This window comes from Pseudomonas sp. BP8 (assembly GCF_017875955.1).
Classification (GTDB): Bacteria; Pseudomonadota; Gammaproteobacteria; order Pseudomonadales; family Pseudomonadaceae; genus Aquipseudomonas.
Genome location: NZ_JAGINK010000001.1, coordinates 5667123 through 5721032, shown reverse-complemented (window position 1 = coordinate 5721032; position 53910 = coordinate 5667123). Strand labels below are relative to the sequence as shown.

Sequence of the window (53910 nt, the reverse complement as noted above, 5' to 3'; positions counted from 1 at the left end):
CAGATCGTGGTCATCCCTGACTACTTCAGCTGGACCCTGGCCTACAACACCGGTGCGGCGTTCAGCTTCCTCGCCGACAGCTCCGGCTGGCAGCGCTGGCTGTTCGCCCTGATCGCCCTGGTGGTCAGTGCGGTCCTGGTCATCTGGCTCAAGCGCCTGGGGCGCAACGAGACCTGGCTGGCCGTCGCCCTCGCCTTGGTGCTGGGCGGTGCGCTGGGTAACCTGTACGACCGCGTCGTGCTTGGCCATGTGGTCGACTTCATCCTGGTGCACTGGCAGAACCGCTGGTATTTCCCGGCCTTCAACGTGGCCGACAGCGCCATCACCGTTGGTGCGGTGATGCTGGCGCTGGATATGTTCAAGAGCAAGAAGTCCGAGGAGCCTGTCCATGACTGAGAACCGTATTGGCCAGAACAGCGAAGTCACCCTGCACTTCGCGCTGCACCTGGAAAACGGCGACACCGTCGATAGCACGTTCGACAAGGCGCCGGCCGTGTTCAAGGTCGGTGATGGCAACCTGCTGCCGGGTTTCGAGGCCGCGTTGTTCGGCTTCAAGGCCGGTGACAAGCGTACCGTCAGCGTCGCCCCGGAAAACGCCTTCGGCCAGCCGAACCCGCAGAACGTGCAAGTGATGCCCCGTTCGCAGTTCGCCGACATGGAACTCTCCGAGGGCCTGCTGGTGATCTTCAACGATGCCGCCAACGCCGAGCTGCCGGGGGTGGTCAAGGCCTTCGACGACGACCAGGTGACCATCGACTTCAACCACCCATTGGCGGGCAAGACCCTCAGCTTCGAGGTGGAGATCCTCGAGGTGAAGGCCCTGTAAGCCTGGAGCCGAGCATGCAAATCAAACTCGCCAATCCGCGCGGCTTCTGCGCCGGGGTCGACCGGGCGATCGAGATCGTCAACCGTGCGTTGGAAGTCTTCGGCCCGCCGATCTATGTGCGTCATGAAGTGGTGCACAACAAGTTCGTCGTCGAAGACCTGCGCAACCGCGGGGCGATCTTCGTCGAAGAACTCGACCAGGTGCCGGACGACGTCATCGTCATCTTCAGCGCCCATGGCGTGTCCCAGGCCGTGCGCCAGGAAGCGGCCGGTCGCGGCCTGAAAGTGTTCGACGCGACCTGCCCATTGGTCACCAAGGTGCATATCGAAGTGGCCAAGTACAGCCGCGACGGTCGTGAATGCATTTTGATCGGCCACGCCGGGCACCCGGAAGTCGAAGGCACCATGGGCCAGTACGACGCCAGTAATGGTGGCTCGATCTACCTAGTCGAAGACGAGGAGGATGTTGCCAACATGCAGGTGCGCGACCCTGATCACCTGGCCTTCGTCACCCAGACCACGCTGTCGATGGACGACACCAGTCGCGTCATCGATGCGCTGCGGGCGCGCTTTCCGAATATCGGCGGGCCGCGCAAGGACGATATCTGCTACGCCACCCAGAACCGCCAGGACGCGGTCAAGCAACTGGCTGACGAGTGCGACGTGGTCCTGGTGGTGGGCAGCCCGAACAGCTCCAACTCCAACCGCCTGCGCGAACTGGCCGAGCGCATGGGCACTCCGGCGTACCTGATCGATGGTGCCGAAGACCTGCAGCAAAGCTGGTTCGATGGCATCGGCCGGATCGGCATCACGGCGGGTGCTTCTGCCCCCGAGGTGCTGGTGCGTGGAGTGATCGACCAGCTCAAGGCGTGGGGTGCCAGCGGCGCCGAAGAGCTCGATGGACGCGAGGAGAATGTCACCTTCTCGATGCCCAAGGAGCTCCGGGTGCGCTCGCTGATCTGAGCAGGTCAGCTGCCTGGGCACAGTGGCTTATCGGCCGCGTCGCTGCTCAGGCGCATCCTGCCACTGGGTGCCAGGATCACCTGGCGCCGCTGCGCATCGAGTGACTGGCCGCAAATCTCCAGCCGCCCTCCCAGCAAGGCGTTACCCCGCATGGGAATGCCCTGCGCGCTGAATCTCACCTCCCCATCGAAGTTGCTGAAAATCTTCAAGCCCCGCCGCAAGGGGTACTCGCGCAGCAACTGGCCGTTGTCTGCCAGCAGCAACCGCCAACCTTGCCCCCAATCCTCGTTTATCGGCTGAACCCGTACCGGCTGCTGCTGCAGCGTGGCATGGCTGCGCGCGTTGCGCAGGGCCTGCATAAGGTCGCGGGCCGCTGCGGCGCGGTGCAGGTCTTCGCTGAACGCTGCGTAGGACGGCATCCCCAGTTGTGTCAGAAGCGCGGCCATGGCCAGCGCCAACATCATTTGTAGCAGTGTTGCACCCTGTTGCCGCACCGTGCATTTCTCCCTGGAAGTGCTTCGCTGTAGCTTCGAGAACGACGGACAGGAGGTCCAGTCGGCCAATTGCTGACAGGTCGCGGGAAGTTTCTCTGGAGGCGCATGGATGCGAACAGGTGAGCGCGGGATGACTTTGCTGGAGGTGCTGCTGGGGGTACTGGTGCTGGCGCTGGGCGTGCTCGCCGGCGCCGCGTTGCAGATTCGGGCATTGCAGGCCACCGACAGTGCCCGGCGCGACACCCAGGCGAGTCACCTGGCACAAGCGCTGGTAGAGCGGGTGAGGGCGGCGGGTGGTCTGCAGTCGGCTGATCTGCTGCAGTGGCAGCGTGAGGTCCAGGCATCGCTTGGTGCGCAGGCCCGGGGCAGGGCACGTCATACGGGCGCGTTGCTGGTGGTGGATGTCGATTGGCCAGACCCGCGCGATCAGCATCATCAAGGCATCAGCTTGCAGGCCCGGCCATGAGCCTGCGTCAGCGTGGCTTCAGTTTGCTGGAAGGGCTGCTGGCCTTGGCGTTGGGCCTGATGCTGCTGGCGGCGGCAAGCCAGGTGTTTGTCTCGGCCGTACAAGCCTGGCGACTGCAGGGCGCGGTGGCGCAATTGCAGGAGGATGCGCGGCTGGTGTTGCAGCGCATGGCGCAGGATATTCGCATGGTCGGGATGTTTGGCTGCCTGCGCCTGGAAACCGCCGACTTTGATGATCCGTCGGTCGCTGAGGTCTTTGCTCAGCCGCTGCTGATAAGCCAAGGCGGTGAGCGCCTGAGCCTGATCGTCGGGCAACTGCCCGGCAGTGTGAGCAGACCCCGCTGGAGCGTACTCACCGATTGCCGCAGCTGGGCGCGGGTCACGGCAGATCCGCGCAACGATAATCAGCAGGTGCTGGCCTTGCCGATCAGCCGGCTCACCTATGATCTGCACGACTCGAGTCTGCGTCTGTCGGATAGAGGCACTGCGCGGGCCTTGATCGACAATGTCCGCAGCTTTAATGCAACGCGGGTTGCGACTGCCGAGGGTGAGCGAGTCGATGTGCGCCTAACCTTGTTCGAGCCGCAACACTCGATCGAACAGCACTATGCAATCAGCGTGGCGCTGAGAAACCGGTTGCCTGAGCCATGAAGCGCGAGCGCGGCATGGTCTTGCTGATTGCCTTGGTCCTCAGCCTGTTGCTCGGCTTGCTTGCCGCCTCCGCATTGGGCGAGGCCATGGCACAGACGCGCATGGCCAGCCATTTGCTGGCCAGTGCCCGGGCGCTGGAGCAGGCCGAAGCGACCCTGCTCGACGGCGCGGCAATGCTGGCACTGGCGCCGCCCACAGCGTGCCAGCGGTGCCTGCCGCCAGCAGACGCGCATCAACCTGACGGTCGACAGGGCGCCTGGCAAACAGCCGCACAGGGCTGGTTCCTGCTGCAGAACCTCGGCCCGAGCACCCGGGCCGCGGACCTACCCGCAGGTACTGCGGTGACCCTGTACAGAGTCACCGCCGTCAGCCAGCAACAGCGAGGGCGCTATGTGCTGGAGGCGGTCTACGCCCTGCACGCCGATCAAGCCCAAACACCGCACAGAGTCCTCTGGCGGCAACGCATCCAGGAGCCCTGACATGCAGCAAGGCCTGAGCCTGATCGAATTGTTGCTTGTCGTGGCTGTGACCGGCATTCTGGCAGCCATTGCCTACCCCAGTTACAGCGACCAGCTTCGGCGTGCCGCACGCAGCGAAGTGGTTGGCCTGCTGCAGGACGCCGCCCTGCGCCTGGAGCGCCAGCATGCGCGCACCGGGCAGTATGCCGACAGCGACCCATTGCCCGTTCCCTTGCCTGCCGGCAGCCGCTACTACAGCCTGCAGGTACAGCGCGACGAGAACAGCTTCCGGCTGATCGCCAGGCGTTTGCCGCAGGGCATGATGAAGGATGATCGGTGTGGCGACTTCCAGCTTGATCAGGCGGGTGTGCGCAGTAACCCCGGCGGGGTCGAGCAGGCCGTGGGCTGTTGGGGAGGCTGAGGGTTTCATTTCGGATAGCGGATCGACAGATGAGCAAGCAAGTAGTGATTGTCGGCGGTGGGGTAATCGGCCTGCTGACTGCGTTCAACCTGGCGGCAAAGGTCGAGCAGGTGGTGGTGTGTGACCAGGGCGAGGTCGGTCGCGAGTCGTCCTGGGCCGGCGGCGGCATCGTTTCGCCGCTCTACCCGTGGCGCTACAGTGCTGCCGTGACCGCCCTGGCGCACTGGTCGCAGGATTTTTATCCACAGCTGGGCGAGCGCTTGTTCGCCAGCACCGGGGTCGATCCTGAAGTGCACACCACTGGCCTGTACTGGCTGGACCTGGACGACGAAGCCGAGGCGCTGGCCTGGGCCGCGCGCGCGCAACGGCCGCTCAGCGCTGTGGATATCTCTGCCGCCTATGACGCCGTGCCGGGGCTCGGGGCGGGCTTCAAGCGGGCGATCTTCATGGCTGGCGTGGCCAATGTGCGCAATCCGCGTCTGGTCAAATCACTCAAGGCCGCGTTGCTGGCGATGCCCAACGTGACCCTGCGCGAGCATTGCCAGATCAGCGGGTTCAGCCAGGCCGGCGGGCGCATAACCGGCGTGCAGACGGCCGAGGGCGTGCTGCCCGCTGATGAGGTGGTGCTCAGCGCGGGCGCCTGGAGTGGTGACCTGTTGCGCTCACTGGGCCTGGAGCTGCCGGTGGAGCCGGTGAAAGGGCAGATGATCCTGTACAAGTGCGCCGAGGACTTCTTGCCCAGCATGGTCTTGGCCAAGGGCCGTTATGCGATCCCGCGGCGGGATGGGCATATCTTGATTGGCAGTACGCTTGAGCATGCCGGCTATGACAAGACGCCTACCGAGGATGCCCTGGCGAGCCTGAAGGCGTCGGCCGTGGAGCTGTTGCCTGGGCTGGCGGGTGCTACCCCGGTGGCGCATTGGGCGGGGTTGCGGCCGGGTTCGCCTGAAGGCATTCCCTATATCGGGCCGGTGCCGGGGCATGAGGGGCTGTGGTTGAACTGCGGGCACTATCGCAATGGGCTGGTGCTGGCGCCCGCTTCGTGCCAGTTGTTCACTGATCTGCTGACGGGGGCCGAGCCTATCATCGACCCGGCGCCGTATGCGCCAGCGGGGCGTTTGACCTGAGCGCCTGAGGTAGAAAACGCGTTGGATGTAGCGCCGCCCCACCTGTAGGCGCGGGCTTGCCCCGCGAAGAGGCTGGCCCAGGCGCTGTGGAGGATGGCACCGGCTTCGCCGGTTTCGCGGGGCAAGCCCGCTCCTACAGGGGGGGGGCGTGGTGATCCTTGGGGGAGCAGGAACGCGGCGAAGGGTGGCAGCATCCCCAATTACCCGATCAACGGATCAACGCTGATCGCCAGGCCCTTGTTCCAGGTGCGCCGGGCTGCAATACCATTGATCACCGCGGTGCAGTGCGCGGTCGGTGGGTAGGTGCACGCCGCAATGGGCGCAACGGACCATCTTCAACGGGTCATCGAGCCGCTGCTCGGGGCGTGATTGCTGGCTGATCTTGAACTTGCGCCACAGCCAGAACGCGGCGGCGATCAGGGCAATCCAGAAAAGTAGGCGAACCATGGTGTCCAGCTTGTCGAGAAAGAGAGCAGACAGTCTAGGGCGCGGCCATGAAAAAAGGGAGGCCTAGGCCTCCCTTTCTCACACAGCGCTGGATCAGTCGAACAGACCAAAGGTCGCGTAGCTGAACCACGAACGGCTCTGCTCGGCTTCTTTCGGACCTTCCGGCAGGATCGGGTCACCATTTTCATCTTTCGGCAGCAGGTCCGACGGCATCTCGTCGCGGGCATCCTTGAACTGACGCACCACGTCCTGGTTGGCGCGGGTCTCGCCCGGCGGCAGCGGCGTCTCGGTTTCGATCAGGCCAAGGGTAGCCTTGGACAGCCACGAACGGCCTTCAGCGACGTCCTGCTTGGGCTCGAAGCTACCGTCGACCAGGCTTGGGTGGTCAGGGTAGTTGAGCTTGAGGGTCTCGAGGCTGGTCGCTGCCAGCTCGTCAAGGTGCAGGTGCTGGTAGGCCTCGACCATGATCGCCAGGCCGTCGCCGACCGATGGTGTTTCCTGGAAGTTCTCGACCACGTAGCGGCCACGGTTGGCGGCAGCAACATACGCCTCGCGGGTCATGTAGTAGTCGGCCACGTGGATTTCGTACGAGGCCAGCAGGTTGCGCAGGTAGATCATGCGCTGCTTGGCATCGGGCGAGTAGCGGCTGTTGGGGAAGCGGCTGGTGAGCTGGGCGAACTCGTTGTACGAGTCGCGGGCAGCGCCCGGGTCACGCTTGGTCATGTCCAGCGGCAGGAAGCGCGCCAGCAGGCCGCGGTCCTGGTCGAACGAAGTCAGGCCTTTGAGGTAGTAGGCGTAGTCGACGTTCGGGTGCTGCGGGTGCAGGCGGATGAAGCGCTCGGCAGCGGACTTGGCTGCCTCTGGCTCGGAGTTCTTGTAGTTGGCGTAGATCAGCTCGAGCTGGGCCTGGTCGGCGTAACGGCCGAACGGGTAGCGCGACTCCAGGGCCTTGAGCTTGCTCACGGCGCTGGTGTAGCTCGAGTTGTCCAGGTCGGCCTGCGCCTGCTGGTACAACTCGGCTTCGCTGAGGTTCTCGTCAATCACTTCCTTGTTCGAGGAACAGGCAGCGGTGAGCCCGAGGATGGCGATCAGCAGCAGGTGTTTCACTTGCATGGCGGCTTGCGTCCTTTGACGGCCGCTGTCTTGGGCGGTGCCGTCCTGTTATGATGAGCGCCCCCGGCCTAACCCCGGGGCAAAAGAAGCCGTATTTAACCACAAGCGCGCAGTTGAAACCAAAGGCTGTGCGCCCGCCGAATCGAGCATGTCCGAGATCATTCAACTTAGCGCAGAGGTACCGTCCGAATTGGGCGGTCAACGCCTCGACCAGGTCGCCGCCCAACTGTTCTCCGAGTACTCGCGTTCGCGCCTGTCCTCCTGGATCAAAGACGGCCGCTTGACGGTCGATGGCCAGGTCGTGCGTCCGCGCGACACCGTCCATGGTGGTTCCATTCTGGCCCTTGAGGCCGAGCAGGAAGCCCAGGGCGAGTGGATCGCCCAGGACATCGAACTGGACATCGTCTATGAAGACGACCAGATCCTGGTGATCAACAAGCCCGCCGGGCTGGTGGTCCACCCGGCCGCTGGCCATGCCGATGGCACCTTGCTCAATGCCTTGCTGCATCACGTGCCGGATATCATCAACGTGCCGCGTGCAGGTATTGTCCATCGTCTGGACAAGGACACCACCGGTCTGATGGTGGTGGCCAAGACCCTGCAGGCGCAGACCAAGCTGGTCGAGCAGTTGCAGAGCCGCTCGGTCAGCCGCATCTATGAGTGCATCGTGATCGGCGTGGTGACCGCAGGGGGCAAGATCAACGCCCCGATCGGTCGTCACGGCGGCGCGCGGCAGCGCATGGCGGTGACTGAAGGCGGCAAGCCTGCAGTCAGCCACTACCGCGTGCTGGAGCGGTTCCGTTCGCACACCCATGTGCGGGTGAAGCTGGAAACCGGCCGTACTCACCAGATCCGTGTGCACATGGCCCACGTTGGCTTCCCGCTGGTCGGCGACCAGACCTACGGCGGCCGCTTCCGCATTCCGCCGGCGGCCGATCCGGAAATGGTCGATGCACTGAAGACCTTCCCGCGTCAGGCGCTGCATGCACGCTTCCTGGCCCTGGACCACCCGGCAACGGGTGAGCGCATGGAGTGGGCATCGAAGCTGCCGGACGACTTCGTCGAGCTGCTGACGCTGCTGCAGGACGACCGCGGCAGCTTTATCGGATGAACGGTCTGACGCAGCTGCTGCGCCCCGACTGGCCGGCCCCGGCCTCGGTGCACGCCTGCGTCACCACCCGCGAGGGTGGGGTGAGCCTGCCACCCTATGAAAGCTTCAATCTGGGCGACCATGTCGGGGATGACCCGGCGGCGGTGGCCGAGAACCGTCGGCGCCTGAGTGATCACTTCAGCATCCAGCCGGCTTGGCTCAAGCAGGTGCATGGCCTGGTTGTGGCGGATGCCGACCCGGCTATCGTCGCCGAAGCCGATGCCAGCTGGACTGACCAGCCAGGCATTGCCTGTACGGTGATGACTGCCGACTGCCTGCCGGTGTTGTTCTGTGACCGCGCCGGTACCCGAGTCGCAGCGGCGCATGCCGGCTGGCGCGGGCTGGCCGGTGGCGTGCTGGAGGCCACCCTGGATCGGCTCGCGCTACCCGCTGATCAGGTACTGGTCTGGCTCGGACCGGCCATTGGCCCGCAAGCGTTCGAGGTCGGGCTGGAAGTGCGCGATGCGTTTACCGCCGTGCATCCCGAGGCCGCCCGCGCCTTTGTGCCGGGTGAGCGTGCTGGCAAGCTGCTGGCTGATATCTACGAGCTGGCGCGTATTCGTCTAGCGGCCCGTGGCGTCACTGCTGTTTATGGCGGTGGGTTGTGTACGGTCACCGACCCACGCTTCTTCTCCTATCGCCGCACCCCGCAGGGTGGGCGCTTTGCCTCGTTGGTCTGGCTCGATCCACGCTGACCATCCCCCTGCTGCCCCTAAAGCTGTCGCAGCACCCTGTAGGAGCGCCAAGCATTTCCCAACTGACCTCGGTCAACCCCGCTACGCTTGAATCTTCCAGAATCACCCTCATCTATTGGTTATCTCTGGCAGGTTTCTTCATCTAGGTGTGTCCATCGCTCCGGCCTGCCCATATAGGAAGGTATCCCCATGCGAATAGACCGATTAACCAGCAAACTGCAATTAGCATTATCTGACTCTCAATCCCTGGCCGTTGGCATGGATCATCCGGCCATTGAGCCGCAGCACCTGTTGCAGGCACTGGTCGACCAGCAAGGCGGTTCGATCAAGCCGCTGCTGATGCAGGTCGGCTTCGACGTCAACAGCCTGCGCAAAGCGCTGAGCAAAGAGCTCGACCAGCTGCCGAAAATCCAGAACCCCACCGGCGACGTCAACATGTCGCAGGACCTCGCGCGTCTGCTCAACCAGGCCGATCGCCTGGCCCAGCAGAAGGGCGACCAGTTCATCTCCAGCGAACTGGTGCTGCTCGCCGCCATGGACGAGAACAGCAAGGTCGGCAAACTGCTGCTCGGCCAAGGCGTGAGCAAGAAGGCCTTGGAAAACGCCATCAACAACCTGCGTGGTGGCGCGGCAGTCAATGACGCCAACGCCGAAGAGTCGCGCCAGGCCCTGGACAAGTACACCGTCGATCTCACCAAGCGCGCCGAAGACGGCAAGCTCGACCCGGTGATCGGCCGTGACGACGAGATTCGCCGGACCATCCAGGTACTGCAACGCCGGACCAAGAACAACCCGGTGCTGATCGGTGAGCCCGGCGTGGGTAAAACCGCCATCGCCGAAGGCCTGGCACAGCGCATCATCAACGGCGAAGTGCCCGATGGCCTCAAGGGCAAACGCCTGCTGGCGCTGGACATGGGGGCGCTGATCGCGGGTGCCAAGTACCGCGGCGAATTCGAAGAGCGCCTCAAAGGCCTGCTCAACGAGCTGTCCAAGCAGGAAGGCCAGATCATCCTGTTCATCGATGAGTTGCACACCATGGTCGGCGCCGGCAAAGGCGAGGGCGCCATGGACGCGGGCAACATGCTCAAGCCAGCCCTGGCCCGCGGCGAGTTGCACTGCGTCGGTGCGACCACGCTCAACGAGTACCGTCAGTTCATCGAGAAGGACGCAGCGCTCGAGCGGCGCTTCCAGAAGGTGCTGGTCGAAGAGCCGAGCGAAGAAGACACCATCGCCATCCTGCGTGGCCTGAAAGAGCGCTATGAAGTGCACCACAAGGTGGCCATCACCGACGGTGCGATCATCGCTGCAGCCAAGCTCAGCCACCGCTACATTACCGATCGTCAGTTGCCCGACAAGGCCATCGACCTGATCGACGAAGCGGCCAGCCGCATCCGTATGGAAATCGACTCCAAGCCGGAAGTGCTCGACCGTCTCGACCGTCGCCTGATCCAGCTGAAGGTGGAATCCCAGGCACTGAAGAAAGAAGAAGACGAGGCGGCCAAGAAGCGTCTCGAGAAACTCACCGAAGAAATCGCCCGGCTTGAACGCGAATATTCCGACCTGGAAGAAATCTGGCAGTCCGAGAAAGCCGAAGTGCAGGGCTCGGCACAGATCCAGCAGAAGATCGAGCAGGCGCGTCAGGAGCTGGAAGCCGCTCGCCGCAAAGGTGACCTGAGCCGTATGGCCGAACTGCAGTACGGGGTGATCCCTGATCTGGAGCGCAGCCTGCAGATGGTCGACCAGCACGGCAAGACCGATAACCAGCTGCTGCGTAACAAGGTTACCGAAGAAGAGATCGCCGAAGTGGTCTCCAAGTGGACCGGCATCCCCGTGGCGAAGATGCTCGAAGGCGAGCGCGAGAAGCTGCTGCAGATGGAAACACTGCTGCACCAGCGCGTGATTGGCCAAGGCGAGGCGGTTACTGCCGTTGCCAACGCCGTGCGCCGTTCGCGTGCCGGGTTGTCCGACCCGAACCGGCCAAGTGGCTCGTTCCTGTTCCTCGGCCCGACCGGCGTCGGCAAGACCGAACTGTGCAAGGCCCTGGCCGAGTTCCTGTTCGATACCGAAGAGGCCATGGTGCGCATTGATATGTCCGAGTTCATGGAGAAACATTCCGTGGCGCGGCTGATCGGTGCACCACCAGGCTATGTCGGTTACGAGGAGGGCGGTTACCTGACCGAAGCCGTGCGGCGCAAACCCTACGCGGTGGTGCTGCTCGACGAGGTCGAGAAGGCCCACCCGGATGTGTTCAACGTGCTCCTGCAAGTGCTTGAGGACGGTCGTCTGACCGACAGCCATGGACGTACGGTGGACTTCCGCAACACGGTGATCGTGATGACCTCCAACCTGGGCTCGGCGCAGATCCAGGAACTGGTCGGTGATCGTGAGGCGCAGCGTGCGGCGGTGATGGACGCAGTGGGTAGCCACTTCCGTCCGGAGTTCATCAACCGTATCGACGAAGTGGTGGTGTTCGAGCCGCTGGGTCGTGAGCAGATCGCCGGTATCACCGAGATCCAGCTGGGCCGCCTGCGCAGCCGTCTGGCCGAGCGCGAGCTGAGCTTGAGCCTGAGCCCTGAGGCGATCGACAAGCTGATCGCCGTTGGTTACGACCCGGTGTATGGCGCACGGCCGCTGAAGCGGGCGATCCAGCGCTGGATCGAGAACCCGCTGGCGCAGTTGATCTTGTCGGGCGAATTCTTGCCCGGGGCGGCGATTACCGCCACGGTCGAGGGCGACGAGATTGTCTTTGCCTCATAAGTAGAACGATCAAGCCCCGCGAAAGCGGGGCTTTTTTTCGGCTGCGGTTAATTTTTTTGCGGGGGCTGAAAATTTTTTCGTGGGCGATTCGTTTTTTTGGGGGTGGTTTACAGTTTTTTTGCCCTGATTTTTGCTTCTTCCTGCAGTCGATTTGATTTTTTTACCGTGGCTTTCGATTTTTTTCAGCTCGGCGAAGGCTTTTTTGCCCGGCGCGGCCAGTTCTCGCGCGCATTTTTGTACGCCGATGGGCTGCATGGGAGCGGGTTTGCCCCGCGATAGCGACCATCGACACCCCGCAAAACCCCGGAAATAGGGCCTTCCCGCTAACCTCATGAAAATTTTGAAATTTATGCTTGCATCTAGAATCGAGTGCTCCTAATATACGCCCCGCTGTCAGCCACTAAGCAGATCGCCAGCGGTAACGACGATCTGAAAACAGTTTGCAAATCAGTAACTTGAAAGCAAATTAGGGGTTGACAAGCAAAACGAAGGATGTAGAATAGCCGGCCTCAGAGACAACAACGCAGAGATGCGGTAAGTCAAAGGGACCGAAGCTTAAACAGCCTTCGGGATCGGAAGATCGAAGTTTTAGTTCCGCGATAGCTCAGTCGGTAGAGCAAATGACTGTTAATCATTGGGTCCCTGGTTCGAGTCCAGGTCGCGGAGCCAATTTCGGGGTGTAGCGCAGTCCGGTAGCGCGCCTGCTTTGGGAGCAGGATGTCAGGAGTTCGAATCCCCTCACCCCGACCATTTTCCGGGTCGTTAGCTCAGTTGGTAGAGCAGTTGGCTTTTAACCAATTGGTCGTAGGTTCGAATCCTACACGACCCACCATGTAAAGAGGGCATCTCGATCGAGATGCCCTTTTTCTTTTGCCTCGATTTTATTCGGGTGCGCTTGCTGGCCTTCTTTAATTGCGTTGCAAGGCAGTTATCGCATCGTCCGGTAGCTCCTGGGGCCGCTTTGCGCCCCTTTCGCGACAAGGCCGCTCCCACAGGGTCATCGCTGGCCTGAGCCTTGCGCTGTACCTGTAGGAGCGGCCTTGCCGGGGCGCCGGACCGGTCGGAAAGGGCCGCGCAGCGGCCCCAAAAATCGTCAGCCGATCAGTGCAGCTTCAGGCGCGGCTCAGTCCCACGTCCAATCCGGCTACCCAGCATCAACATCGCCGTGCGGAACATGCCGTACAGCGCCATCTGGTGCATCCGATACAGCGACACATAGAACATCCGCGCCAGCCACCCTTCGAGCATCACGCTACCGGTCAGGTTGCCCATCAGGTTACCCACCGCCGAGAACCGCGACAGCGACACCAGCGAGCCATAATCTTTGTAGGCATAGGTCAGCAGCGGCTTGTTATCGAGCCGTGCCTGGAAGCTCTTCACCAGCATCGAAGCCTGCTGGTGCGCCGCCTGCGCCCGTGGCGGCACGTTGCGATCGCTGCCTGGCTGCGGGCACGCGGCACAGTCACCAAAGGCGAAGATATCGTCGTCCAGCGTCGTCTGCAGCGTCGGACGCACCACCAACTGGTTGATCCGGTTGGTCTCCAGCCCGTCGATATCCTTGAGGAAGGCCGGCGCACGGATCCCCGCCGCCCACACCTTCAGGCTGGCCTGGATCACATCACCGCCAGCAGTCTTCAAACCCTCCTCGGTCACTTCACTGACCGACGCATTGGTCAGCACGGTGATACCGAGTTTTTCCAGCGTCTTGTGCACCGGCACGCTGATCCGCTCAGGCAACGCTGGCAGCACGCGCGGGCCCGCCTCGATGATGGTGATGTGCATGTCCTGCGGCTTGATCTTGTCCAGGCCGTAGGCCGCCAGCTCGTGTGCCGCGTGGTGCAGTTCGGCCGCCAGCTCGACGCCCGTAGCGCCGGCACCGACGATGGCCACGCTGATCTTCTCGTGGGCAACGTCACCAGCATGCGCGCGCAGGTAGTGGTTGAGCAGTTGCTGGTGGAAGCGCTCGGCCTGCTTGCGGGTGTCGAGGAACAGGCAGTGTTGCGCCGCGCCCAAGGTACCGAAGTCGTTGGTGTTGCTGCCCACGGCGATCACCAGGCTGTCATAGCCCAGGGTGCGCGCCGGTAGCAGCTCGCGACCGTCTTCGTCGAGGGTCGCCGCCAGCTGGATCTGCTTGCCCTCCCGATCCAGGCCGCTCATGCGCCCTAGCTGGAAGTTGAAGTGATTCCACTTGGCCTGGGCCACATAGTTGAGCTCGTCTTCCGACGAGTTCAGCGAGCCGGCCGCCACTTCGTGCAACAGGGGCTTCCAGATGTGGGTCAGGTTGGCGTCGACCAGGGTGATCTCGGCCTTTTTGCGCTTGCCCAGGCTTTTACCCAGGCGGGTCGCCAGTTCCAGGCCGCCGGCGCCGCCGCCGACAATCACGATGCGATGTGTCATGGAGATATCTCATAAGGTTAAACGAATGCTTGCCCCTGAGGGGCGGCGCCGAAGCAGAGGGGAGGGCGAGCGCAAGGCAGCTCATAGCACCAGTCCACTCAACAGGCGGCTTAACAGGCCCAGACCAATGGTCACTACCACCACCAGCAACAGGAGCAGCAACGGCCGAAACGGCTTGCGCTCAACTTGATGCTGAGGGGCTTTGAGATACTCATCGACGCGACGCTGATCTTCTGGATTCAGGCGGCTGGTCATGGTGGGCCTCGTCAGGTAGACGCTTGTGACTGCGCAAAGGCTACAGGGTTCGCGCAGGGTCTCGACAACGAATGATAATGCTTTCTATCTCTGCCGCCGAGTGTACGCCAATGCAAAGACTCTCGGCAGTGGATCAAAGACTGATCCCGACATCGAAAACAATGCTGCGGCCCAGGTTACCCCGGAGAAAATCCGGCGCATCGGGGTGGGCGAACAGCACCCGGGCAAACGTCGGCCCCACCAGCGACAGCGAGCGCCAGCCCTGACGCAAATACTCGGTGGGCGGCGGAAAGTGGCTGTTGAGGTCGAGCACCTCGCGCTTGAGGCTGGCGAAGGCAATGATATCCAGCTCGTTCAGTTCCAGGCCGCGTTCGCGGTAGTTGTGGGCCTTCTTGCGCAGAGTTGGCGCCAGGCGCACCAGCAACTCCTGAGCGCTGATTCGCCGCGGGCGGGCCTCACGGCGCACCAATTGGCTCAGCGAAAACGCACTGCGTCGACGCTGCAGCTCTTCGCGCCATTCATCGTTGAGGCGGCGGCCCTCATCGAGCACGAAAAACACCTCGAACGCCGCATCGCGAAACAGCACGTCGGGCGGCTCTTGCCCGGCGGGGGTGAAGTCTTCGTTGCGGTAAGGGATGTTCAGCCCTTGCAGCAGGCGTTGGCATACCCAACGCTCGCGCTCCCATTTGCGGGCATTGGACAGGAACGCATTGGCTTGTTCGGCCTGGATGGTAAGCAGGCGCAGGTAGTCTGAGTCATCCATGGAGACAAGCTTAGCCGCTAATCTGTGACGGTAAGGTGTTGTTTGCCAGTGAAAATCGCGGTGTAGACTGAAACTGTTTGCGACGGGGAGAGCCTAGGTGATCAGCGCACACGTCCTCTCCAGCACCAGCCTGACGCTGGGCTGGCTGGTTTATCTGCCGGTGTTGATCTGGGCCGCGTCGCGCACGCGCTGGGTCGAACTGGTGACGGATCGGCGCCGCCAGCACCTGCTGTTTGGCGCGGTGTTCGCCTTGTTTGCGTTGTGGCTGGTCAGGCGCGACTTCGATACCGGGGTTTCCTACCACTTCATCGGCATGACGGCGGTGACCTTGCTGCTCGATTGGCCATTGGCGATTCTTGCGGGGTGCATGGCGCAGATCGGGCTGATGCTGCTCGGGCGCCAGGATCTTGCCGCGCTTGGGGTCAACGGCCTGCTGATCATTGGCCTGCCGGTGCTGATCACCGAGGTGTGCGCGATCCTGGTCGAGCGCGCGCAGCCGCGTAACCTGTTCGTTTATATCTTTTGCTCAGGGTTTCTGGCCGCGGCGGTGTCGGCGTTGTGCTGCCTGATGGCGGCGCTGGGGCTGTTGTGGCTGGATGGACGGTTTGCCATGCCTGAGTGGCTGGCGGATTTTGTCGGCTATCTGTGGCTGATCATCTTTCCCGAAGCGTTTATCAACGGGATGGTGGTCAGTGCGTTGGTGGTGTTTTGCCCCGAGTGGCTGGAGACGTTCAACCGAACGCGCTACCTGCAAGCGCCGTGGAAGGATGAGCCTTAGCGACTGTCAGTGGCGGCCTCTTCGCGGGGCAAGCCCGCTCCTACAGGTCCTGTGCAAATCCTGTAGGAGGTCGCGCAAACAACAAAGTTCGCAAGCCCGCCACGCCCCCTGTAGGAGCGGGCTTGCCCCGCGAAGAGGCCGCCACTGACACACCACAAATCAGTGCCGCGGCTCAAGATCCGCCGAATACAGCTCATCCTCAGACTCAGGCGCCCCAGCAATCTTGTGCTCCTCAGCCGCCCAAGCCCCCAAGTCGATCAACTTGCAACGATCAGAACAAAACGGCCGGTTCGGGCTCTTCTCGGTCCATTCCACAGGTGCGCCACAGGTCGGGCAGTCAACGGACAACGGCTGGCTCATGGCTGGCCTCCTCGTAAAGTCAGGTAAAAGTGGTGCAGGCGGTCAATCTGCTCGTGCAACCAGGCCAGGTCGCGATCATTGACCACCACATCGTCGGCATGGCGCAAGCGCTCGTCACGCGCCAACTGCGCCGCAAGAATCGCCTGCACCTGTTCAGGGCTGGTGTTATCCCGCAGCAAGGTGCGCTGCACCTGCAAGTCTTGCGGCGCATCGATGACCAGCACGCGCTGAGTCTTCTGGTACTGCCCCGACTCGATCAGCAGCGGCGACACATACACCGCATAGGGCGACTGCGCCTTGGCCAGGTAGCTGAAAATCTCCTGCCCGATCAGCGGATGCAGCAGCTGTTCAACCCAGCGCCGCTGAGCCGGGTCGGCAAAGATCAACTGGCGCAGCGCCGCGCGGTCCAGCTGGCCATCCTCCAGCAATACGCCCGCGCCAAAGCGCTCGACGAGGCTGGCCAAGGCCGGCCGCCCCGGTTCGACCACCCAGCGCGCAGCCTGATCGGCGTCGACCAGGTGCACGCCGAGTTCGACAAAGCGCTCGGCCGCCGCGCTCTTGCCGCTGCCAATGCCGCCGGTGAGGCCCAGTATCCAGGGAGTAAATGCCGCAGTGGTCATCAGAATCCAAGCAGTTGCACGTATGAGGCGTACATTTCATCACCCCAGAGCACAGCAATCCACCCCGCAATGGCCAGATACGGACCAAAAGGTATCGCCGTCGCCAGCGAAGCGTTGCGCAAACGCAACAAACACAGGCCAATCACCGCGCCGACCACCGACGACAGCACCAACGTCACCGGCAGTACCTGCCAGCCGCCCCAGGCACCAATCAGTGCCAGCAGCTTGAAGTCGCCATAGCCCATGCCCTCTTTGCCGGTCACCAGTTTGAACACCCAGTACACCGTCCACAGGCTCAGATAACCGATCACCGCGCCCCACAGCGCTTCGTTCAACGGCACGTACACCGCGAATGCATTGACGATCAGCCCCGCCCACACCATCGGCAGCACCAGCACATCGGGCAGCAACTGGTGTTCACTGTCGATCAGGCTCAAGGCCAGCAGGCACCAGGTCAGCAGCAGCGCACACAGCGCCTGCAGCCCTGGCCCAAAATGCCACGCCACCACCAGCGACAGCACCGCGCTGGCCAGCTCCACCAGCGGATACCGCGGGCTGATCGCAACCTTGCAGGCCGAGCAGCGCCCCCGCAGAAACAGGTAGCTCAGCAGCGGAATATTCTCCCAGGCACGTATCCTGTGCGCGCAATGCGGACAGTGCGAAGCGGGCAGGGACAAGTCGAAGCGCTCGTGCTCCACGCTCGGCAGCTCAAGCACCTCCTGCGCCTCCCGCTGCCATTGACGCTCGAGCATGATCGGCAAGCGATGCACCAGCACATTGAGAAAACTGCCCACCAGCAGCCCCAGCAGCGTCGCCGCGGCCAGGAAGTACACCGGCTGCGCGGCCAAAAAAGTCCAGACGTTCATGTTCAGATCAAGCTACCCAACTGAAAGATTGGCAGGTACATGGCAATCACCAGGCCGCCCACCAGCAAGCCAAGGACCAGCACGATGGCCGGCTCCAGCAGGCTGGTCAACTGATCAAGCGCCTGGCTGACCTGTTCTTCGTAATGGCTGGCCGCTTTCGCCAGCATCTGGTCCAGCGTGCCACTCGATTCACCGATCGCCGTCAGTTGCACCAACAGCGGTGGAAACAACGCATCCCGCGCCATCCCCTGATGCAACCCCTGACCATTGGCCATCCCCTGACGCAACTGCAGAATGGCCTGCTCATGCACACAGCCACCGCTGACCGAAGCCACCGTCCCCAGTGCATCCAGCAGCGGCACCCCAGCGCTGTACGCCGTACCCAGGCTGCGTGCAAAGCGCGCCAACGCCGCCTGCGCGAGCAAGCGCCCCAGCACCGGCAAGCGCAATACCTGGCGAGATATCCACAGGCGTGACGGCGCATGTTTCCGATACAGCTCACGCACCCCCACTGTGGACAAAATCACCCCCGCCAGCAGCACCGGCGCCACCCGCCCCAGGCCTGTGGATAAGTCCAATACCCATTGCGTGAACGCCGGCAGCGCCGTATCGAAGCTGGCAAACAGCCCCTGAAAGCGCGGCACCACCTCCAACAGCAGCAACGCCGACACGCCCAACCCCGTCAGCAACAGCAGCAGTGGATAAATCATCGCCTTGCGCACCCGCCGCTGCAGGGCCTGGCGTTGTTCGAGCATGTCCGCCAGTTGTTCCAGTTGCCCATCGAGCGTGCCCGACTGCTCGCCCACCCGCACCAGGTTGCAGTACAGCCGATCAAACCACCCCGGCTGGCGCTGCAACGCATCCGCCAGCCCCAGACCTGCGCCCACATCCTGTTGCAATCGCGTCAACAGCCGCCCCAGGCTGTCATTGCCGCCACTGCGCCCCATCACCTCGAACGCCTGCAGCAACGGCACCCCGGCCTTCAACAGCGTCGCCAGTTGCCGACTGAAGCCCGCCGGGTCCGCCTTGTCCTTGCGCGTGGGCAACTGCCATTGCAGCCCACCCGCCGGGCGCAATCGGGCGATGGTGATCCCCTGATGAACCAGCCCCGCACGAACCAGCGCCGGGCTGCGCCCCTCCCGACGACCGCTGACCCGCATGCCGCTGGCATCGGTGCCTTCCCAGGCGTAAAGGCGTGTTGTGCGGCTCATGCGTAGCTCCTTGCTGTGGCGGAGACAAGCTTGGAAACAGCTTGCCGTGCCCATCCATGGGCGGGTTTCCCTGATGGTCACTAGAGTAGTTCAGCGAGCATGACGTCCAGCCGGGCAGGGGTGACAAAAGGTGTCTGTTGAGGCCTACTGCGCGCCTGCCAGCTGGGTGTCCGAGAGTGGGTCCAGTGCTGCACCGTATCAACAAGGAAAAGCGTTCATGAAAGGGCAAAAAGGCATCACCCTGATCGAGCTGATGATCGTCGTCGCGATCATCGGCATCCTGGCGACCATCGCCGTACCGATGTACACCGACCACCAGTCCCGCACCAAGGCTGCGGCGGCGTTGCTGGAGATTTCAGCGCTGAAGACACCGATGGATCTGCGTTTGAATGAAGGTAAGGACGTTACCGATGTCACCGCGCTGGGTGGTCAGGCGGCGACCTCGCATTGCGCGATCACCGCGAGCGGCACCGCTGCGACGGGGGTCGCCAGCATCGCCTGCACCCTGGCCGCCGCGCCGGCCAACGTTATTGGCAAGACCCTGACGCTGACCCGCTCGCCGACAGGTTGGACCTGTGCCACGACCGTCGAAGAGGATCTGGCTCCCAGCGGCTGTACATCCCCAGGGCTGTAGGCACTCCCCAACCCTCTGCTGGCACCTACCTTCGCCCAACACCGCACCCCCTGTAGGAGCGGGCTTGCCCCGCGAAACCGGCGAAGCCGGTGCCATACACCACGGTAACTGGACCGACCTCGACCAAGGCAAGCCCGCTCGTACAGGGTATCCGCCGCATTTACGGGCTTCGTTCTCTACGCAACAGCGCTACCCGAAACACTGGGGCCATCTGCCACAGTGTTCTGCTAAATCCATGCAACAGCGTGTATTCCATGACCGTGAACTCATCCCAGAGAACACCTATCACCTAACCTCGAAATCAATACGAAACAGAGGTTTGCGTAACCCTCCCGGCAGTGGTAGGTTGCGCAATACGCCGGTGTAGCTCAGTCGGTAGAGCAGCGCACTCGTAACGCGAAGGTCGCAGGTTCGATTCCTGTCTCCGGCACCATCCAGATTGGCCCGTGGCGATTTCTCGCTTGCTGGCACCTCCAAGAAGCCCGCCTTGTGCGGGTTTTTTTGTGCCTGGTTTTTACCCTGCTCATCTGCGTATTTTTGACTTGTGGGATCGAGTTTTTTCCACTTTGGGTCGCGGCGTTTTCTAGATAGTGGTTATCTGTTGATTCTGTTTTGGCTAACGTTTACGGGGGAAAAGCCAAAATTTTTCTAGATAACGATTTTTCCGTGTAGAGATAGTTTTCAGATACCCCAGTTCTCACACGACGACCTGCAGCTGCTGAACCCTCCCCTTGCTTCGACTCACCACTGGCTGACGTTCTGGCCGAGCTCGAGTGTCTTCGAAGACTGAGGGGGAGAGGACACTCCACCCCAGGCGTTCTTTCAGCTCAAGGTGCTGTTTACACGCTGGAGAGCGTGGTGTCTGCTCGAATCGAGGGCAACCACACCACACTGGCTGACTACATCGACAGCCAAGCCGAGAGCACCGACCAGTTGCTGGAAATTGCCGCCGGTGCTGCTCTGCAGCCTTTCGCGATCCAATGCCCCACAATGAACAGCGCCGCTTTATCGGCATGCACAGTCCTCACGGGAGCGGCCTTGTGTCGCGAAAGGGGCGCGCAGCACCCCCAGCATTGCTGGCGTCCATGATGAAATCAGGAAACGCTGGGTAGCGCTGACGCGCTACCTAGACGATGGGGCTGTACCCGTCGACAACAACCAAGTTGAAAACCGGATACGGCCATGGGCGCTTGGTCGCTCGAACTGGCTGTTTGCCGGGTCGCTGCGCAGTGGCGAGCGGGCGGCTGCACTCATGAGCCTGATCCAATCGCCGCGCATGAATGGGCATGATCCGTATGCCTATCTCAAAGATGTGCTGACGCGGCGGCCCACTCAGCGGTCCAGTGAGATCACTGATTTATTGCCGCAGAACTGGTTAGATAGTCTGGGCTAATACTACAGCCGCTTCTCCATAACGATGGTGCGCTCCGCCCCATGAAACTCGTCGCGGATTTTCTGATAACCCAACGCGGTATAAAACCTTTCAGCTGTAATCGACGATGGCACACGTACAGCTCCAACTCCTGCGCTGGCAGCAGTTGTATGAATGACATCCATCAAGTGCCGCCCGATACCGCCTTTCTGGTGAGCGGGGTCAACGAAAACACTTCTGACGACATGACCGTCGAGACCGGCAGTGCCAATAATCTTTTCGCCCAACAAGGCTACGAAGACCCTACGCTTCGTAAGCTGTGTAGCGATGGCTTCAGGAGAAAAGCTCTGCTCAACTTGAGCGATCACATCAGGCGGATAGTCCTGTGAATTTGACCCACGCAGGGCGGCTATAGCTACGCGGCTTATCGCTGCTGCATCTTTGCTCGTGGCGGGACGAACGTGGCATTCCATGCTGAGACCTCAATCGTTGCGGAGAACCGAAGCGCGCCTCCATCTCATCTAAAGTGACGGACCTGTCCTTCAACATTCAAGGACATTTCGGACAGCATTGGCACTTGCACCACCGTCTTCCAAGGGATAAATTCCCCAAGTCGCGGCAAATTCCGCGACCGGGTTTGGCGACTCGACCGAAAAGGCGCAACAGCGCCCCAACCACGATTACAGGCGCTTTTTTTGTGCCTGCAGTTTCGTGTAATGGCGGCTGTGCGTGGGAGACCTTCGGGTCTGCCGGGTTCCTTTTCCTCGGTTCGCCAACCTGCGTACAGCTGCCACCCAATCGTTTGGCGACGGTCGGTGTGGTGCTTCAACAGAAAAGGACCTCATGCATGACCATCAAAAGTCCGTCCAGGATCCTCGCATCCGTTCTCCGCCGCCTAGCCGTTCCAGCTCGGCCCTCTGTTCACTTCTATCCAATCCACACCCAAGCCCACGCCCACCAGCTCAAAGGGAGGTCCGCCCATGACCGACCATGAACGCCTGAACAGCGTCCAGAACTACGCCTGGACCCTCGAACTGCTCGGTGAGGCGCTGGTCCAGCATGACGAGATGCTGGAGTGTGAACACAACCCTCAACTGAGCTTCCGCAACACAGCCGGCATCCATCAGGCCATCCGCATCATCAGTCGTCTTGTGGCTGAGCAGTGCAGCAAGTTGCTCAAGACGGATGACGAAGTGTAAGGCGAAGCCACCAGGTAAGGCTCGCGCAATCAGCGATTAGGGGCGCTCGTGAGACCGCGGCCCACTTGGCTTGGTGAGATTCTCCCTTACGGGTTGGCTTGATCAGTTGCGCGTGGAACGCTCTCTGAGCTATGACGGCTATGTGTGGGCAGGCCTAGGCCTGGCCGGGTTCCAAGTTTCCCGGTATTCCTACCCCACACGCAGCTGCCACCCAACTTCTAGCCGTAGCCGGACTAATCGTGTCGATGTGGCTGAGGCCTGGGTCCTGCAAATGTGCCCGGAGACGTCTTTGCAACCGCATTGATTCCCAAATCCCGTGCTCGCATTTTCCTTCAACATTGAATGCTATTTCGCACAGCTCTGGCACTTGCACCTCCAAGCCCCAAGGGATAAATTCCCCAAGTCGCGGCAAATTCCGCGATCGGGTTTGGCGACTCGGATAACTTGGCGCAACAGCGCCCCACACGATTGCAGGCGCTTTTTTTGTGCCCGCAGCCTCGTGCAATGGTAGCTGTGCGTGGGAGACCTTCGGGTCTGCCGGGTTCCAAGTTCCCGGTTCGCCAACCTGCGTACAGCTGCCACCCAATCGTTTGGCGACGATGCGTGGCAGCTCCAATCAAACTTGGAGTCTCATGCATGCAAACGCGCATCTCGAGCAAGATCCTCGCATTCGTTCTCCGCCGTCCAGCTTCGTCGGTGTGTCCTGCCGTCCATTTCTATCCAATCCACACCCAAACCCACGCCCAACCAGCTCAAAGGCAGGTCCGCCCATGACCGACCACGAACGCCTGAACAGCGTCCAGAACTACGCCTGGACCCTCGAACTGCTCGGTGAGGCGCTGGTCCAGCATGACGAGATGCTGGAGTGTGAACACAACCCTCAACTGAGCTTCCGCAACACAGGCGGCATCCATCAGGCAATCCGCATCATCAGCAGCCTAGTGGCTGAGCAGTGCAGCAAGTTGCTCAAGACAGATGACGAGATGCAAGACGATAGCCCTAGGTAGGCGCGCCCAAGCATCAATCAGGGACGCTTGTGAGAGAGCGGCCCGCCATATCGGCTGAAATTATCCTGCGATCGTCGGTGAGCCTAAAGCCGCCAAGCTGTTAGGAATTACGGTGGTCCAACTCCATCAGGCTCATAAGCTGGAATCGTTGGATGCCGCTAATCAGCAAGGCAACCGCGCCACCCACTGATTCGTCTCCTCACAATCAAACTCCGTTGCATCAAATGCCTCCCCAAACCACTCCATCCTGAACTCATGGTCCGGATGACGCGGGTCAGCCATCGCCGCGACAAACTCGCTATACCCCCACGCTCCCCCAACATCCTCCGGCGGACACGCATTGCCACCGGCGATGCAGCAAGGCACCTGCGGATAGGCCTTGGCGGGCAGAATCTGTTCCACTTCGATCCGATGCTGCCAGCTGTCGCCGAAGTCATACAGGTAGCCAAACTCGTGCTGGCCGTTCAAGACCTTGCCTAGGCGCTTGCGTGCCTCAGACTGCATCGACTCGCCCCAGCCATCCGGGTCGGGAACCCCATAACGCTCACCGCCAATCTGAAACTCATGCAGGTGGGTATCCTGCCACCCCATCGCCTCCTGAATAACCTTGTGCAGACGGCTCAGGGTGATGGTCGATGGCACGACAACGCGCCGCCAGATCTTCGGTTCGATGTCCTGCAACTCAATGCACAGTAAGAATAAGTCTGCCTGGGGCTTCGATGGGCGAACGGTGGTAACCATGGGGCCGGCTGCCTCTCAATGCTGATAGATGAACAAGCGTCCTATCTTAATGAGGGATTTGCCGACAGCAAGGCATGGGTTCACGTGCGCGGTAGATCAGCTGTCCAACTCTGCCAAGGCATCGCTGTGTTTGCTGCGAGACGTGCTCGGTAGCGCGGACTTAGCTTCAGGGCTGCTGCGCGGCGCAATTTTGCTGCCACTACCCGCACCTGCCTGGGTCGCATCAAACCACCCCGGCCAAGAACTGCGATGCCGCGTCTCAACCTCGACACACGCAATCAACCGCTCGGTGAGCACCGCAGTCTGCCTGACCGATTTAGCGGTACGGTACTTCACACTGTGCACACACTCACGGTCACCAAACTCGCAGCGATTTTGCGAGGTACCACCGCAAGGCCCATTGGCCAAACCTTTGGGGCAAGTCTCGGGACAGATGTACAACGTGTCCTCCAACCGGCAGCGACCGCAGGTGTCACAACCAACCATCGGCCTTTTTATCCCACGCTCGAGACCATGCAGCAGCCGCGCGGCGTTGGGCGATGACCACACTGGCCTCGTCACCGCCCAGCCAAACGCGCGGCTTACCCAGTTGCTCCGATCGAACAGTACCGAGTGAAAGCCGGACAGCAGCTGATAGCGCGCCTTCTCTCGCAGGCTGGCACTCACCCGCGATTCACCCAGCCGCCAGTTCGCACCCGGTGGATTGAAGCAGACCGCAGGCAGCCCTGGCATCTGCCAGCTGGCGGCCCAGGCTGGCGCCCACTGCTCCAGGCTGACGATGTCGCTCAGCCTCGCCTCCAGCGCCTGCTCAAGCGATTGCAGCTGGGCGAGGTCATGGATCCCGGACAGGTGCACGCCGGCATAACCCATCAACTTCAACCCAATGATCTGCAGCGCCAGCCGGTCGATGCTGCGCGCCAGTGCATAAGCCTTCGACACCTCAAGCTCGGCCGCAAGCATCTCGCGCATCGACGGCGTGACCACGGCGCCGGCGACATGCTCGAGCATCTTCGCGCGGCCGTGGGTCAGGGCCATGAGGCAGGCGATCAGGGGTTTGGGCGCTGGCTGGCGCTTCATCCACTGCAGGGCTTCGTGGTGCTTGCGGTCGTCGTAGCCCAGTTGCAGGGTCATGAAGTCGGCGCCGGCCGTGAGCTTTTTCTCGGCCTTGAAGTACTGCGCGGCGCCTTCCTCTTCGTGGTACTTGAAGGGGTTGAGAGCGGCGCCGAGTAGCCAGTCTGGGCGGGCCTGGCGGGCGATCTGCAAGGCGGCGACCGACTCGAGGTAGCGCACCGGGCGTTGGCCGGGCTCGTGGCCGGGGAGGCGGTCGCCGGTGAGGATCAGCAGTTGGTCGAGGCCGGCGGCGTCCATGTGCTGCAGTTGCGCGAGCAGGTCGTGGCGTTCGCGGGCCTTGCCTGAGAAGTGCAGCAGGGCAGGGACGGGGGTGTTGAAGGAGGTGAAGGCGTCCAGGGGCGACATGTCCAGCGGGCTGCCGACGCGGTCGCCGATGGCCACGGTCAACGGCCAGTTGCACAGGTGGGTGCGGGCCATGATCGCTTCGATCGCGGTGAAGCGCTCGGCGGAGGGCTTGGGGACGAATTCCATGACGCAGACGAAGGTGTGTTCGTGCAGCGCGGATTTCAGCTGGCTCATGGCGGGCTGGGTACCGGGTGGGGGTAGGGTGACATTTTGCTTGATGTGCGGGTGGGGCGCTTGTCTGGATGCGCAGGGTAATGATTTGGTTGAGACATTGGGGCTCATGGGTTAGCCCTTCAAAGGTTTTGGGCATTTGCTCTGGGTTGAGCCTGTTGGGGCTTCGCTGTCGCGTAGAGAACACAGTCCGCAAATGCGGCGCATACCCTGTAGGAGCGGGCTTGCCCCGCGAAGAGGCCAGCCCAGCCACCGTGGTGGATGGCACCGGCTGCGCCGGTGTTCGCGGGGCAAGCCCGCTCCTACAGGGTAGGCGGGGATCTGCAACGTGAGTAAATCTTGTGATCAACACAAATTATATGAGTTTGTCTCACGATGCCCTTTGCGCGGAAAATTCGCTCATTGAATTTCCAATCTAAGGGACAAGAGACATGGCACTGGCACATAACCTGGGCTTTCCGCGCATCGGTCGGGATCGTGAACTGAAAAAAGCCCAGGAGGCCTTCTGGAAGGGCGAGCTCGATGAAGCCGGTCTGCGCGCCGTTGGCCGCGAGCTGCGCGCCACTCACTGGCAAGCGCAAAAGGACGCCGGCATCGACCTGCTGCCGGTCGGCGACTTCGCCTGGTACGACCAGGTGCTGACCCACTCGCTGACCTTCGGGGTGATCCCGCAGCGCTTCCGCCCCCACGACGGTGCCAAGCCGACCCTGCACACCCTGTTCGCCATGGCCCGTGGCGCCGTGGCGACGGACCGCAGCGACAGCTGCTGTGGCGGTGCCCATGCGCAAGAAATGACCAAGTGGTTCGACACCAACTACCACTACCTGGTCCCTGAATTCAGCGCCGATCAGCAGTTCGCCCTGAGCTGGGAGCAGCTGTTCGAAGAAGTCGCCGAAGCCAAGGCGCTCGGCCACACCATCAAGCCGGTGGTCATCGGTCCGCTGACCTACCTGTGGCTGGGCAAGACCAAAGGCGCCGACTTCGACAAGCTCGAGCTGGTCGACCGCCTGCTGCCGCTGTACGACGAGATCTTCAATCGCCTGGCGGCGCAGGGCGTGGAATGGGTACAGATCGATGAGCCGATTCTGGTGCTGGATCTGCCACAGGATTGGAAGAATGCCTACGAGCGCGTCTACAACATCCTGCAGCGTGCGCCGCTGAAAAAGCTGGTCGCCACCTACTTCGGTGGCCTGGAGGACAACCTCGGCCTGGCTGCCAACCTGCCAGTCGATGGCCTGCACATCGACCTGGTGCGTGCGCCGGAGCAGTACCCGACCATTCTCGACCGCCTGCCGGCGTACAAGGTGCTCTCGCTGGGCGTGGTCAACGGCCGCAACGTATGGCGCTGCGATCTGGAGAAGGCATTGGAGGTACTGCGTCACGCCGCCGAGCGCCTGGGCGATCGCCTGTGGGTCGCGCCGTCCTGCTCGCTGCTGCACTGCCCGGTCGACCTGGCCCGTGAAGACAAACTGGATGCCGAGCTGCGCAGCTGGTTGGCCTTCGCCGTGCAGAAGTGCCAGGAAGTGGCCGTGCTGACTAAAGCCGTCAACCAGCCGGGCGCGGTCGACGTGCACACTGCGCTGGAAGACAGCCGCGCGGTGCAGGCCAGTCGTGCCGCTTCGCCGCGTATTCACAAGCCGGCGGTGCAGGCGCGTATTGCAGCCATCAAAGCTAAAGACAGCCAGCGTCTGTCGGCCTTCGAGCAGCGTATCGCCAAGCAGCGTGCCGGGCTGGAGCTGCCAGCGTTTCCGACCACGACCATTGGTTCGTTCCCACAGACTTCGGCGATCCGTCTGGCGCGCCAGTCGTTCAAGCAAGGCAAGCTCAGCGAATCCGAGTACACCGAGGCGATGCACAGCGAGATTCGTCACGCGGTGAAAATCCAGGAAGATCTCGGCCTGGACGTACTGGTGCACGGCGAGGCCGAGCGCAACGACATGGTCGAGTACTTCGCCGAGCAGCTCGATGGCTATGTGTTCACCCGTTTCGGCTGGGTCCAGAGCTACGGTTCGCGCTGTGTGAAGCCGGCGGTGATTTTCGGTGACCTGAGCCGTCCGCAAGCCATGACGGTGGAGTGGATCAAGTACGCGCAAGGGCTGACCAGCAAGGTCATGAAGGGCATGCTGACCGGCCCGGTGACCATGCTGATGTGGTCGTTCCCACGTGACGACGTCAGCCGCGAAACCCAGGCCCGTCAGCTGGCGCTGGCAATCCGTGACGAAGTGCTCGACCTCGAGGCGGCGGGCATCAAGATTGTCCAGATCGACGAGGCGGCCTTCCGCGAAGGCCTGCCCCTGCGCCGCAGCGCCTGGGCCAATTATCTCGAGTGGGCCACCGAGGCGTTCCGCCTGTGCGCTTCTGGCGTACGGGACGAGACCCAGATCCACACCCACATGTGCTACAGCGAGTTCAACGATGTGATCGAGTCGATCGCGGCGATGGATGCCGACGTGATCACCATCGAGACATCGCGCTCGGACATGGAACTGTTGGAGGCGTTCGAGAAGTTCGACTACCCGAACGAGATCGGCCCGGGCGTCTACGACATTCACTCGCCACGGGTGCCGAGCCGCGAAGAGATGGTCAAGCTGCTGCGCAAGGCGGCCCAGCGCATCCCGGCTGAGCGCTTGTGGGTCAATCCGGACTGCGGCCTGAAGACCCGCGCCTGGCCGGAGACCGAGGCGGCGCTGGTCAACATGGTGGCGGCGGCGCGTGAACTGCGCGCGGCGGTACCGGCCTGATTACCCGATAGCGCTGATACAGGGCGGGACAGTAGTCCGGGCAAGTAAACATCTGGATAACAACCCCGCCTTGCCATTGCCCGCACGGCCTGTTTGCATGCCGGCTGTTTTCTCGACAAGGAGCGGGTCAATGAGAACCCTGGTGGTAGGTGCAAGCAAAGGATTGGGCAAGGCGCTGATGGAGGGGCTGGGCGATCCGGGCGACCGCTTGACGGGTGTTGCCCGCTCACGGCCAGAGGGGCTGGCGCCGCGTGAGCAGGTGGAACTGCGCTGGGTCGAGGCTGACCTCGGAAATCCGCTGCAGGCAGTTGCCGAGATCGAGCGGGTGGTGGTGGACGACGGGTTGGACACGCTGGTGTACAACCTGGGGATCTGGGAAGACAAAGCGTTCGACCCTGACTATGCGTTTCTCGCTGACCGTGATGAGCAGGTGGCGGCGATGGTCAGTTGCAACATCACCTCGACCATTTTGTTGATCAAGCGCTTGTTGCCGATACTGCTCAAGAGTGACCGGCCGCGGATCATTCTGACCGGTTCGACGTCGGGGTTGGCCCAGAGTGGGCGGCCCGAAGTGACCTTTGGCGCATCGAAGTTCGCTTTGCGCGGGATTGCCGATGCGCTGCGCGAGGGCTATCGGGCGCAGCGACTCGGGGTGACCTGTCTGAACCTGGGCTATCTGAATACCGAAGATGACCTGGCCGTGCCGCTGGCCGAGGCGACGCAGCGTGGAGCAGGGGAGTTGATTCCGCTGCATGACGTGGTGCTGATGGTTCGCACGATCTTGAGCCTGTCGGATGCGAGTTATGTCCGCGAACTGACCTTGCCGGCGATACTGGACGAGCGATTCTGAGGCGAGCGCTCGCTCTCCTGCAGATTCAGCAGGGACCTGTAGGAGCGGGCTTGCCCCGCGAACACCGGCAAAGCCGGTGCCATGGATCAGCGTTGCCTGGGCTGGCCTCTTCGCGGGTCAAGCCCGCTCCTACAGGGACGGTGGTTAGCGCTCGATCGCCAGCGCCACGCCTTGGCCACCGCCAATGCACAAGGTAGCCAAGCCTTTCTTGGCATCACGCTTGATCATCTCGTGCAGCAGCGTCACCAGCACCCGGCAACCCGAAGCGCCAATCGGGTGCCCCAACGCGATAGCGCCGCCATTGACGTTGACCCGTTGTGCATCCCATTCCAGCGATTTGCCCACCGCCAAGGCTTGGGCGGCAAACGCTTCGTTGGCCTCGATCAGGTCCAGATCAGCCACCTGCCAACCAGCCTTGTCCAGGCAACGCTGGGTCGCTGAAACCGGCCCGATGCCCATGATCGCCGGGTCGACGCCAGCACTGGCGTAGGCGGCAATCTTCGCCAGCACCGGCAGCCCTAGCGCCTTGGCCTTGTCGGCACTCATCAGCAACACCGCCGCCGCCCCGTCATTGAGGCTGGAGGCGTTGCCGGCGGTCACGCTGCCGTCCTTCTTGAACGCCGGGCGCAGCTTGGCCAGCGACTCGGCAGTGGTTTCCGGGCGCGGCTGCTCATCACGCTCGATCACCTTCGGCTCGCCTTTTTTCTGCGGCAGCACGATAGGGGTGATCTCATCCTTGAAGCGACCGGCCTCGATTGCCGCAACCGCCTTGCGCTGCGAATCGGCAGCAAAGGCATCCTGCTGCTCACGGCTGATAGCGAACTTGTCGACCAGGTTCTCGGCGGTGATGCCCATGTGGTAATCGTTGAAGGCGTCCCACAGGCCGTCGCTGATCATGCTGTCGATCAATTGTCCATGGCCCATGCGCTGGCCGGTCCGCGCCGATGGCATCACATAGGGCGCCAGGCTCATGTTCTCCTGGCCACCGGCAATCACCACCTCGGCATCACCACAGCGAATCGCCTGGGTCGCCAGGTGCAAGGCCTTCAGGCCTGAGCCGCAGACCTTGTTCAGGGTCAGGGCCGGCACCGTGAAGGGCAGGCCTGCCTTGACCGCCGCCTGGCGCGCGGGATTTTGCCCGGCGCCGGCGGTCAACACCTGGCCGAGAATCACCTCATCGACCTGGGCCGGATCGAGGCCGGTCTGCTCCAGCAGGCGCTTGATCACGGCTGCACCCAGGTCGACCGCCGGCACGTTGGCCAGGGCGCCCTGAAAACTGCCGATGGCCGTGCGGGTCGCGGCGACGATGACGACTTCATTCATTGTGTTGTTCTCCATGAAGGGCGAGGCGCCGAGACGACGCATTGCCTCCAGCATCGGGGGGATTGGCTGATTTGTTAAGTTTGTTTTTCTGCGAGATTGATGTGAAAAGCCAATCAATCAGACGATAGGAAAAACCTGGGCGACCACGCAACCCAGCCTGCCCGCAGCTAAGCTTGATGGGCTTGGCCGCGCATCATGCTGGTTCACCCAAACAGGAGCTCATTGCCATGCGTACCCTGATCATGCTCTCGCTGTTGCTCGTCAGTGCCACCTCGCTCGCCTCGCCAAAATGCACCACCGCCGAACGCAGCACCTGGCAGGACCCGGAGAAATTCCAGACCCAGCTCAAGGATCAGGGCTACAAGATCAACAAGTTCAAGATCACCGATGGCAACTGCTACGAGATCTACGGCTTCGACCAGCAAGGCCGCAAGGTCGAGATCTACCATGATCCGGTCACCGGCAAGGCGGTGAAGACCGAGATCGACGACTGATGCCGGCCGCCACGGTGCGGCTGTGGGACCCTCTGCTGAGGTTCTGTCACGGGTCATTCGCGGCGGTGTTCTTCGCCAATTACTTCTTCAATGAAGAGGGCGACGACTGGCACCAGTGGCTCGGTTATTACGCCGTTGGCTGTTTGCTGGTGCGGGTCGGCTGGGGATTCGTCGGGCCGCGCAGTGCGCGCTGGAGCGACTTCTGGCCGACTCCCGCGCGGCTGGCTGCGCATGCTCGGGCGCTGCGGCGAGGGCAGCCGTTTCATCGGCTTGGGCATTCACCGATTGGCGCGTTGGTGATGCTGTTGATGTTGGGTTGTGTCGCCGGGCTGGGTTTGACTGGCTGGCTGTCTCAGGAAGTGGACGCGCTCTGGGGGGCTGATTGGCCGGTGGATGTGCACAGCGTTCTGGCCAATACGCTGCTGGCGCTGGTCTGTGTGCATGTGCTGGCGGCGATCGTCGAGAGTGTGCGGATGCGGGAGAATCTGCCTTGGTCGATGATTACCGGGCGCCGGCGTGGGCCTGGGGATCGGTGAGCATGGGGCCGCGTTACGGCCCTTTCGCGACACAAGGCCGCTCCCGCAGGGTGCGCGCCAGTGTGGAAACAGTGCGCGGTTATTCAGCCCCTGCTGGACCGTGCCGATGGCTTCGACGGCTTGCAACGCGCCGATCACCGCTTAAGATGTGTCGGATCGCTTGCGGGTGTAGTCTCACCCTCCAGAAAACCGGACGACCGTCGTGCTGACGGTCGCCCCATGCATAAACACCTGATGAGGTACTGACATTGGCCATCATTCATCCTAAGGTCCGCGGTTTCATCTGCACCACGACCCATCCGAAGGGCTGCGAGCTCAACGTCCGTGACCAGATTGAAGCCACCCGCAAGTTGGGTGTCCGCGAGGATGGGCCGAAGAAGGTCCTGGTGATCGGTGCATCCAGCGGCTACGGCCTGGCTGCGCGCATCACTGCGGCGTTCGGCTTCAAGGCCGATACCCTGGGCGTATTCTTCGAAAAGCCTGGTACCGAAACCAAGCCTGGCACCGCCGGCTGGTACAACGCGGCAGCCTTCGACAAGTTCGCCAAAGAAGAAGGCCTGTACAGCAAGTCGATCAACGGTGACGCTTTCTCCGATGAAGCGCGGGCCAAGGTCATCGAGCTGATCAAGACCGAAATGGGCGGCAAGGTCGACCTGGTCATCTACTCGCTGGCTTCGCCAGTGCGCAAGCTGCCACAGACCGGTGAAATGATCCGCTCTTCACTTAAGCCGATCGGCCAGCCGTACAAGTCGACCGCCATCGACACCAACAAGGACGTCATCACCGAAGCGTCGATCGAGCCGGCTACCGAGCAGGAAATCGCCGACACCATCACCGTGATGGGCGGCCAGGACTGGCAGCTGTGGATCGATGCCCTGGCTGATGCCGGTGTGCTGGCCGAGCAGGCCCGTACCGTTGCCTTCAGCTACATCGGCACCGAGATCACCTGGCCGATCTACTGGCATGGTGCGCTGGGCAAAGCCAAGCAGGACCTGGACGACACCGCGCTGCGCCTGGACCAGAAACTGGCCGGCGAGATCAAGGGCGGTGCCAATGTGGCCGTACTGAAGTCGGTGGTCACCCAGGCCAGCTCGGCTATCCCGGTAATGCCGCTGTACCTGTCGATGGTCTTCAAGATCATGCAGGAGAAGGGCGTTCACGAAGGCACTCAGGACCAGCTCGACCGCATGTTCCGCGATCGCCTGTTCCGTGCCGACGGTGCCCCGGCCGAAGTCGACGAGAAGGGCCGTCTGCGCCTGGACGACTGGGAACTGCGTGACGACGTCCAGGACGCCTGCAAGGCGCTGTGGCCGCAAGTGACCACCGAGAACCTGTTCGAGTTGACCGACTACGCCGGTTACAAGAAGCAGTTCCTCAACCTGTTCGGCTTCGAGCGCGCTGACGTCGACTACGACGCTGACGTCGCCACCGACGTCCAGTTCGACTGCGTCCAGCTGTAAGCAAGCCTCTGGCCGTGCACCTGCATCGCGCAGGTGCACGGTTCTCGCCTCGGCAGGGAGTGCGCCATGAGCAGCCTCACCCAACCCGCCAGTGCCTTTCGCGTTGATGCCGCCGACGGCTACAGCCTCGGAGGATTTAGCTGGCGCCATGCTCAAGCCGATCCCCAGCGCCCGCTGGTGATCATCAATGCCGCCACGTCGGTGCGCTGTCGTTACTACTCGCGTTTTGCCGATTACCTGTTTGCCCAAGGCTGCGACGTGCTGACCTACGATTACCGTGGGATTGGCGAGTCGAGGCCGGCCTCGCTGCGCGGTTTTCGCGCGAGCTGGAGCGACTGGGGGCGGCTTGATTTCGAGGCCATGCTGCAGCTCGCTAGCGAGCAGTTTCCCGGCCAGCCGGTAGACGTGGTGGGGCACAGCTTTGGCGGCTGGGCAGTGGGGCTGGCGCCGTCTGCACAGCGGGTGCGGCGGGTGGTGATGGTGGGTGCGCAGTTCGCCTACTGGCGTGATTATGCGCCTGAGCAGCGCTGGCGACTGGTTGGCAAATGGCATGTGCTGATGCCGTTGTTGACGCGGCTGCTGGGGTATTTTCCGGGGAAGCGTCTGGGCTGGCTGGAAGATACCCCGACCGGCGTCGTGCGGGACTGGAGCACACCGACGCCGCGCTTTGAGCACAGGCCGAGTGGCCGGTTGCTGGCGCAGGTGCCGTTTGCCCAGGTGCGGGCGGCGACGCTGGCGATCAGCTTGAGTGATGACCCGTTTGGTACGGTGGCGGCGACTGAGCGTTTGCTGGGGTATCTGACGGCGGCCAAAAGCTCCCACCTGCGGGTGGCGCCGGGTGATATCTCAGTGGACGAGATTGGCCATTTCGCGTTTTTTCATGATCGCTTTCGCGCGGTGCTGTGGCCGATTGCGTTGCACTGGATGCAGCATGGGCGGGTGCTGCCAGAGGCGCCTGGGCAGCGATTGCGCTGACAGGGCCGGCCTCTTCGCGGGGCAAGCCCACTCCTGCAGGGGCATGCAGCGCTGCAGATCCCTGTAGGAGCGGGCTTGCCCCGCGAAGGGGCCGCAAAGCGGCCCCAGCGCTATCAGGCCAGGCGCTTGAGCGGCTGCTCGGCGAATTTCACCCCAGCCAGGCCATAGGCAATCAGCGCCCGGATATTGCCATGGTCGCTGCCATCCGGCGTCGCCACCACACTGCGGTAATGCTCACCAAACGCCAGCAGCGCTTCGCGATCGGTCAGGCCTTCAAGCAACGCCAGGCCCAGGGTCTTGCACGAGCCTTCGTTCTGCCCGGCAGCATTTTCCACATCGCCATTGGTGAAGGCCTGAGGCGTGTAGCTGTAATGCTCGGCAATGAACGCCAGGGTATCGGCAAAAACATGTTCGCCGCCTTCCAGGCTGGCACGCAGGGTATTCAGATCAGTCACGGGGTTTTCCTTGTTCGAACGCCGCTTGCTGCTCGGCGCTGGCTTCTTTCTGGTGTTGGGCTTTCCACTCGGCATAAGGCATGCCGTACACCGCTTCGCGGGCATCATCCAGGCTCAGCTCGATCTGCTGATCGTCGGCCGCGGCCTTGTACCACTTGGACAAGCAGTTACGGCAAAAGCCGGAGAGGTTCATCAGGTCGATGTTCTGCACGTCGGTACGCTTTTGCAGGTGTTCGACCAGGCGCCGGAACGCGGCGGCTTCGAGTTCGAGCTGTTGTTGCGGGGTCATGGGCTTCTCTCAGGTCATGCGGTTCTTCAGATGACGGCCACCATTGATGACCACCTGGCTGCCGGTGCTGTACTGGCTGTCGAGCAGGTATCTGACCGCCTCGATCAACGGCCCGGCACCGGGTTCGAACTCCAGCAGGGCCTTTTTCAGGGTCTGCTGGCGGTAGGCCTCGTCGCCGCCTTCCTTGAGAATCAGCAACCCCGGCAGGATACCGTTGACGCGCACCGTCGGCGCGTATTTCTCGGCAAACGACAGCACCATGTTCTGCAGCGCAGCCTTGGTCGCGGCGTAGCCGATGTGGCTCTTGCTGCCGCGCGAGGAGGTCTCGTCGCAGATATGGATGATATCGGCCTTGGCGACCTGGGTCAGCAACCCACCCAGGGCCAGGTTGAGGTGGTAGGGCGCCTCGACATGCAGGCGGAACATCATCTCGAGGTTGTCCAGGCCGTCGTCGAGCCACACCGAGGCGTTGTGGATGATCGCCCGCAGGCCGTCGTAGTGGCTGTGCAAGTGATCGATCAGGGCCTGGCGGTCGGCCTGCTGGCAGAGGTCGGCGCGAAACTGCTGAATGTTCGGATGCGGGGTCTGCGCCTGGACGTGCCGGCTGGCGGTGACCACGCAATGGCCGGCCTCTGCCAGTTCCAGCGCCAGAGCCAGCCCGACGCGTTGGCTGGCTCCGGTTATGAGGATAGGGCTATTCATGTTCAGGGCGGTCTACTTGTCTGTGCGTGCAGTGATGCCCCAGCATACCCGAACTGTTTGCCTCTTGCGTGGCGTGCCTCAGCGGCTGCGCAGGCCTCGTGCCGATTGCTCGGCGCTGCTCGGCGTGGGGTGCAGCCAGTTGGCCAGCAGGCGGGTCGACAGCGGAATGAACAGATAGACCATGACCGGCGTCAGCCCCAGGGTACTGAGCAAGACCCTGGGCAGCAGGTCGAGCGCCGACAGCCAATGGCCGAACAGCACATTGAACAGCAGCGACACCGGGAAAAACGCCAGCCAGATGGCCACGGCCTGTTTCCAGCGCGGTGGCTTCTGCACCGGATGAGTGCCAAACCAGTCGTCGATACCGCTGACGCGCTGCTCCCTGGGGCGCTCGAACAGGCCGTCGCCGCGCAGCAACCAGGCACGGCGCGAGGCGGAATGCTCCCAGGCATGCAGGGTCAGCTCGTCGGTAAAGCGGAAGATGATCTGAAACTCATCGCCATCGCGGGGCGGTGCGAGAATGCCCGAGCCCAGGTAGCCGGGGAAGTCGGTAGCCAGCTGCTCGCCTTCGTGCAGCCAGGTCAGCAAGTCCTGGTAGCGGCCGTGGGCAGCGCGGCGCGACACCATCAAGGTGACAGGTGGGGTAGACATTGTGTATCTCCTGGCGACGGGGCTGGCGGGTAGCTGTCCCCTTGGCTTGATCGCCCGGGGTGGTGGGCGACGCAAGCATGCATGCAAGAATTGGGCGCGGATTATCGCGCAAAATGCGTGACTCGTCAGTTCGGCAGGCGTTTCAGTTGCGGCAGTGAACAGGTAAGTGCTTGCTGAGGGGTCAGCTCACTACCTGCGTGTGCAACTCCGGATGGGCCGCACGGTGGGCCTGGAGGATGTATTCGCGCAGGCGCTCGATTTCGTCCGAGGGGCTGCGGCTCAGGTCGTAGGCGGCCAGGTCGCGGCCGATGCGCCGACGCAGTACGCCGTGCAGGTGAATCGGTTCGATGCCCTCGGGGGCGAAGTGCAGATCAAAGCGCTTGGGCGCCTCTTTATGGCCGTGCACTTCCAGCAGCGCGCCCTTGAAGGAGATATCGCGCACCCACAGGCCGCTGTCTTCACCCTGTTCGCCGAGCAACACTTCCGGCTCATCCATGGTCAAGCGCCAGGGACGCAGCATGGGGCCGTCTTCGTAGATTTCCGGGGAGCCGAGTTGCAGGTGCAACGCGTGGAATTCGTCTTCGACCAGTTGCAGCGGGAAGCTGATCTGCTGGTTGTTGAACTGTGCCTGCAAAGTGACCTGCTCGTTGGCCGCCAGGCGCGTGAGCAACTGCTGGAGCTGGCGGTCGCCATTGACCAACAGGCCCGACATGGGGTCAGCCAGGTTCAACTGCGGCGAATGCTGCATGTCCTGGATGAAGTTCATCTCGTCCTGGGTGAGGAGGGCATCTGCTTGTTGCATGATCGAACTCGAAGGGGGCGATTTCTACAAGAGTGAGAGATGGACAGCGATTACCGCGCTTGGTTCAGCGGTGCATAGCAGATTCGAGCGTTCGGCACGTTGCGCCTGGCTTTTCCCCCCATCGCGCCGTGCATGCGGCCTTTTGCCACTGCAGAATGCTAGTATCCTACGTTTTCACTCAGTTTCGGAATCCTCTTTCAGATGAAAGTCGCCATTATTTCCGGGTCGGTGTATGGCACCGCCGAAGAAGTCGCTCGTCATGCCGCATCCTTGCTCACGGCTGCCGGTTTTGAAGCCTGGCACGCGGCACGCGCCACCGTTCAGGACATCCAAGGTTTTGCCCCGGATGCGTTTCTGGCGGTGACCTCGACCACAGGCATGGGCGAGCTGCCCGACAACCTGATGCCGTTGTTCAGCACGATTCGCGACACCCTTCCAGCAGCCTGGCGCGGGCTGCCAGGGGCGGTAATCGGCCTGGGCGATTCGAGCTATGGCGATACCTACTGTGGCGGTGGCGAGCAACTGCGCGAGCTGTTTGCCGAGCTGGGCGTGCGCGAAGTGCTGCCGATGCTGCGTCTGGATGCCAGTGAGACCGTCACCCCGGAAACCGATGCAGAGCCATGGTTGGCTGAGCTGGTGGCCGCGCTCAAGGGCTGATGGTTGTGTTTGCCAGGTCGCTGCGGTGACCGTTCATACCCCTGACCCGCAAGGTCATCAAGCTGGCTGCCAACGCAAGTTTCGCCGTTACCGGCGCTGACTAGACTAACCCTCGACGCGACATAGAGAGCACATGTAAGTGCCGAGGTGACATGCAATGACCGCAGCCTTGCCGTATTCCGTTCACCGCAATCCACCGGGACCACTCTGATGCCTTTGGCTGAAATTCCATTGTGCGTCTGGCGAACCCGGGGTCAGAGTTTTTCATTCCGGGGCCAGAGCATTCGATACTGGACCGCAGGGCAAGGAGAGCCCCTGCTTCTGTTGCACGGCTTCCCCACAGCCAGCTGGGATTGGCACTATCTGTGGGGCCCTCTGGCCCAGCGCTTTCGCGTGGTGGCTTGCGACATGCTCGGCTTTGGCGATTCGGCCAAACCGCTGGGCCACACCTATAGCCTGATCGAGCAAGCCGATTTGCAGCAGGCTTTGCTTGCGCATCTGCAGATCGATGAACCGGTGCACTTACTGGCCCATGACTACGGCGGCAGCGTCGCTCAGGAGCTACTCGCCCGGCACCATGAGCAGCGCGCCGAAGTGGCCAGTTGTGCCTTCCTCAACAGCGCGTTGTTCCCCGAGCGCTGCCCATTGCTGCTGGTGCAGAAGCTGCTGCTCAGCCCGCTCGGTTGGCTGGTCGGCCGTTCATTCGGGCGTGATGACCTGGTGCGCACGGTCAGCCAGATCTACGGGCCCTGCACCCATCCGAGTGAAAGTGCGCTGGATGACTGCTGGAGCCTGATTGTCGCCAATGGCGGCACGCGCATCATGCACAAGCTGATGAGCTACGTTCCTGAGCGGCGGATGTACCGTGATCGCTGGGTCGGCGCGCTGCAGCGCAACGGCGTGCCGCTGCGTTTCATCAACGGCGCGGTCGACCCGCTTTGCGGTGCGCACATGGTCGAGGCCTACCAGCAACACGTGCCGGACGCCGACACCGTGCTCTTGCAGGGCATCGGTCACTATCCCCATATCGAAGCACCGGTACAGGTGCTGCGTCATTACCTGAGCTTTCGCGAGCAGCCGCTGAGCTACCTGCCGCAGAAAGTTGCCTGGTCCTAGCGTTTTTGCTCGGCCGATGCCTGTCATCGGCCGATCTTATTGCCCGTCATTCAGCCCCAGTGCGCTTGATTGTCCATCGCGTGCGGCTGGCCGAAACTGCCTGCCATCCCATCCTTGCCTGGAGCGTTGAACATGAGCGAATCGGTACGTCTGCAAGACCGTGTGGTGATCGTGACCGGCGCCGGTGGCGGCCTGGGCCGGGCCCATGCACTGCTGTTTGCCGCCCACGGCGCCAAGGTGGTGGTCAACGACCTGGGCGGTTCGACGCACGGCGAGGGCGCCAGCGCCTCGGCGGCCGATCGGGTGGTCGAAGAGATTCGCGCCGCGGGTGGTATGGCGTTGGCCAACCATGATTCGGTCACCGACGGCGCGCGCATTGTCGAACAGGCGCTGGACACTTATGGCCGGGTCGATGTGGTGGTCAACAACGCCGGTATCCTGCGTGACAAGACCTTTCACAAGATGGAAGACGCTGATTGGGAGCAGGTTTATCGGATTCATGTCGAGGGTGCCTACAAGGTCACCCATGCGGCCTGGCCGCACCTGCGCGGGCAGAACTGGGGGCGGGTGATTTTCACCGCGTCGACCTCGGGCATTTATGGCAATTTTGGCCAGGCCAATTACGGCATGGCCAAGCTGGGCCTGTATGGCCTGACCCGGACTTTGGCCATCGAAGGCCGCAAGCATGGGATTCTGGTCAACGCGATTGCCCCGACGGGTGCCACGCGCATGACCGAAGGGCTGATTCCGCAGCAAGTGTTCGAGCGGCTCAAGCCTGAGTTGATCAGCCCGCTGGTGGTGTTTCTGGGCAGCGAGCAGTGCCAGGACAGCGGCGGTCTGTATGAAGTGGGCGGGGGCTGGGTGGGTAAAGTGCGCTGGGAGCGTAGTCTGGGTGTTGGCTTCGATCCGCGTGAAGGATTCACGCCTGAGCAGGTGGCGCAGCATTGGTCGCAGATCGCGGATTTTGACGGCGCCGTGCATCCTGAGGACAGCCTGCAGGCACTGCAGCAGATGATGGCGAACCTGCAGAAGTATCCTCTCGGCTGAGTGCTGCTTGAACCTGAGACGAAAACGGTTTTTCACGGATTGTTGGGGGAAGATGATGTGTTGGCTTGGCTTGGCTGGCTTAGGAATTGTGGGCTTATTCAGTTGATGTGGTGCCACCACTGGCCCCTTCCGCCCTTACGGCCATCCCTTTCAAGGTCTTTGCGTTAACTTCGGATTTCATCATGTAGGCCAGCAATGCCGGGGGCGCAGCGCCCCCGGCTCACTCAAGCCAGACTAAATTTCAAAGACCTTGAAAGGGATGGCCGTAAGGGCGGAAGGGGCCAGTGGCGCCACCCCATCAAACGGATAAGCCCAAAACCCACAACCCCGAGAGCCAGCCCCCCAGCCCCAGGCAACTCGTAAAGAACCCAAAAAAAAAGCCGCTGCAACCGCAGCGGCCAATCGAGACGTCAGATCAAGGAGCTTCAAAATCAACGTCGGTACAGCATGGTCGGCCGCAAAAGGCGGGGGGAGTGCCCTTCGTGCCAGCCAGTGAGATCAGAATAAGCGCTTGATCCCGAGGGAAAAATACCCACTTATGACATTCACTTTTACGCATAAGGTAAGAGTAAACCCCGCAACCATCCCAGCGCATGGTTGGCGTTTCAGCTCCCAGGCGCGTACCCCATCCGCCAACTGATATCCCGAGTCGCCGCCAGCAATCGCTTGGCCGCCGGCCCATGCTCATCGGCATGAAAGATCGAAGTAGGCCCCACCACAGTCATCACCGCGACAATCTGGCCCATGGCGTTGAATACCGGTGCCGACAGCGCATCAACCCCCGGCATCAACAGCCCATGCACATGGTGCAAACCCTGCTCGCGGATGCCCGCCAGCAGCGCTTGATAGTCGTCGACCGTCTGCCCCAGCACCGCCAGCTCCCGCTCACGCAGTTCGCCGATCTCCCGTTCCGGCAAATGAGTCGCGAACACCAGTCCGGTGGACGAACTGAGCAGCGGCAGCACTGAGCCAATCTGCGTCACCACGGTCACCGCCCGCACGGCCGGCTCGATGCTGACCACCGTCGCGCCCTGATTGCCCCAGACCGCGATAAAGCAGCTTTCGTTGAGCTCATCACGCAGCTCCGACAGCGGCAGCGCCGCCACTTTCAGGACATCAATGCTGCCCAGCGCAGCCATGCCTACGCGCAACGCTTCGCGGCCCAGCCCATAGTGATTGGTGGCCGAATCCTGCTCGGCGAAGCCGCTGGCGATCAGTGCCTGCAGGTAACGGTGGACCTTGCTCGCCGGCATGCCCACATGCTCCGCCAGGCGCGACAGTGAGGTGGACGGGGAGAGTTCGGCGAGCGCCTTGAGGATGTCGGTGCCGACTTCCGCCGAGCGGACCTTCTGCTTGCCGGTGTCGGCAGAGTTGCTGGCTTTGGCCATGGAGAAGTGCGTCCAGAGTGACAGATGGCGACTTTATAGCTTGACGCCGGGTAACGAGCAAATTACGTTATTCGTAATCTGATTACGATAAAAACAAATGCAGACGCGCTGCCACCCCTGTGCCAATCAGCAGAGAGTCGGCCCAGCAGCCAACTGCCAGCACGGCTCCCAGTGAGCCCGGAGGCACAGATGACCCGCGACACGTCCCCCTCGCTCGATTACCTCAGCGGCTTCGGCAACGAGTTCGCCAGCGAGGCCCTGCCTGGTGCCCTGCCGATCGGCCAGAACTCGCCGCAGAAGGCGCCGTATGGCCTGTACACCGAGTTGCTCTCGGGCACCGCATTCACCATGGCCCGCAGTGAATTGCGCCGGACCTGGCTGTACCGGATTCGCCCGTCGGCGCTGCACCCGCGCTTCGAACGCCTGCAGCGCCAACCGCTCAACGTTGCGTTGGGCGCGGTCACGCCTAACCGGCTGCGCTGGAACCCCCAGCCGATGCCCAGTGAACCGACCGATTTCATCGACGGCTGGCTGCCCATGGCGGCCAATGCTGCGGCGGACAAACCGGCAGGGGTGAGCATCTACATCTACCGGGCCAACCGCTCGATGGAGCGGGTGTTCTTCAATGCCGACGGCGAATTGTTGCTGGTGCCTGAGCACGGCCGCCTGCGCATCGCCACCGAGGTGGGTGTGTTGGAGGTCGAACCGCTGGAGATCGCGGTGATCCCGCGCGGCATGAAATTCCGCGTCGAGCTGCTCGACGGCCAGGCGCGCGGCTACCTTGCTGAGAACCACGGTGCGCCGCTGCGTCTTCCCGAACTCGGCCCGATCGGCAGCAACGGCCTGGCCAACCCACGCGACTTCCTCACCCCGGTGGCGCACTACGAAGAGGTCACTGGCCCCCAGCAACTGGTGCAGAAGTTTCTGGGTGAACACTGGGCCTGCGAGTTGCAGCATTCGCCGCTCGACGTGGTTGCCTGGCATGGCAGCAACGTCCCGTACAAATATGACCTGCGGCGGTTCAACACGATCGGCACGGTCAGCTTCGACCACCCCGACCCGTCGATCTTCACCGTGCTGACCTCACCGACCAGCGTGCACGGCCTGGCCAACATCGACTTCGTGATCTTCCCGCCGCGCTGGATGGTGGCCGAGAACACCTTCCGTCCGCCGTGGTTCCATCGCAACCTGATGAACGAGTTCATGGGCTTGATCCACGGTGCCTACGACGCCAAGGCGGAAGGCTTCCTGCCCGGCGGTGCTTCGCTGCATGGCGTGATGAGCGCCCATGGCCCGGACGCCGAGACCTGCAGCAAGGCAATTGCCGCCGACCTCGCGCCGCAGAAGATCGACAACACCCTGGCGTTCATGTTCGAGACCAGCCAAGTGCTGCGCCCGAGCCAGCCTGCACTCGAATGCCCGCAATTGCAGGCCGACTACGACAGTTGCTGGGCGACTTTGCCGAGCACCTTCAACCCGAACCGGAGATAACCCATGAACCAGACCGCCATTGCCCGTAGCTGGGTTGAGCACGCCAACGGGCATAGCGATTTCCCGCTGCAGAACCTGCCGCTGGGCATTTTCAGTCGACCGGATGAAGCACGCCGTTGCGGCGTGGCCATCGGCGATGCAATTCTCGATCTGGAGTCCGTGCTGGCGGCCGGCCTGTTCGACGGTGAGGCCAAGGCGGCGGTCGAGGCAACCCGCGGCGGCGCGCTGAACGCGTACTTTGCCCTCGGCAGCAAGGCCCGGGTTGCATTGCGCGAGCGGCTGCTGGCGCTGCTCGGCGAGCACAGCGAACACCAGGACGTATTGCAGGCGGCGCTTTATCAGGCCAGTGAGTGCCAGTTGCACCTGCCGGCCAAGGTCGGCGACTACACCGATTTCTACGTGGGTATCAACCATGCCAACAACGTCGGCAAGTTGTTCCGCCCCGACAACCCGCTGCTGCCCAACTACAAGTACGTACCTATCGCCTATCATGGTCGCGCCTCGACCTTGCGCCCCTCCGGCACCGACGTGCGCCGGCCCAAGGGCCAGACCCTGCCCGCTGGCCAGAGCGAGCCAACCTTTGGCCCGTGCGCGCGCCTGGACTACGAGCTGGAGCTGGGCATCTGGATCGGCCAGGGCAATGCCATGGGCGACTCGATCGCCATCGGCGATGCCGCCGAACATGTCGCCGGCTATTGCCTGCTCAATGATTGGTCGGCGCGCGATATCCAGGCTTGGGAATACCAGCCGCTGGGCCCGTTCCTGTCGAAGAGCTTTATCACCAGCCTGTCGCCGTGGGTCGTCACTGCCGAGGCGCTGGCGCCGTTCCGCTGCGCTCAGCCGGCCCGCCCCGAGGGCGATCCGCAGCCGCTGTCGTACCTGCAGGACAAGCGCGATCAGGCCAATGGCGCCTTTGATATCGAACTGGAAGTGTTGCTGATCACCGAGCGCATGCGCGAACAAGGCCTGCCTGCCCATCGCCTGACCTTGAGCAATAGCCTCAGCATGTACTGGACCGTGGCACAGATGGTTGCCCACCACAGTGTCAACGGCTGCCAGCTGCAGCCTGGCGACCTGTTTGGCTCGGGCACGTTGTCCGGAGTGCAGCCGGGCTCCTACGGCAGCCTGTTGGAGATCACCGAGGGTGGCAAGCAGCCGATCGAGTTGGCCAGCGGCGAAGTGCGCAAGTTTCTCGAGGATGGCGACGAAATCATCCTGCGCGCCCGCTGCCACCGCGAGGGTGTCGCCAGCATCGGCTTCGGCGAATGCCGTGGCACGATCATCGCCGCCAACTAAGAGGGCAGGGCGATGGAACTGTTCGGCTATTACCGTTCCACTTCCTCCTACCGGGTATGCATCGCCTTGGCATTAAAGGGCCTGGATTATCAGGCCCTGCCAGTCAACCTGCTGAAGGGCGAGCAGCGCGCGGCGGACTACCTTGCGCTTAACCCGCAGGGGCGGGTGCCAGCCCTGCGCACCGACGGCGGTACACTGCTGGTGCAGTCGCCGGCGATCATCGAGTACCTCGAGGAAACTTATCCACAGCCGGCACTGCTGCCCGCCGACGCCGAAGCGCGGGCCAGGGTACGCAGCGTGGCCGCGCTGATCGGCTGCGATATCCACCCGCTGCACAATGTCAGCGTGCTCAACCAGCTGCGTCAGCTAGGGCACGACGAAACTCAGGTCAACCAGTGGATCGGCCACTGGATCAGCCAGGGCCTGACGGCGGTGGAACAGTTGATCGGCGACCATGGCTTCTGCTTCGGCAGCACGCCCGGTGTCGCCGATATCTACCTTGTCCCTCAGCTGTATGCGGCCGAACGTTTTTCTGTCGACCTCAGCGGTTACCCGCGGATTCGGCGGGTGGCCGCGTTGGCTGAAACCCACCCGGCGTTCGCCAAGGCGCATCCGGCGTGCCAGCCAGACGCGCCGGCTTAGTGGATCGACGGGCTGCTGGCGGGGAGGTGGCCCAGGCGTTCGCTCAACTTCACCCGCTGGACGGGGTCATCGGTCAGCAGCAGTGCATGCTCCAGATCGAAGCGCTCCGCCTGTGGGCAGTCCAGCCGTTGATAAAGGGTGGCCCGCGCCAGGTAGTCACTGACCTGCACCGGCCCCAGTTGCATGACCCGTTCGGCATCAATCAGCGCGGCCAGGTCGTTGTCGTTGCTGATGTGCAGCTGGCGCAGGTTACGCGACAGGCGTTGCAGCATCTGCAGCGGGCTGGCGGCGAGCATGTGCTCGGCCGTCAGCGTTACCTGCGGACCAAACTGGCGAGCGAGCAACTGGCGGCATTCGGCAGGGTACAGCCGACGCCCACCGCAGGGGTCGAGCAGGTGATCGGCGCCGGGTACACGCAGCAGGAAGTGCCCCGGAAAGTTCACCCCTTCTAACGGAATCGACAGGCGCCTGGCCAATTCGAGGGTCAGGATCGCCATGGCCAGCGGCTGGCCGCGACGACGCTGCAAAACTTTGTCCATCAGCGCCGCTTGCGGCCGCAGGGGGTGGTATTCGTCCTGCTGAAAACCCAGCGCGTTGAGCTGGCGCAGCAGCGGTTGGGCCAGCTCGCAGAGGGGCAGCATCGGCAGGCTGGCGTTGATCTCGCGCTGCAAGTCATGCACCCGGGCAAGGCTGTCCGCAGGCACGACACTGCGGTCGTGCTCGGCAGCAATCCATAACGAGGCTTCCAGCAGGGCGACCGGCTTGCGTTCCAGGCAGGCCAGGGTGGCTTGGCGTGGCTTCATGAAAATCTCCCGACACGCTTAACTATTAGCTCTGGCGCGCGGTTTCGTCCAGTGGTCTGGCGGTCAGGCGCCCACCGGCGGGCTGCCTATACTGTCAAGAGCACCTCAACGGGGAGCCGGTCGATGTTCGCGCTCATGCAAAGCACCCGCACGCAGTCCCTGCACCTGTTCATCGATCCACCGACCGGCCTCAAGGCCGTGGTGGCGATTCACAGCCAGCAGCTCGGCCCCGCCTTGGGTGGCTGCCGCTACCTGCCCTATGCCGATGACGAAAGCGCCATGACCGATGCCATCCACCTGGCCCAGGGCATGAGCTACAAGGCGGCCCTGGCTGGGCTGGCGCTGGGCGGCGGTAAAGCGGTGATCATGCGCAACCCGCATGTGGAAAACCGTGCGGCGCTGTTCGAGGCGTTTGGTCGCTTTGTCGACAGCCTGCAGGGGCGTTTCATCACGGCAGTCGACAGCGGCACGTCGACCCTGGACATGGACTGTATTGCCCAGAGCACCCCGCACGTGACCAGTACCACAGCCTCGGGAGACCCCTCGCCGCATGCGGCCATGGGGGTGTTCGCGGGTATCCGCGCGACGTCGATGGCGCGACTGGGCAGCGATAACCTTGAAGGTTTGCGCATTGCCGTGCAGGGTTTGGGCAATGTCGGCTATGCCTTGGCCGAGCAGCTGCATGCGGCGGGTGCAGAGTTGTTGGTCAGTGACCTCGACCCGGGCAAGGTGCGTTTGGCGGTGGAGCAGTTCAATGCTCATCCGGTTATCAACGATGCGCTGATCAGCACGCCTTGCGATATTTTCGCGCCCTGTGGGGTTGGCCCGGTGCTCAACGGACAGAGCGTGATGCAACTGCGTTGTGCGGCGGTGGCGGGGGCGGCGAATCACCAGCTGACTACCTTGCAGGTGGCGGATCAGTTGGAAAAACGCGGGATATTGTACGCGCCGGACTACGTGATCAATGCCGGTGGGCTGATCTACGTGGCGCTGACTCACCGCGGAGAAGGGTTGGGCACGATTACCGCACACCTGGCGCGGATACCCTCCCGGCTGACGGAAGTGTTTGCTCATGCCCAGGCGGAAAAACGTTCGCCGGCGCGGGTGGCGCAGATGTTGGCGGAGCGGTTGTTGTACGGCTGAGCGAGCTCTTGGGGTTGGCTGACAGGGCCTCTTCGCGGGGCAAGCCCGCTCCTACAGGATTTTTGCCAGCCGCGGGATTTGCGCCCGAAACAAATCCTGTAGGAGCGGGCTTGCCCCGCGAAGAGGCCCTGTCAGGCAACCCGCCGCTTATTCCTCGCCACCACCCTCAAGCAACTCCCCCAACGCATCCGGCTGGCTCTTGAACGCCCGCGCGAACACATCGCGATTCTTCGCCATATAGATACCGGCTTCCTCGACCTGCTGCTCGGTCAGCGAAGGCACCGCCTTTTGCAGCACTTCGGCCAGGCGCTCGGCCAGTTCGAGCATCTTGTCATGACGATCAGCTTCGGCTTTATCCATGAACAAGCGCTCCGGGTCGCGGCTGCTGCGGTACACCACTTCGACGGCCATTCATCACCTCTGTGCCTTTTAGCTGGTTGATTGCTAGATTACTGTATCTATATACAGTAATCGCTGCGGGTGCCTCAGTGCAACTAAATAGTGGCCATTTATCCCGCTGAAAAGCGTAGCGCACAGGTGCCTTGCGGCAATCGGTCGCCTTCCAAGGCAGGTGCCTGGCCTTTTAACTGCATGGCACAAGCGTCACAGACGTGGCGCATCATCCTTCATGTCGTATCGGGGACTGGACAATCGTGAACATCAAATGGGCAGAAAAACTGCGCAAGGGCCTGCACGGCACCGCCGACTCGCTGGGTAACCTGTGCGTCGAGTCATTCCACTACCTGGCGTTGTTCGGTATCGGCGGTATCACGGCCTGGGCGGCGGTGATGACCTTTCTCGACATGCTCGGCAAAGGGCAGGTAAACGTCGATGACATTCTCCTGCTGTTCATCTACCTGGAGTTGGGGGCGATGGTCGGGATCTACTTCAAGACCAACCACATGCCCATCCGCTTCCTGCTGTACGTGGCGATCACCGCCCTGACGCGTCTGCTGATCGGCGACGTTTCGCACCATAAAGCGCCGGATGAAGGCTTGCTGTACCTGTGCGGAGGCATCTTGCTGCTGGCGTTCTCGATTCTGGTGGTGCGCTATGCGTCCTACCGCTACCCCTCCAGCCGAGTGCTCGATGCCAATGGCAACCAGGTCGATGAAAACAAGTAAGTCGTTAGTTATATAGGCCTGGGGCGGTGCCGCCGTGCTGTTCAATCCGCGTGCATGCCGACACCTGGAATGTCGCCATCGGGGCGCAAGGTTTGCTCGGCATGCAGGAGCACATCATGAACACCGAGCAGCATATTCGCGCGTACCTGGCCGAGTCTTTCGCGACCTGGCAGCTGAACCCTGACACAACCTACGTGAACGGGCTCATCGACGTGATCCACGAGCAGATGGCCGTTTCCCGGACACTGGTCGAGGAAGGCTTGCACTGGTTCGAAAGGGCCGAAGAGCCTACCTACGACCAAGGCCTGGTCGGCCTGTTCTACGCGCCGGACACGTTCGACCCGGCCGATCGGGTTCACGGTCTGGAGCTGCGGCATGTCGAGCGGATCTTTGGCGAAATGATCGCGTCACTGCGCTGAAGGTTGGGATGACGAGGCTCTTGCGTTACCGGTAAGGCTCGCCAATACCAGCATTGCATCTTCACCGCGATCAACGGCCAGGCCAAAGCGGATACTGTCGATGACCCGCTGCAAGCGCACCGGGTCATTACGTTGGGCCTCGCTGATAAGCCGCTTGGCGACAGCGCCGGTGTCGTCGGACAGGGTCAGCATGATGCTGCCGTCGAGGCGCTCGATGCTCAGGTTTACCCGGTAGCGGGGGGCGAAGGCGTCACTGATGAGGTCAAACGGATTGTGCATGGTTGCGCACCTGCAAAGGGCAATGGAGAAGTTGACCAGGCAGTTGTGACGTTGGTTCAGGGCCGCTGATCGGGTTCGCACGTTTGAATCGCGTTGCCCGCAAGAAGCCTATGCAGTTTCCAAGCCTGAAACGAAAACGCCCGGTGCAATGCACCGGGCGTTTGTATTCAAGCAACCTCGATCTATTCCTCCGGATCACTCGGCTCGAGGACTACCCGCTTGCTGCGCAATTTGCCGTAGAAGTGTTCAAGCGCATTGTTCAGCTTGCTGGCAGCGCCATCTACCGCATGGTCCAGGGTAGTGGCAGTGTGGGTCACGGAAATCGGTTGGTGGCCTTTGGGGCGAGCCTCCATCTGGCAGCGTTTGTCATGCGGTCCTGGCTTGGCGCCGTTGTCGTCGCGCAAGTGGACCTCGATGCGGGTGAGGTCGTCCTCGTAACGTTCAAGGGTGCTCTCAAGCGTACTGCGGACCCACTCGTTGAGGCGGGTGCTGCCTTCGATATGGTTGCTGCTGTTGACCTGGATTTGCATGACTTCAATCCTTATTCAGCTTGCTCGCAAAGAGACGCGCCTAGGCCACTGAGGCCCGTGGAATTTTTTCGCCTCTTGACTCTAAGGTCAGGCATCCGCGCGACGATTTCAACCCCTTTTTCAGATAAATTTTTTGTAGCAAATCCGCTCCCTCGGCGATCGCGGGAGCGGCCTCAAGTTCAGAACGCTACCGAGGTCTGCAGGTAAAGCGTACGCGGTTCGCCGACGTACTTGCCGCGGTTGTTGTCGTCGAACGAGCGCGTGTAGTACTCGCGGTTGAACAGGTTCTTCACCCCTACCGCGACCTTCAGGTTCGACAGTTGCGGGCCGAAGTCATAGCCGGCGCGGGTGCTCACCAGCATGTAGCCGGGAATGCGCCCGTTGGCGCCGTTGGCGCTCTCTTCGCTGGTATTGGCGTTGTCGGCGTATTGGCTGCTCTGGAAACTGCTGTCCAGGTTCAGCTGCCATGGACCGTCGGTGTAGCCCAGGCCCAAGGTGCCCTTGTGGCGCGACGAAAACGGCACCTGGTTACCCTTGTTCGGACCGTCTTCGCGGATGCTGGCATCGACGAAGGCATAGCTGGCATGCACATCGAAACCGGCCAGCGCCGGGCTCAGGCCGTCGAGCGCATAGCGCAGGCTGGTCTCGATACCCTGATGACGGGTTTCACCCCGGGCGATCACCGAATCATTGGTCTGGTTGCTTTCGAACTGGTTGTCGAAATTGATCAGAAACGCGCCGATCTCCGCTTGCAGGTCGCCACTGTCATAGCGCGTTCCGACTTCCCAAGTACGTGCTTTTTCCGGTTTTACCTCACCGCTGCTGACCCGGTTGGGCATCTGGCTGTACTGCACACTGCCGAACGACCCTTCGGTATTGGCGTACAGATTCCAGCTGTCGCTCAGGTGGTAGAGCACGTTCAAGGCGGGCAGGGCGGTGTTGTAGCTGCCCTGGTATTGCTCGCCGCTGAGCTTGTTGCTTTGCGCGGAATCAATCATCTCGTAGCGAACACCTGGAGTGATGGTCCAGCGGCCGATATCGATGCGGTCATCCAGGTAGATCGCGTGCGCTTCGGTGCTGCCGCGGGTGTCGCGGTCATTGCGGCTGGCCGTGGTCGGCAGCGCGCCGGTGACCGGTTCGCGAAAGCGCAGTTCATGGCCGGCCTCGTTGATGTAGCGGTAGCCAACCCCCAGCTCATGCCAGCTGTCACCCAGCGCCAGGCCTTGCGAGAAGCGCGTTTCGATGCCGCGCACCCAGTATTCGCGGGGTGACAGGGAGACGAAGCTGCCCTGGTCGAGGTAGCCGCTGCGCAGGGTCTTGGTGAAGAAGCTGTTGACGCTGAATTGGCGGTCGTCCTGCTTGTAGTCGTAGCCGACGTTGACCAGGGTGCGCCGTCCCCAGAACTTGTCCTTGAGGCGCGTCGACTGGTACGGGTCGGCATCGAAGTCGGCCGTGCTCAGGCCACCGGGCATCTGCGCCTCGCCCTCATAGTACTGGGCCATGGCATGCAGGCTGTTGGCCTCGTCGAGTTGCAATTTACCCTTGAGCAGCAGGTCGTCGATCTGCGTGTCGCTGTGTTCACGCCAGTCGCCGCCGCGGGTGCCGGAGTACAGCAGGGCACCGCCCAGGCCATTGGCGTTGGTGCCCCCGAGCAGCAGGTTGGCGCTGTTCTTGATGCCGTCGTGGCTGGAGGACGGGCTGATCTGGTTTTGCATGGCGGCCTTGAAGGTCGCCTCTTCGGGGATCGCGCGGGTGACGAAGTTGACGATACCGCCGACGTTCTGCGGGCCGTAGCGCACCGCGCCGCCGCCGCGCACCACGTCCACCGCGTCCATGTTGCCCAGGCTCAGCGGTGCCAGCGACAGCTGCGGCTGGCCGTAAGGGGCGAACGGCACCGGGATGCCGTCCATCAGCACGGTCGAGCGTGCGGCCAGGCGTGGGTTGAGGCCGCGGATGCCGAAGTTGAGCGCCAGGTCGTGGCCGCCGGTACCGCTGGTGTCGGGGGCGTTGACGCCGGGGATGCGGTTGAGTACTTCACGTGGGCTGCTGGCGCCACTGCGCTCGAATTCTTCGCGGCGGATCACGTCACGTGCACCGGGGTGGCTGAAGACGTTGTCCTGTTCGGCTTCGGCCAGCCAGTCGCCGACCACGGTCGAGGCGCCGAGCTCGACCGGCGCTCCGGCCGCAGCGGTCGGCGCTGGTTGCAGGCTGAAGGCGTTGTCGGCTTCCTGGCGGGCTTGCAGGCCGCTGCCGCGCAGCAGCGCATCGAGGCCTTGGGCAACGTCGTAGTTACCGTCCAGGCCTGGGCTCTGCAGGCCTTGGGTGAGCTGCGAGCCGAAGCTGATCAGCGCACCGCTTTCGCGGCCGAACTGGTTCAGGGCCTGTTCCAGGGAGCCGGCGGCGATGTGGTAGGCGCGGGCGTCGGCGGCGTGTGCGGCAGGCAGGCTCAGGCCGAGGGTGGTGGCGAGTAGCAGGGCATGGACGAGGGGGCTGGGGCGCAGCGGCATGTCAGGGGTCCTTGATACGGGGGTCTGCTTTCTCTGTCACGCGAGCTGCGAAAAATGGCTCAGCTGATTTGACTATTTTTTTTGAGGGTTTTTTTTTGGTGCCTCAGGGGTTGTTGGGGGGATGATCTTTTGGCTTTGCTGGCTTAGGGGTTGTGGGCTTATCCATTTGATGTAGTGGCTGTAAGGGCCCCTTGCGCCCTTACGGTGGGTCACTTTTATTCTTGGAAAAAAGTAACCAAAAACCGCCTGCTCCTGTATCCGGCCCCTACGCTGCGCTACGGGTGGCGTCTGGGCTGGCGTTGTCTTCGATAGTGGCATTGGTGGTGGATATTCGGGCCTCTTCGCGGGGCAAGCCCGCTCCTACAGGTACAGCGCCGAATTCAAAATTTGCGCAATACCTGTAGGAGCGGGCTTGCCCCGCGAAGAGGCCGGTACTGCCAATGCAAATCGCAGGGCGCAGCCCTGCCCAGCCACACCACAATTCCGCTGGTAAATAAACAAAAGCGAGAGCGCAGCGATTCGCCAGCCGTTGCCCTGGCTGTTGATCTTGATCTTGATCTTCAGCGACTTCAGGAGGCCGAGTGGAGGTCTTGCGCAGGGAGGTGGAGGCCATGGATGGCCGGAAAGCGCTGAGGCCCAGGATGGGCCGTACAGCGCGGTCCTCCCGGAGCAAGACCGGAGCGAGGGAACCCGTAGCGCAGCGCAGGGCCGGATGCAGGAGCAAGCGGTTTTTGGTTACTTTTTTCCAAGAAAAAAAGTGACCCGCCGTAAGGGCGGAAGGGGCCAGTGGCACCACCACATCAAATGGATAAGCCCCCAAACTACAAGCCCCACCCCCACCCCCACCCCCACCCCCACCCCCACCCCCAATGCCAATCAGTTAACAATCCAGGAGGCCACCCATAGTCCCCCGTTAACTCAACCGATTCGACCCTCGACCGTCACCCAATACCGGGTAAACCGCCTGACCCGCACCGGCAACGCCACCTCCAGCATCTGCAAAATCCGCTCGCTGTCATCCAGCGGATACGACCCGGATATCCGCAGGTCAGCCACCTGCTCGCTGCAGCCCAACTGCCCAGGCCGATAGCGCCCCAGCTCCTCGAGAAAATCCGCCAGACGCATCTGCGTAGCCACCAGCATCCCGTCAACCCAAGCACCACTGTTGCGCTCCAGCGCGACGATGCCCTGCCAGCCCGCGCCGCTGAACCTGGCCTGGTGCCCGGCCAGCAGCGATTGCCCGCCCACACTGGCCATACCGCTGTACACCGAGACCAGGCTGAAACCGCCAAACTGGCGCACGTTGAAGCGCCCGCTTTCCAGACCCAAGACGCCCTCTGCACTGCGCAACAGCAACGGCCGCGGATCACTGGCCACCTGCACCTGCAGTTCCCCCTCGAGCAGACGCACCCGCCGCTGCTGACCATCGAAACGCACATCGGCGGCGCTGCGGGTATTGAGTTGCAGTTGACTGCCATCCTCAAGGGTCAACCGCCGACGTTGGCCAAGCGGGCTGCGGTAGTCGGCCATCAGCCCCGGCAGCGGATTGTGCGGCTGCAAGCCGAGCCCGGTAGCACTCGCCACCCCCACCAGCAATAGCGCCTTGAGCGCGCGGCGGCGAGCCGGCGAGGGCGGCGCCTGCAACGTCGCATGGACCACGGGCGAGGCGACCCCCCGCAAGCGCTGATTGACCTGCTGGATATGCGCCCACGCCCGTTGATGCTCGCTGTCAGCCTGCAGCCAGCGCTCCAAGGCCAGCTGCTGGACGCTGTCGAAGGCGCTGTCCTGCGACTCGAGCAGCCAGTGCACGGCCTGCTCAGCCACGTGCGGCGCAAAGGTACTGTTCACAGGGCGAAGTAGCAGCGCAAGGCTGCCTTGTTCAGGTAGCGCTTGACGGTGGCCAGGGATATTCCCAGCGCGCGGGCGATCTCGGCTTGGCCCAGGCCATCGACCTGAGCCATGAGGAAGGCGCGTTTGACCAGCGGTTCGAGGCCGTCAAGCAGCCGGTCGAGCTCAAGCAAGGTCTCGAAGATGATCGCCTTGTGTTCCTCGCAAGGCGCGACGGCTTCGGGGAGTTGGGCCAGGGCCTCAAGGTAGGCGCGCTCAAGCTCCTGGCGGCGGAAGTGGTTGCACAGCACGCGCTTGGCAACTGTCGCCAGAAACGCGCGAGGCTCCAGCAGCTGCGGCGCTTCACGGGCCTGAAGCAGCCGCACATAAGTGTCCTGGGCCAGGTCAGCGGCGCTCTGCGGACAGCCCAGGCGGCGCCGAAGCCAGCCGGTCAGCCAGTTGTGGTGGGCGTGATAGAGGCCTTCGACCGTGGAAGAGAGGGCGCTGGACACCGTAGCGACTCCGGCGCCAATAGCGCGATTGGGAGTAAGAATTGTTCGCATTGTATTCAGCCAGGGGATGTTCGGCAATCATCTGCCGGTTCTTCGCGAGACACCGTCAACCAACCAACAACCCATCGCGCAAACTTTGCTTATGAGAATTGAAATCATTATTATTGCACCCCCGTTTTCTCGGACCCTGCCATGAAAAGCAAAGCCGCCCGGTTGCCCCTGAGCTACCGACTGGCCGTGACCTCGCGCAGCTTGGCCGCCTTGCTGGGTGGTTACCTGCTGGCCTCGATGAGCAGCATCTGCCTTGCCTTGTTGCTGCCCATGTCGCAGGTCGACGCAACCCTGCTCGGCACCTTGCTGTCGTTCGTGTTCTACCTGCTGGCGTTCATCTGGTGCTTCGCCTGTCGCAGCGCCTGGCGCGCCTGGCTCGGTGTA

The 53910-nt window shown here is 62.4% G+C and carries 59 protein-coding genes, 4 tRNA genes and 2 pseudogenes (2 of these 65 running past the window's edge); 37 read left to right on the top strand and 28 right to left on the bottom strand.

Features of this window, described 5'->3' with window-relative positions:
• The 3 genes in view from lspA to ispH are tightly spaced (at most 14 nt apart) and all read left to right on the top strand, a layout consistent with a single transcriptional unit that may run on beyond the window.
• On the top strand, positions 1-396 hold the 3' portion of the coding sequence (gene lspA, locus J3B00_RS25120; protein ID WP_209873760.1) for a signal peptidase II. 120 nt of this gene lie to the left of the window's left edge; the window shows 396 of its 516 coding nt (coding positions 121-516); its start codon lies off the left edge, out of view; its stop codon occupies positions 394-396.
• Complete coding sequence (gene fkpB, locus J3B00_RS25115) at positions 389-826, top strand: FKBP-type peptidyl-prolyl cis-trans isomerase (protein ID WP_209873757.1); 438 nt, start codon at positions 389-391, stop codon at positions 824-826. The genes lspA and fkpB overlap by 8 nt, the downstream gene beginning before the upstream one ends.
• Positions 827-840: 14 nt before the next feature.
• Positions 841-1788 carry a 4-hydroxy-3-methylbut-2-enyl diphosphate reductase gene (gene ispH / locus J3B00_RS25110; protein WP_209873754.1) on the top strand — a complete coding sequence of 316 codons (948 nt, stop codon included), beginning with the start codon at positions 841-843 and terminating at the stop codon, positions 1786-1788.
• 5 nt (positions 1789-1793) lie between these two features.
• Here the strand turns inward: ispH and J3B00_RS25105 are convergent, their stop codons facing one another.
• Positions 1794-2282 carry a GspH/FimT family protein gene (locus tag J3B00_RS25105; RefSeq protein WP_209873751.1) on the bottom strand — a complete coding sequence of 163 codons (489 nt, stop codon included), beginning with the start codon at positions 2280-2282 and terminating at the stop codon, positions 1794-1796.
• 130 nt (positions 2283-2412) lie between these two features.
• On the opposite strand from J3B00_RS25105, the gene pilV reads away from it, so the two are divergent.
• The 5 genes from pilV to thiO are packed head-to-tail and all read left to right on the top strand — an operon-like array spanning position 2413 to position 5404.
• Complete coding sequence (pilV, locus tag J3B00_RS25100) at positions 2413-2748, top strand: type IV pilus modification protein PilV (protein ID WP_209873747.1); 336 nt, start codon at positions 2413-2415, stop codon at positions 2746-2748.
• Positions 2745-3398 carry a prepilin-type N-terminal cleavage/methylation domain-containing protein gene (locus J3B00_RS25095; protein WP_209873744.1) on the top strand — a complete coding sequence of 218 codons (654 nt, stop codon included), beginning with the start codon at positions 2745-2747 and terminating at the stop codon, positions 3396-3398. Before pilV ends, J3B00_RS25095 begins: the two co-directional genes overlap by 4 nt.
• On the top strand, positions 3395-3877 hold the full coding sequence (locus J3B00_RS25090) for a hypothetical protein (RefSeq protein ID WP_209873741.1): 483 nt from the start codon (positions 3395-3397) through the stop codon (positions 3875-3877). Before J3B00_RS25095 ends, J3B00_RS25090 begins: the two co-directional genes overlap by 4 nt.
• A gap of 1 nt (position 3878) precedes the next feature.
• Entirely contained in the window at positions 3879-4277 is a 399-nt protein-coding gene (locus J3B00_RS25085; RefSeq protein ID WP_209873738.1) for a type IV pilin protein, read from the top strand.
• Between the two features lie 29 nt (positions 4278-4306).
• Complete coding sequence (thiO, locus tag J3B00_RS25080) at positions 4307-5404, top strand: glycine oxidase ThiO (protein ID WP_209873735.1); 1098 nt, start codon at positions 4307-4309, stop codon at positions 5402-5404.
• Positions 5405-5620: 216 nt separating this feature from the next.
• On the opposite strand, the gene J3B00_RS25075 is transcribed toward thiO, so the two are convergent.
• The gene (locus tag J3B00_RS25075) at positions 5621-5851 is read right to left on the bottom strand and encodes a PP0621 family protein (RefSeq protein ID WP_209873732.1); all 231 of its coding nucleotides are present in this window, start codon (positions 5849-5851) and stop codon (positions 5621-5623) included.
• Between the two features lie 93 nt (positions 5852-5944).
• Positions 5945-6964: an outer membrane protein assembly factor BamD gene (locus J3B00_RS25070; RefSeq protein ID WP_209873729.1), complete on the bottom strand. Its 1020-nt coding sequence runs from the start codon at positions 6962-6964 to the stop codon at positions 5945-5947.
• A gap of 148 nt (positions 6965-7112) precedes the next feature.
• Here J3B00_RS25070 and rluD point away from each other — a divergent pair, with 148 nt between their 5' ends.
• From rluD to clpB, 3 genes are all read left to right on the top strand, one after another.
• On the top strand, positions 7113-8075 hold the full coding sequence (gene rluD / locus J3B00_RS25065; RefSeq protein ID WP_209873726.1) for a 23S rRNA pseudouridine(1911/1915/1917) synthase RluD: 963 nt from the start codon (positions 7113-7115) through the stop codon (positions 8073-8075).
• Positions 8072-8809 (top strand): peptidoglycan editing factor PgeF, encoded by a 738-nt coding sequence (pgeF, locus tag J3B00_RS25060; protein ID WP_209873723.1) that lies wholly within the window; start codon positions 8072-8074, stop codon positions 8807-8809. The genes rluD and pgeF overlap by 4 nt, the downstream gene beginning before the upstream one ends.
• 189 nt (positions 8810-8998) lie before the next feature.
• Positions 8999-11566 carry an ATP-dependent chaperone ClpB gene (gene clpB / locus J3B00_RS25055; RefSeq protein WP_209873710.1) on the top strand — a complete coding sequence of 856 codons (2568 nt, stop codon included), beginning with the start codon at positions 8999-9001 and terminating at the stop codon, positions 11564-11566.
• A 9-nt stretch (positions 11567-11575) separates the two neighbouring features.
• Here clpB and J3B00_RS25050 read toward each other — a convergent pair whose 3' ends face one another.
• Complete coding sequence (locus J3B00_RS25050; protein ID WP_209873707.1) at positions 11576-11821, bottom strand: hypothetical protein; 246 nt, start codon at positions 11819-11821, stop codon at positions 11576-11578.
• A 338-nt stretch (positions 11822-12159) separates the two neighbouring features.
• Here J3B00_RS25050 and J3B00_RS25045 point away from each other — a divergent pair.
• The 3 genes from J3B00_RS25045 to J3B00_RS25035 all read left to right on the top strand — a co-directional run bounded on the left by J3B00_RS25045 (position 12160) and on the right by J3B00_RS25035 (position 12398).
• Positions 12160-12235, top strand: a tRNA-Asn gene (locus tag J3B00_RS25045).
• 4 nt (positions 12236-12239) lie between these two features.
• Positions 12240-12316 (top strand) — tRNA-Pro (locus tag J3B00_RS25040).
• Between the two features lie 6 nt (positions 12317-12322).
• A tRNA-Lys gene (locus J3B00_RS25035) sits at positions 12323-12398 on the top strand.
• A 269-nt stretch (positions 12399-12667) separates the two neighbouring features.
• Here J3B00_RS25035 and J3B00_RS25030 read toward each other — a convergent pair.
• The 3 genes from J3B00_RS25030 to J3B00_RS25020 form a co-directional block, all read right to left on the bottom strand.
• Positions 12668-13963, bottom strand: coding sequence for an NAD(P)/FAD-dependent oxidoreductase (locus J3B00_RS25030; protein ID WP_209873704.1), 1296 nt, complete (start codon positions 13961-13963; stop codon positions 12668-12670).
• 81 nt (positions 13964-14044) lie between these two features.
• Positions 14045-14218: a DUF3094 family protein gene (locus J3B00_RS25025; protein ID WP_209873701.1), complete on the bottom strand. Its 174-nt coding sequence runs from the start codon at positions 14216-14218 to the stop codon at positions 14045-14047.
• A 133-nt stretch (positions 14219-14351) separates the two neighbouring features.
• Positions 14352-14981: a DUF1780 domain-containing protein gene (locus J3B00_RS25020; protein WP_119138311.1), complete on the bottom strand. Its 630-nt coding sequence runs from the start codon at positions 14979-14981 to the stop codon at positions 14352-14354.
• Positions 14982-15078: 97 nt separating this feature from the next.
• Between J3B00_RS25020 and J3B00_RS25015 the strand changes: the two genes are divergently transcribed.
• A complete protein-coding gene (locus J3B00_RS25015) occupies positions 15079-15759 on the top strand; it encodes an energy-coupling factor ABC transporter permease (protein ID WP_209873698.1) in 681 nt (226 codons plus the stop codon).
• A gap of 159 nt (positions 15760-15918) precedes the next feature.
• Here J3B00_RS25015 and yacG read toward each other — a convergent pair whose 3' ends face one another.
• Genes yacG through J3B00_RS24995 form a run of 4 tightly spaced genes read right to left on the bottom strand, consistent with a single transcriptional unit; the run spans position 15919 to position 18816 of the window.
• On the bottom strand, positions 15919-16119 hold the full coding sequence (gene yacG / locus J3B00_RS25010) for a DNA gyrase inhibitor YacG (RefSeq protein WP_209873695.1): 201 nt from the start codon (positions 16117-16119) through the stop codon (positions 15919-15921).
• Positions 16116-16739 carry a dephospho-CoA kinase gene (coaE, locus tag J3B00_RS25005; protein ID WP_209873692.1) on the bottom strand — a complete coding sequence of 208 codons (624 nt, stop codon included), beginning with the start codon at positions 16737-16739 and terminating at the stop codon, positions 16116-16118. Before coaE ends, yacG begins: the two co-directional genes overlap by 4 nt.
• On the bottom strand, positions 16739-17605 hold the full coding sequence (locus tag J3B00_RS25000; RefSeq protein ID WP_209873689.1) for an A24 family peptidase: 867 nt from the start codon (positions 17603-17605) through the stop codon (positions 16739-16741). The genes coaE and J3B00_RS25000 overlap by 1 nt, the downstream gene beginning before the upstream one ends.
• A gap of 2 nt (positions 17606-17607) precedes the next feature.
• Positions 17608-18816: a type II secretion system F family protein gene (locus J3B00_RS24995; protein WP_209873686.1), complete on the bottom strand. Its 1209-nt coding sequence runs from the start codon at positions 18814-18816 to the stop codon at positions 17608-17610.
• Positions 18817-19033: 217 nt separating this feature from the next.
• Between J3B00_RS24995 and J3B00_RS24990 the strand changes: the two genes are divergently transcribed.
• The 4 genes and pseudogenes from J3B00_RS24990 to J3B00_RS24980 form a co-directional block, all read left to right on the top strand.
• Positions 19034-19450 carry a pilin gene (locus J3B00_RS24990; RefSeq protein ID WP_209873682.1) on the top strand — a complete coding sequence of 139 codons (417 nt, stop codon included), beginning with the start codon at positions 19034-19036 and terminating at the stop codon, positions 19448-19450.
• Between the two features lie 357 nt (positions 19451-19807).
• Positions 19808-19883 (top strand) — tRNA-Thr (locus J3B00_RS24985).
• A gap of 252 nt (positions 19884-20135) precedes the next feature.
• A pseudogene (locus J3B00_RS26915) lies at positions 20136-20398 on the top strand (Fic family protein); the annotation flags it as partial.
• A 112-nt stretch (positions 20399-20510) separates the two neighbouring features.
• Positions 20511-20843: pseudogene (locus J3B00_RS24980) on the top strand (transposase); the annotation flags it as partial.
• 2 nt (positions 20844-20845) lie between these two features.
• Here J3B00_RS24980 and J3B00_RS24975 read toward each other — a convergent pair.
• On the bottom strand, positions 20846-21295 hold the full coding sequence (locus J3B00_RS24975; RefSeq protein ID WP_209873678.1) for a GNAT family N-acetyltransferase: 450 nt from the start codon (positions 21293-21295) through the stop codon (positions 20846-20848).
• 507 nt (positions 21296-21802) lie between these two features.
• Here J3B00_RS24975 and J3B00_RS24970 point away from each other — a divergent pair.
• Both J3B00_RS24970 and J3B00_RS24965 read left to right on the top strand, forming a co-directional pair.
• The gene (locus tag J3B00_RS24970) at positions 21803-22021 is read left to right on the top strand and encodes a hypothetical protein (protein WP_209873675.1); all 219 of its coding nucleotides are present in this window, start codon (positions 21803-21805) and stop codon (positions 22019-22021) included.
• 770 nt (positions 22022-22791) lie between these two features.
• Positions 22792-23028, top strand: coding sequence for a hypothetical protein (locus J3B00_RS24965; RefSeq protein WP_209873671.1), 237 nt, complete (start codon positions 22792-22794; stop codon positions 23026-23028).
• Positions 23029-23190: 162 nt separating this feature from the next.
• On the opposite strand, the gene J3B00_RS24960 is transcribed toward J3B00_RS24965, so the two are convergent.
• Both J3B00_RS24960 and J3B00_RS24955 read right to left on the bottom strand, forming a co-directional pair.
• Complete coding sequence (locus J3B00_RS24960; RefSeq protein WP_209873669.1) at positions 23191-23769, bottom strand: plasmid pRiA4b ORF-3 family protein; 579 nt, start codon at positions 23767-23769, stop codon at positions 23191-23193.
• Between the two features lie 96 nt (positions 23770-23865).
• Positions 23866-25419, bottom strand: coding sequence for a methylenetetrahydrofolate reductase C-terminal domain-containing protein (locus tag J3B00_RS24955; RefSeq protein WP_209873666.1), 1554 nt, complete (start codon positions 25417-25419; stop codon positions 23866-23868).
• Positions 25420-25847: 428 nt separating this feature from the next.
• Between J3B00_RS24955 and metE the strand changes: the two genes are divergently transcribed.
• Complete coding sequence (gene metE / locus J3B00_RS24950) at positions 25848-28157, top strand: 5-methyltetrahydropteroyltriglutamate--homocysteine S-methyltransferase (protein ID WP_209873663.1); 2310 nt, start codon at positions 25848-25850, stop codon at positions 28155-28157.
• Between the two features lie 130 nt (positions 28158-28287).
• Positions 28288-29007, top strand: a complete 720-nt coding sequence (locus J3B00_RS24945) for an SDR family oxidoreductase (protein ID WP_209873660.1) — start codon at positions 28288-28290, stop codon at positions 29005-29007.
• Between the two features lie 144 nt (positions 29008-29151).
• Here J3B00_RS24945 and J3B00_RS24940 read toward each other — a convergent pair whose 3' ends face one another.
• Positions 29152-30330, bottom strand: a complete 1179-nt coding sequence (locus J3B00_RS24940) for an acetyl-CoA C-acetyltransferase (protein WP_209873658.1) — start codon at positions 30328-30330, stop codon at positions 29152-29154.
• A 227-nt stretch (positions 30331-30557) separates the two neighbouring features.
• On the opposite strand from J3B00_RS24940, the gene J3B00_RS24935 reads away from it, so the two are divergent.
• From J3B00_RS24935 to J3B00_RS24920, 4 genes are all read left to right on the top strand, one after another.
• Entirely contained in the window at positions 30558-30824 is a 267-nt protein-coding gene (locus J3B00_RS24935; RefSeq protein ID WP_209873654.1) for a PepSY domain-containing protein, read from the top strand.
• Positions 30824-31360 (top strand): cytochrome b/b6 domain-containing protein, encoded by a 537-nt coding sequence (locus J3B00_RS24930; protein WP_209873651.1) that lies wholly within the window; start codon positions 30824-30826, stop codon positions 31358-31360. Before J3B00_RS24935 ends, J3B00_RS24930 begins: the two co-directional genes overlap by 1 nt.
• A gap of 248 nt (positions 31361-31608) precedes the next feature.
• Positions 31609-32820, top strand: a complete 1212-nt coding sequence (gene fabV, locus J3B00_RS24925; RefSeq protein ID WP_209873647.1) for an enoyl-ACP reductase FabV — start codon at positions 31609-31611, stop codon at positions 32818-32820.
• Between the two features lie 66 nt (positions 32821-32886).
• Positions 32887-33795: an alpha/beta fold hydrolase gene (locus tag J3B00_RS24920; RefSeq protein WP_209873644.1), complete on the top strand. Its 909-nt coding sequence runs from the start codon at positions 32887-32889 to the stop codon at positions 33793-33795.
• Between the two features lie 113 nt (positions 33796-33908).
• Here J3B00_RS24920 and J3B00_RS24915 read toward each other — a convergent pair whose 3' ends face one another.
• From J3B00_RS24915 to J3B00_RS24895, 5 genes are all read right to left on the bottom strand, one after another.
• Positions 33909-34250 (bottom strand): HopJ type III effector protein, encoded by a 342-nt coding sequence (locus J3B00_RS24915; protein WP_209873640.1) that lies wholly within the window; start codon positions 34248-34250, stop codon positions 33909-33911.
• Entirely contained in the window at positions 34243-34539 is a 297-nt protein-coding gene (locus tag J3B00_RS24910; protein ID WP_209873637.1) for a DUF1244 domain-containing protein, read from the bottom strand. The genes J3B00_RS24915 and J3B00_RS24910 overlap by 8 nt, the downstream gene beginning before the upstream one ends.
• Before the next feature lie 9 nt (positions 34540-34548).
• Positions 34549-35241 (bottom strand): dihydromonapterin reductase, encoded by a 693-nt coding sequence (folM, locus tag J3B00_RS24905; RefSeq protein ID WP_209873633.1) that lies wholly within the window; start codon positions 35239-35241, stop codon positions 34549-34551.
• A 78-nt stretch (positions 35242-35319) separates the two neighbouring features.
• Positions 35320-35892 carry an antibiotic biosynthesis monooxygenase gene (locus J3B00_RS24900; RefSeq protein WP_209873630.1) on the bottom strand — a complete coding sequence of 191 codons (573 nt, stop codon included), beginning with the start codon at positions 35890-35892 and terminating at the stop codon, positions 35320-35322.
• A 181-nt stretch (positions 35893-36073) separates the two neighbouring features.
• Positions 36074-36694 carry a hypothetical protein gene (locus J3B00_RS24895; protein WP_209873627.1) on the bottom strand — a complete coding sequence of 207 codons (621 nt, stop codon included), beginning with the start codon at positions 36692-36694 and terminating at the stop codon, positions 36074-36076.
• A 201-nt stretch (positions 36695-36895) separates the two neighbouring features.
• On the opposite strand from J3B00_RS24895, the gene J3B00_RS24890 reads away from it, so the two are divergent.
• The 3 genes from J3B00_RS24890 to J3B00_RS24880 all read left to right on the top strand — a co-directional run bounded on the left by J3B00_RS24890 (position 36896) and on the right by J3B00_RS24880 (position 39514).
• Positions 36896-37351, top strand: coding sequence for a flavodoxin (locus J3B00_RS24890; protein ID WP_209873624.1), 456 nt, complete (start codon positions 36896-36898; stop codon positions 37349-37351).
• Between the two features lie 210 nt (positions 37352-37561).
• A complete protein-coding gene (locus J3B00_RS24885; RefSeq protein WP_209873621.1) occupies positions 37562-38467 on the top strand; it encodes an alpha/beta hydrolase in 906 nt (301 codons plus the stop codon).
• 132 nt (positions 38468-38599) lie between these two features.
• Entirely contained in the window at positions 38600-39514 is a 915-nt protein-coding gene (locus J3B00_RS24880; protein WP_209873619.1) for an SDR family oxidoreductase, read from the top strand.
• 605 nt (positions 39515-40119) lie between these two features.
• Here the strand turns inward: J3B00_RS24880 and J3B00_RS24875 are convergent.
• Entirely contained in the window at positions 40120-40902 is a 783-nt protein-coding gene (locus tag J3B00_RS24875; protein WP_209873616.1) for an IclR family transcriptional regulator, read from the bottom strand.
• A 189-nt stretch (positions 40903-41091) separates the two neighbouring features.
• Between J3B00_RS24875 and hmgA the strand changes: the two genes are divergently transcribed.
• From hmgA to maiA, 3 genes are read left to right on the top strand one after another with little or no spacing between them, the layout of a single operon-like run.
• Positions 41092-42393 (top strand): homogentisate 1,2-dioxygenase, encoded by a 1302-nt coding sequence (gene hmgA / locus J3B00_RS24870; protein ID WP_209873614.1) that lies wholly within the window; start codon positions 41092-41094, stop codon positions 42391-42393.
• A gap of 3 nt (positions 42394-42396) precedes the next feature.
• Entirely contained in the window at positions 42397-43689 is a 1293-nt protein-coding gene (gene fahA, locus J3B00_RS24865; RefSeq protein ID WP_209873611.1) for a fumarylacetoacetase, read from the top strand.
• Between the two features lie 12 nt (positions 43690-43701).
• Positions 43702-44331 (top strand): maleylacetoacetate isomerase, encoded by a 630-nt coding sequence (maiA, locus tag J3B00_RS24860; protein WP_209873608.1) that lies wholly within the window; start codon positions 43702-43704, stop codon positions 44329-44331.
• On the opposite strand, the gene J3B00_RS24855 is transcribed toward maiA, so the two are convergent.
• On the bottom strand, positions 44328-45134 hold the full coding sequence (locus J3B00_RS24855) for a tetratricopeptide repeat protein (RefSeq protein WP_209873605.1): 807 nt from the start codon (positions 45132-45134) through the stop codon (positions 44328-44330). The two genes, maiA and J3B00_RS24855, sit on opposite strands and share 4 nt — an antisense overlap.
• Before the next feature lie 123 nt (positions 45135-45257).
• Between J3B00_RS24855 and J3B00_RS24850 the strand changes: the two genes are divergently transcribed.
• Positions 45258-46277 (top strand): Glu/Leu/Phe/Val dehydrogenase, encoded by a 1020-nt coding sequence (locus J3B00_RS24850; protein WP_209873603.1) that lies wholly within the window; start codon positions 45258-45260, stop codon positions 46275-46277.
• 147 nt (positions 46278-46424) lie between these two features.
• Here the strand turns inward: J3B00_RS24850 and J3B00_RS24845 are convergent, their stop codons facing one another.
• The gene (locus tag J3B00_RS24845) at positions 46425-46688 is read right to left on the bottom strand and encodes a YebG family protein (RefSeq protein WP_209873601.1); all 264 of its coding nucleotides are present in this window, start codon (positions 46686-46688) and stop codon (positions 46425-46427) included.
• A 242-nt stretch (positions 46689-46930) separates the two neighbouring features.
• Here J3B00_RS24845 and J3B00_RS24840 point away from each other — a divergent pair, with 242 nt between their 5' ends.
• Together J3B00_RS24840 and J3B00_RS24835 are read left to right on the top strand one after the other, a co-directional pair.
• Entirely contained in the window at positions 46931-47401 is a 471-nt protein-coding gene (locus J3B00_RS24840) for a phosphate-starvation-inducible PsiE family protein (protein ID WP_209873598.1), read from the top strand.
• Between the two features lie 50 nt (positions 47402-47451).
• Positions 47452-47820: a hypothetical protein gene (locus J3B00_RS24835; protein ID WP_209873596.1), complete on the top strand. Its 369-nt coding sequence runs from the start codon at positions 47452-47454 to the stop codon at positions 47818-47820.
• On the opposite strand, the gene J3B00_RS24830 is transcribed toward J3B00_RS24835, so the two are convergent.
• The 5 genes from J3B00_RS24830 to J3B00_RS24810 all read right to left on the bottom strand — a co-directional run bounded on the left by J3B00_RS24830 (position 47809) and on the right by J3B00_RS24810 (position 53475).
• Positions 47809-48099, bottom strand: a complete 291-nt coding sequence (locus J3B00_RS24830; protein WP_209873593.1) for a DUF3509 domain-containing protein — start codon at positions 48097-48099, stop codon at positions 47809-47811. The genes J3B00_RS24835 and J3B00_RS24830 overlap by 12 nt on opposite strands.
• Before the next feature lie 182 nt (positions 48100-48281).
• A complete protein-coding gene (locus J3B00_RS24825; RefSeq protein WP_209873590.1) occupies positions 48282-48629 on the bottom strand; it encodes an HPF/RaiA family ribosome-associated protein in 348 nt (115 codons plus the stop codon).
• A gap of 179 nt (positions 48630-48808) precedes the next feature.
• Positions 48809-51136 (bottom strand): TonB-dependent Fe(3+) dicitrate receptor FecA, encoded by a 2328-nt coding sequence (gene fecA / locus J3B00_RS24820; protein WP_209873587.1) that lies wholly within the window; start codon positions 51134-51136, stop codon positions 48809-48811.
• 918 nt (positions 51137-52054) lie between these two features.
• Entirely contained in the window at positions 52055-52984 is a 930-nt protein-coding gene (locus tag J3B00_RS24815; RefSeq protein ID WP_209873584.1) for a FecR family protein, read from the bottom strand.
• Positions 52981-53475, bottom strand: coding sequence for a sigma-70 family RNA polymerase sigma factor (locus J3B00_RS24810; protein WP_209873581.1), 495 nt, complete (start codon positions 53473-53475; stop codon positions 52981-52983). The genes J3B00_RS24815 and J3B00_RS24810 overlap by 4 nt, the downstream gene beginning before the upstream one ends.
• A 192-nt stretch (positions 53476-53667) precedes the next feature.
• Between J3B00_RS24810 and J3B00_RS24805 the strand changes: the two genes are divergently transcribed.
• Positions 53668-53910: the 5' portion of a DUF3649 domain-containing protein gene (locus tag J3B00_RS24805; protein ID WP_209873576.1), read on the top strand. It continues 63 nt past the right edge of the window; only the first 243 of its 306 coding nucleotides appear in the window; the start codon lies at positions 53668-53670; its stop codon lies beyond the right edge, outside the window.

Bases quoted from the DNA above. Each gene is read 5' to 3' on its own strand.
- J3B00_RS25095 (WP_209873744.1), top strand. From the start codon at position 2,745: ATGAGCCTGCGTCAGCGTGGCTTCAGTTTGCTGGAAGGGCTGCTGGCC.
- J3B00_RS24930 (WP_209873651.1), top strand. From the start codon at position 30,824: ATGCCGGCCGCCACGGTGCGGCTGTGGGACCCTCTGCTGAGGTTCTGT.
- J3B00_RS24825 (WP_209873590.1), bottom strand. From the start codon at position 48,629: ATGCAAATCCAGGTCAACAGCAGCAACCATATCGAAGGCAGCACCCGC.
- J3B00_RS25090 (WP_209873741.1), top strand. From the start codon at position 3,395: ATGAAGCGCGAGCGCGGCATGGTCTTGCTGATTGCCTTGGTCCTCAGC.
- J3B00_RS25085 (WP_209873738.1), top strand. From the start codon at position 3,879: ATGCAGCAAGGCCTGAGCCTGATCGAATTGTTGCTTGTCGTGGCTGTG.
- J3B00_RS24920 (WP_209873644.1), top strand. From the start codon at position 32,887: ATGAGCAGCCTCACCCAACCCGCCAGTGCCTTTCGCGTTGATGCCGCC.
- J3B00_RS24900 (WP_209873630.1), bottom strand. From the start codon at position 35,892: ATGTCTACCCCACCTGTCACCTTGATGGTGTCGCGCCGCGCTGCCCAC.
- folM (WP_209873633.1), bottom strand. From the start codon at position 35,241: ATGAATAGCCCTATCCTCATAACCGGAGCCAGCCAACGCGTCGGGCTG.
- J3B00_RS25030 (WP_209873704.1), bottom strand. From the start codon at position 13,963: ATGACACATCGCATCGTGATTGTCGGCGGCGGCGCCGGCGGCCTGGAA.
- fecA (WP_209873587.1), bottom strand. From the start codon at position 51,136: ATGCCGCTGCGCCCCAGCCCCCTCGTCCATGCCCTGCTACTCGCCACC.
- J3B00_RS24955 (WP_209873666.1), bottom strand. From the start codon at position 25,419: ATGAGCCAGCTGAAATCCGCGCTGCACGAACACACCTTCGTCTGCGTC.
- pilV (WP_209873747.1), top strand. From the start codon at position 2,413: ATGACTTTGCTGGAGGTGCTGCTGGGGGTACTGGTGCTGGCGCTGGGC.
- J3B00_RS24945 (WP_209873660.1), top strand. From the start codon at position 28,288: ATGAGAACCCTGGTGGTAGGTGCAAGCAAAGGATTGGGCAAGGCGCTG.
- J3B00_RS24995 (WP_209873686.1), bottom strand. From the start codon at position 18,816: ATGAGCCGCACAACACGCCTTTACGCCTGGGAAGGCACCGATGCCAGC.
- yacG (WP_209873695.1), bottom strand. From the start codon at position 16,119: ATGAGCCAGCCGTTGTCCGTTGACTGCCCGACCTGTGGCGCACCTGTG.
- J3B00_RS25075 (WP_209873732.1), bottom strand. From the start codon at position 5,851: ATGGTTCGCCTACTTTTCTGGATTGCCCTGATCGCCGCCGCGTTCTGG.
- J3B00_RS25025 (WP_209873701.1), bottom strand. From the start codon at position 14,218: ATGACCAGCCGCCTGAATCCAGAAGATCAGCGTCGCGTCGATGAGTAT.
- J3B00_RS24990 (WP_209873682.1), top strand. From the start codon at position 19,034: ATGAAAGGGCAAAAAGGCATCACCCTGATCGAGCTGATGATCGTCGTC.
- J3B00_RS25050 (WP_209873707.1), bottom strand. From the start codon at position 11,821: ATGCAGCCCATCGGCGTACAAAAATGCGCGCGAGAACTGGCCGCGCCG.
- J3B00_RS24880 (WP_209873619.1), top strand. From the start codon at position 38,600: ATGAGCGAATCGGTACGTCTGCAAGACCGTGTGGTGATCGTGACCGGC.
- thiO (WP_209873735.1), top strand. From the start codon at position 4,307: ATGAGCAAGCAAGTAGTGATTGTCGGCGGTGGGGTAATCGGCCTGCTG.
- J3B00_RS25020 (WP_119138311.1), bottom strand. From the start codon at position 14,981: ATGGATGACTCAGACTACCTGCGCCTGCTTACCATCCAGGCCGAACAA.
- J3B00_RS24875 (WP_209873616.1), bottom strand. From the start codon at position 40,902: ATGGCCAAAGCCAGCAACTCTGCCGACACCGGCAAGCAGAAGGTCCGC.
- J3B00_RS24830 (WP_209873593.1), bottom strand. From the start codon at position 48,099: ATGCACAATCCGTTTGACCTCATCAGTGACGCCTTCGCCCCCCGCTAC.
- J3B00_RS24975 (WP_209873678.1), bottom strand. From the start codon at position 21,295: ATGGAATGCCACGTTCGTCCCGCCACGAGCAAAGATGCAGCAGCGATA.
- fkpB (WP_209873757.1), top strand. From the start codon at position 389: ATGACTGAGAACCGTATTGGCCAGAACAGCGAAGTCACCCTGCACTTC.
- rluD (WP_209873726.1), top strand. From the start codon at position 7,113: ATGTCCGAGATCATTCAACTTAGCGCAGAGGTACCGTCCGAATTGGGC.
- J3B00_RS24855 (WP_209873605.1), bottom strand. From the start codon at position 45,134: ATGAAGCCACGCCAAGCCACCCTGGCCTGCCTGGAACGCAAGCCGGTC.
- ispH (WP_209873754.1), top strand. From the start codon at position 841: ATGCAAATCAAACTCGCCAATCCGCGCGGCTTCTGCGCCGGGGTCGAC.
- J3B00_RS24850 (WP_209873603.1), top strand. From the start codon at position 45,258: ATGTTCGCGCTCATGCAAAGCACCCGCACGCAGTCCCTGCACCTGTTC.
- maiA (WP_209873608.1), top strand. From the start codon at position 43,702: ATGGAACTGTTCGGCTATTACCGTTCCACTTCCTCCTACCGGGTATGC.
- J3B00_RS24845 (WP_209873601.1), bottom strand. From the start codon at position 46,688: ATGGCCGTCGAAGTGGTGTACCGCAGCAGCCGCGACCCGGAGCGCTTG.
- clpB (WP_209873710.1), top strand. From the start codon at position 8,999: ATGCGAATAGACCGATTAACCAGCAAACTGCAATTAGCATTATCTGAC.
- fahA (WP_209873611.1), top strand. From the start codon at position 42,397: ATGAACCAGACCGCCATTGCCCGTAGCTGGGTTGAGCACGCCAACGGG.
- J3B00_RS24890 (WP_209873624.1), top strand. From the start codon at position 36,896: ATGAAAGTCGCCATTATTTCCGGGTCGGTGTATGGCACCGCCGAAGAA.
- J3B00_RS25070 (WP_209873729.1), bottom strand. From the start codon at position 6,964: ATGCAAGTGAAACACCTGCTGCTGATCGCCATCCTCGGGCTCACCGCT.
- metE (WP_209873663.1), top strand. From the start codon at position 25,848: ATGGCACTGGCACATAACCTGGGCTTTCCGCGCATCGGTCGGGATCGT.
- J3B00_RS24960 (WP_209873669.1), bottom strand. From the start codon at position 23,769: ATGGTTACCACCGTTCGCCCATCGAAGCCCCAGGCAGACTTATTCTTA.
- J3B00_RS24910 (WP_209873637.1), bottom strand. From the start codon at position 34,539: ATGACCCCGCAACAACAGCTCGAACTCGAAGCCGCCGCGTTCCGGCGC.
- J3B00_RS24940 (WP_209873658.1), bottom strand. From the start codon at position 30,330: ATGAATGAAGTCGTCATCGTCGCCGCGACCCGCACGGCCATCGGCAGT.
- hmgA (WP_209873614.1), top strand. From the start codon at position 41,092: ATGACCCGCGACACGTCCCCCTCGCTCGATTACCTCAGCGGCTTCGGC.
- J3B00_RS24970 (WP_209873675.1), top strand. From the start codon at position 21,803: ATGACCGACCATGAACGCCTGAACAGCGTCCAGAACTACGCCTGGACC.
- J3B00_RS25000 (WP_209873689.1), bottom strand. From the start codon at position 17,605: ATGAACGTCTGGACTTTTTTGGCCGCGCAGCCGGTGTACTTCCTGGCC.
- J3B00_RS24935 (WP_209873654.1), top strand. From the start codon at position 30,558: ATGCGTACCCTGATCATGCTCTCGCTGTTGCTCGTCAGTGCCACCTCG.
- J3B00_RS24965 (WP_209873671.1), top strand. From the start codon at position 22,792: ATGACCGACCACGAACGCCTGAACAGCGTCCAGAACTACGCCTGGACC.
- coaE (WP_209873692.1), bottom strand. From the start codon at position 16,739: ATGACCACTGCGGCATTTACTCCCTGGATACTGGGCCTCACCGGCGGC.
- pgeF (WP_209873723.1), top strand. From the start codon at position 8,072: ATGAACGGTCTGACGCAGCTGCTGCGCCCCGACTGGCCGGCCCCGGCC.
- J3B00_RS24895 (WP_209873627.1), bottom strand. From the start codon at position 36,694: ATGCAACAAGCAGATGCCCTCCTCACCCAGGACGAGATGAACTTCATC.
- J3B00_RS24885 (WP_209873621.1), top strand. From the start codon at position 37,562: ATGCCTTTGGCTGAAATTCCATTGTGCGTCTGGCGAACCCGGGGTCAG.